The sequence below is a fragment of the Bordetella trematum genome (genome assembly GCF_900078335.1).
GTDB classification, from domain to species: Bacteria; Pseudomonadota; Gammaproteobacteria; order Burkholderiales; family Burkholderiaceae_B; genus Bordetella; species Bordetella trematum.
Window position 1 is genome coordinate 124,131 of record NZ_FKBR01000009.1, and the last position, 57,671, is coordinate 181,801.

Annotated in this window: 46 protein-coding genes (1 of these 46 only partly in view); 37 read left to right on the plus strand and 9 right to left on the minus strand. The window is 65.2% G+C overall.

Annotated elements, in window-relative coordinates; genetic code table 11:
* The first annotated feature begins 65 nt into the window (after positions 1 to 65).
* From scpB to typA, 8 genes are all read left to right on the plus strand, one after another.
* Entirely contained in the window at positions 66 to 1,073 is a 1,008-nt protein-coding gene (gene scpB, locus A7V84_RS03315; RefSeq protein ID WP_025512639.1) for an SMC-Scp complex subunit ScpB, read from the plus strand.
* A gap of 41 nt (positions 1,074 to 1,114) precedes the next feature.
* Positions 1,115 to 2,788, plus strand: a complete 1,674-nt coding sequence (gene rluB, locus A7V84_RS03320; protein ID WP_033534472.1) for a 23S rRNA pseudouridine(2605) synthase RluB — start codon at positions 1,115 to 1,117, stop codon at positions 2,786 to 2,788.
* A 461-nt stretch (positions 2,789 to 3,249) separates the two neighbouring features.
* Complete coding sequence (gene rimP, locus A7V84_RS03325; protein WP_025512637.1) at positions 3,250 to 3,729, plus strand: ribosome maturation factor RimP; 480 nt, start codon at positions 3,250 to 3,252, stop codon at positions 3,727 to 3,729.
* On the plus strand, positions 3,726 to 5,204 hold the full coding sequence (nusA, locus tag A7V84_RS03330) for a transcription termination factor NusA (RefSeq protein ID WP_025512636.1): 1,479 nt from the start codon (positions 3,726 to 3,728) through the stop codon (positions 5,202 to 5,204). The genes rimP and nusA overlap by 4 nt, the downstream gene beginning before the upstream one ends.
* Positions 5,205 to 5,278: 74 nt before the next feature.
* Entirely contained in the window at positions 5,279 to 8,374 is a 3,096-nt protein-coding gene (gene infB, locus A7V84_RS03335) for a translation initiation factor IF-2 (protein WP_033534471.1), read from the plus strand.
* Positions 8,375 to 8,400: 26 nt separating this feature from the next.
* The gene (gene rbfA, locus A7V84_RS03340; RefSeq protein ID WP_025512634.1) at positions 8,401 to 8,799 is read left to right on the plus strand and encodes a 30S ribosome-binding factor RbfA; all 399 of its coding nucleotides are present in this window, start codon (positions 8,401 to 8,403) and stop codon (positions 8,797 to 8,799) included.
* A gap of 42 nt (positions 8,800 to 8,841) precedes the next feature.
* On the plus strand, positions 8,842 to 9,597 hold the full coding sequence (truB, locus tag A7V84_RS03345; protein WP_025512633.1) for a tRNA pseudouridine(55) synthase TruB: 756 nt from the start codon (positions 8,842 to 8,844) through the stop codon (positions 9,595 to 9,597).
* On the plus strand, positions 9,594 to 11,414 hold the full coding sequence (gene typA / locus A7V84_RS03350) for a translational GTPase TypA (RefSeq protein WP_025512632.1): 1,821 nt from the start codon (positions 9,594 to 9,596) through the stop codon (positions 11,412 to 11,414). Before truB ends, typA begins: the two co-directional genes overlap by 4 nt.
* A gap of 82 nt (positions 11,415 to 11,496) precedes the next feature.
* On the opposite strand, the gene A7V84_RS03355 is transcribed toward typA, so the two are convergent.
* Complete coding sequence (locus A7V84_RS03355) at positions 11,497 to 12,057, minus strand: hypothetical protein (RefSeq protein ID WP_147297404.1); 561 nt, start codon at positions 12,055 to 12,057, stop codon at positions 11,497 to 11,499.
* Between the two features lie 171 nt (positions 12,058 to 12,228).
* The gene (locus A7V84_RS03360) at positions 12,229 to 12,894 is read right to left on the minus strand and encodes an LOG family protein (protein WP_033534470.1); all 666 of its coding nucleotides are present in this window, start codon (positions 12,892 to 12,894) and stop codon (positions 12,229 to 12,231) included.
* Between the two features lie 16 nt (positions 12,895 to 12,910).
* Here A7V84_RS03360 and polA point away from each other — a divergent pair, with 16 nt between their 5' ends.
* From polA to A7V84_RS03375, 3 genes are all read left to right on the plus strand, one after another.
* Positions 12,911 to 15,631, plus strand: coding sequence for a DNA polymerase I (gene polA, locus A7V84_RS03365; RefSeq protein WP_063492486.1), 2,721 nt, complete (start codon positions 12,911 to 12,913; stop codon positions 15,629 to 15,631).
* 153 nt (positions 15,632 to 15,784) lie between these two features.
* Entirely contained in the window at positions 15,785 to 16,633 is an 849-nt protein-coding gene (locus tag A7V84_RS03370; RefSeq protein ID WP_025512629.1) for a ZIP family metal transporter, read from the plus strand.
* Positions 16,634 to 16,672: 39 nt separating this feature from the next.
* Positions 16,673 to 17,467: a dienelactone hydrolase family protein gene (locus A7V84_RS03375; protein WP_033534468.1), complete on the plus strand. Its 795-nt coding sequence runs from the start codon at positions 16,673 to 16,675 to the stop codon at positions 17,465 to 17,467.
* A gap of 16 nt (positions 17,468 to 17,483) precedes the next feature.
* Here the strand turns inward: A7V84_RS03375 and A7V84_RS03380 are convergent, their stop codons facing one another.
* Entirely contained in the window at positions 17,484 to 19,148 is a 1,665-nt protein-coding gene (locus tag A7V84_RS03380; RefSeq protein ID WP_025512627.1) for a Na/Pi cotransporter family protein, read from the minus strand.
* A gap of 186 nt (positions 19,149 to 19,334) precedes the next feature.
* On the opposite strand from A7V84_RS03380, the gene A7V84_RS03385 reads away from it, so the two are divergent.
* A complete protein-coding gene (locus A7V84_RS03385) occupies positions 19,335 to 20,726 on the plus strand; it encodes an L-serine ammonia-lyase (RefSeq protein ID WP_025512626.1) in 1,392 nt (463 codons plus the stop codon).
* Between the two features lie 6 nt (positions 20,727 to 20,732).
* On the opposite strand, the gene A7V84_RS03390 is transcribed toward A7V84_RS03385, so the two are convergent.
* Together A7V84_RS03390 and glnE are read right to left on the minus strand one after the other, a co-directional pair.
* Positions 20,733 to 21,407 carry an epoxyqueuosine reductase QueH gene (locus A7V84_RS03390; protein WP_025512625.1) on the minus strand — a complete coding sequence of 225 codons (675 nt, stop codon included), beginning with the start codon at positions 21,405 to 21,407 and terminating at the stop codon, positions 20,733 to 20,735.
* 38 nt (positions 21,408 to 21,445) lie between these two features.
* Positions 21,446 to 24,220, minus strand: coding sequence for a bifunctional [glutamate--ammonia ligase]-adenylyl-L-tyrosine phosphorylase/[glutamate--ammonia-ligase] adenylyltransferase (gene glnE, locus A7V84_RS03395; RefSeq protein ID WP_025512624.1), 2,775 nt, complete (start codon positions 24,218 to 24,220; stop codon positions 21,446 to 21,448).
* Between the two features lie 75 nt (positions 24,221 to 24,295).
* Between glnE and A7V84_RS03400 the strand changes: the two genes are divergently transcribed.
* Positions 24,296 to 27,958 (plus strand): YhdP family protein, encoded by a 3,663-nt coding sequence (locus A7V84_RS03400; RefSeq protein WP_063492485.1) that lies wholly within the window; start codon positions 24,296 to 24,298, stop codon positions 27,956 to 27,958.
* 43 nt (positions 27,959 to 28,001) lie between these two features.
* Here the strand turns inward: A7V84_RS03400 and A7V84_RS03405 are convergent, their stop codons facing one another.
* A complete protein-coding gene (locus A7V84_RS03405; protein WP_025512622.1) occupies positions 28,002 to 28,877 on the minus strand; it encodes a LysR substrate-binding domain-containing protein in 876 nt (291 codons plus the stop codon).
* 167 nt (positions 28,878 to 29,044) lie between these two features.
* Between A7V84_RS03405 and A7V84_RS03410 the strand changes: the two genes are divergently transcribed.
* Positions 29,045 to 30,595, plus strand: a complete 1,551-nt coding sequence (locus A7V84_RS03410; protein ID WP_063492484.1) for an MFS transporter — start codon at positions 29,045 to 29,047, stop codon at positions 30,593 to 30,595.
* A gap of 126 nt (positions 30,596 to 30,721) precedes the next feature.
* On the opposite strand, the gene rho is transcribed toward A7V84_RS03410, so the two are convergent.
* Positions 30,722 to 31,978, minus strand: a complete 1,257-nt coding sequence (gene rho, locus A7V84_RS03415; protein WP_025512620.1) for a transcription termination factor Rho — start codon at positions 31,976 to 31,978, stop codon at positions 30,722 to 30,724.
* A gap of 115 nt (positions 31,979 to 32,093) precedes the next feature.
* Positions 32,094 to 32,420, minus strand: a complete 327-nt coding sequence (gene trxA, locus A7V84_RS03420; protein WP_025512619.1) for a thioredoxin TrxA — start codon at positions 32,418 to 32,420, stop codon at positions 32,094 to 32,096.
* Between the two features lie 219 nt (positions 32,421 to 32,639).
* On the opposite strand from trxA, the gene parE reads away from it, so the two are divergent.
* The 10 genes from parE to A7V84_RS03470 all read left to right on the plus strand — a co-directional run bounded on the left by parE (position 32,640) and on the right by A7V84_RS03470 (position 43,846).
* Positions 32,640 to 34,652: a DNA topoisomerase IV subunit B gene (gene parE, locus A7V84_RS03425; RefSeq protein WP_101604975.1), complete on the plus strand. Its 2,013-nt coding sequence runs from the start codon at positions 32,640 to 32,642 to the stop codon at positions 34,650 to 34,652.
* Complete coding sequence (locus A7V84_RS03430; RefSeq protein ID WP_025512617.1) at positions 34,652 to 35,245, plus strand: YcxB family protein; 594 nt, start codon at positions 34,652 to 34,654, stop codon at positions 35,243 to 35,245. Before parE ends, A7V84_RS03430 begins: the two co-directional genes overlap by 1 nt.
* Positions 35,246 to 35,259: 14 nt before the next feature.
* Positions 35,260 to 37,578 carry a DNA topoisomerase IV subunit A gene (gene parC, locus A7V84_RS03435; protein WP_063492483.1) on the plus strand — a complete coding sequence of 773 codons (2,319 nt, stop codon included), beginning with the start codon at positions 35,260 to 35,262 and terminating at the stop codon, positions 37,576 to 37,578.
* Positions 37,579 to 37,646: 68 nt separating this feature from the next.
* Entirely contained in the window at positions 37,647 to 38,852 is a 1,206-nt protein-coding gene (locus A7V84_RS03440) for a DUF418 domain-containing protein (protein WP_033534466.1), read from the plus strand.
* 139 nt (positions 38,853 to 38,991) lie between these two features.
* Entirely contained in the window at positions 38,992 to 39,534 is a 543-nt protein-coding gene (locus A7V84_RS03445; protein WP_025512614.1) for a MarR family winged helix-turn-helix transcriptional regulator, read from the plus strand.
* Positions 39,531 to 40,103, plus strand: coding sequence for a diaminobutyrate acetyltransferase (gene ectA / locus A7V84_RS03450; protein WP_038854361.1), 573 nt, complete (start codon positions 39,531 to 39,533; stop codon positions 40,101 to 40,103). Before A7V84_RS03445 ends, ectA begins: the two co-directional genes overlap by 4 nt.
* Positions 40,104 to 40,219: 116 nt before the next feature.
* Positions 40,220 to 41,524, plus strand: coding sequence for a diaminobutyrate--2-oxoglutarate transaminase (gene ectB, locus A7V84_RS03455; protein ID WP_025512612.1), 1,305 nt, complete (start codon positions 40,220 to 40,222; stop codon positions 41,522 to 41,524).
* Entirely contained in the window at positions 41,524 to 41,922 is a 399-nt protein-coding gene (locus tag A7V84_RS03460; protein ID WP_025512611.1) for an ectoine synthase, read from the plus strand. Before ectB ends, A7V84_RS03460 begins: the two co-directional genes overlap by 1 nt.
* A 17-nt stretch (positions 41,923 to 41,939) precedes the next feature.
* Positions 41,940 to 42,860, plus strand: coding sequence for an ectoine hydroxylase (gene thpD, locus A7V84_RS03465; protein WP_025512610.1), 921 nt, complete (start codon positions 41,940 to 41,942; stop codon positions 42,858 to 42,860).
* 110 nt (positions 42,861 to 42,970) lie between these two features.
* Positions 42,971 to 43,846 carry an MOSC domain-containing protein gene (locus A7V84_RS03470; protein ID WP_033534464.1) on the plus strand — a complete coding sequence of 292 codons (876 nt, stop codon included), beginning with the start codon at positions 42,971 to 42,973 and terminating at the stop codon, positions 43,844 to 43,846.
* Positions 43,847 to 43,852: 6 nt separating this feature from the next.
* Here the strand turns inward: A7V84_RS03470 and sugE are convergent, their stop codons facing one another.
* Positions 43,853 to 44,170 carry a quaternary ammonium compound efflux SMR transporter SugE gene (sugE, locus tag A7V84_RS03475; RefSeq protein ID WP_025512608.1) on the minus strand — a complete coding sequence of 106 codons (318 nt, stop codon included), beginning with the start codon at positions 44,168 to 44,170 and terminating at the stop codon, positions 43,853 to 43,855.
* A 242-nt stretch (positions 44,171 to 44,412) separates the two neighbouring features.
* On the opposite strand from sugE, the gene panD reads away from it, so the two are divergent.
* From panD to alaS, 13 genes are all read left to right on the plus strand, one after another.
* Positions 44,413 to 44,781, plus strand: coding sequence for an aspartate 1-decarboxylase (gene panD, locus A7V84_RS03480; RefSeq protein WP_025512607.1), 369 nt, complete (start codon positions 44,413 to 44,415; stop codon positions 44,779 to 44,781).
* 67 nt (positions 44,782 to 44,848) lie between these two features.
* Entirely contained in the window at positions 44,849 to 45,898 is a 1,050-nt protein-coding gene (locus tag A7V84_RS03485; protein ID WP_025512606.1) for a CDP-6-deoxy-delta-3,4-glucoseen reductase, read from the plus strand.
* Positions 45,899 to 46,160: 262 nt separating this feature from the next.
* The gene (locus tag A7V84_RS03490) at positions 46,161 to 47,417 is read left to right on the plus strand and encodes a D-amino acid dehydrogenase (protein WP_025512605.1); all 1,257 of its coding nucleotides are present in this window, start codon (positions 46,161 to 46,163) and stop codon (positions 47,415 to 47,417) included.
* 4 nt (positions 47,418 to 47,421) lie between these two features.
* Entirely contained in the window at positions 47,422 to 48,753 is a 1,332-nt protein-coding gene (locus A7V84_RS03495) for an extracellular solute-binding protein (RefSeq protein ID WP_033534463.1), read from the plus strand.
* A 182-nt stretch (positions 48,754 to 48,935) separates the two neighbouring features.
* A complete protein-coding gene (locus A7V84_RS03500) occupies positions 48,936 to 49,748 on the plus strand; it encodes a TrbG/VirB9 family P-type conjugative transfer protein (RefSeq protein ID WP_082833050.1) in 813 nt (270 codons plus the stop codon).
* Positions 49,745 to 51,337: a hypothetical protein gene (locus A7V84_RS03505; RefSeq protein ID WP_063939971.1), complete on the plus strand. Its 1,593-nt coding sequence runs from the start codon at positions 49,745 to 49,747 to the stop codon at positions 51,335 to 51,337. The genes A7V84_RS03500 and A7V84_RS03505 overlap by 4 nt, the downstream gene beginning before the upstream one ends.
* A complete protein-coding gene (locus tag A7V84_RS03510; protein WP_063939972.1) occupies positions 51,330 to 52,502 on the plus strand; it encodes a hypothetical protein in 1,173 nt (390 codons plus the stop codon). The genes A7V84_RS03505 and A7V84_RS03510 overlap by 8 nt, the downstream gene beginning before the upstream one ends.
* Entirely contained in the window at positions 52,477 to 53,034 is a 558-nt protein-coding gene (locus A7V84_RS03515) for a hypothetical protein (RefSeq protein WP_127070865.1), read from the plus strand. The genes A7V84_RS03510 and A7V84_RS03515 overlap by 26 nt, the downstream gene beginning before the upstream one ends.
* Positions 53,027 to 54,580, plus strand: coding sequence for a GspE/PulE family protein (locus A7V84_RS03520; protein ID WP_025512599.1), 1,554 nt, complete (start codon positions 53,027 to 53,029; stop codon positions 54,578 to 54,580). The genes A7V84_RS03515 and A7V84_RS03520 overlap by 8 nt, the downstream gene beginning before the upstream one ends.
* Positions 54,573 to 55,673 carry a hypothetical protein gene (locus A7V84_RS03525; protein ID WP_063492481.1) on the plus strand — a complete coding sequence of 367 codons (1,101 nt, stop codon included), beginning with the start codon at positions 54,573 to 54,575 and terminating at the stop codon, positions 55,671 to 55,673. Before A7V84_RS03520 ends, A7V84_RS03525 begins: the two co-directional genes overlap by 8 nt.
* A gap of 25 nt (positions 55,674 to 55,698) precedes the next feature.
* The gene (locus A7V84_RS03530) at positions 55,699 to 56,292 is read left to right on the plus strand and encodes a prepilin-type N-terminal cleavage/methylation domain-containing protein (RefSeq protein ID WP_052125671.1); all 594 of its coding nucleotides are present in this window, start codon (positions 55,699 to 55,701) and stop codon (positions 56,290 to 56,292) included.
* Positions 56,289 to 57,308 carry a prepilin-type N-terminal cleavage/methylation domain-containing protein gene (locus A7V84_RS03535; RefSeq protein WP_063492480.1) on the plus strand — a complete coding sequence of 340 codons (1,020 nt, stop codon included), beginning with the start codon at positions 56,289 to 56,291 and terminating at the stop codon, positions 57,306 to 57,308. The genes A7V84_RS03530 and A7V84_RS03535 overlap by 4 nt, the downstream gene beginning before the upstream one ends.
* 87 nt (positions 57,309 to 57,395) lie before the next feature.
* On the plus strand, positions 57,396 to 57,671 hold the 5' end (the start) of the coding sequence (gene alaS / locus A7V84_RS03540) for an alanine--tRNA ligase (protein WP_025512595.1). Its footprint extends 2,346 nt past the window's final position; 276 of the gene's 2,622 nt are visible here — the first part of the coding sequence; it begins with the start codon at positions 57,396 to 57,398; its stop codon lies off the right edge, out of view.

The window sequence follows — 57,671 nt, forward strand, 5'->3', positions numbered from 1 at the left end:
AGAATTGAACTATAGCGTGAATTTTAATCCGATGCAAGTTGATCGACCTTTTTTATTGAGTACCGATGAACGATAGTGAGGCAATCATCGTGCTGGAGACGGCGCTGCTCTGCGCCAGCCAGCCCATGCAGCTGGCGGAGATGCGCAAGCTCTTCGGGGATGAGGATGGCACGCTGGAGGCCGGCGTATTGCGCGGCTGGCTACAGACCCTGCAAGAGCAGTGGGCCGGGCGGGGCATGGAGTTGGTGCAGTTGGCAGGGGGGTGGCGTTTTCAAAGCCGGCCCGCCATGCAGCGCTATCTCGAGCGGCTCAATCCCGAGCGTCCGCCCAAATATTCGCGTGCAGTGCTGGAGACCTTGGCCATTGTGGCCTGGCGTCAGCCTGTGACGCGAGGGGATATCGAGGATATCCGGGGTGTGTCGGTGTCGTCCCAGATCGTCAAGACGCTGGAGGATCGTGGCTGGATCGAGGTGATTGGTCATCGCGATGCGCCGGGTCGTCCCGCCCTGTTCGGGACCACCCGCCATTTTCTTGATGACCTCGGCTTGCGGGCGCTGGATGAGTTGCCGCCGCTGGAGTCGTCGCAGGCGGCCGCGGCGTTGGCTGGTCTGGACCTGGGCGGCACCGAAATTCAGCTTGAGGAAATCGCCGCTGCGACAGGGGAAACGATGCCGCCAGCGACCGATTCCGCGTCATTGTCGGTGTCCGGCGCTGACGCGGGGGCGGCGGATGGCGTAGAATCCCAACTCTGCCTGGAAGAGACGGCGCACGCCGATGCTCCCGCAGAAGCGTTGCCAGAGGCCGCGGATACCGCCGGCGGCCCCGAAGGTGGGACCGAGTCCCCGGTCGAGGCGCCCCACGAGGTGCCAGATCTGGAGCCGGATCGGATTCATCCGCCCGCCGAAACTGATGAGGCGAACGCGCCTTCGGCTCCCGAATGGGAGCCCCTTCAGTCCGAACCCGAAATAGTGCCGCCGACGCGGCTGGCTGCCGTCGAGCAGTTGGATGCGCCGCAGCGTTCCCAAGACGACGAAAACGATGGGCTTGCGCAAGGCGAGCCCGACAAAGTTTGAAATCCGGAGCTGTCCCAGTGACAACCAATACAACGATAACGATGCAGGACGAGAATTCCACCGTTGAACCGGCTGGCCAGCCTGCCGCCCAAGCTGCGGCAGAAGGCGAGGGCGCCGGCCGCAGCCGCGGGCGCAAGCTGCGCACGCCGTTCCGACGTCGCCGCAATGAGGCTGCTGCCGCAGACGAGCCTGCCCAGGCTGCGACGCAAACCGAAGCGCCGGACGCCGGCCGGGGTGCCGAACGCGAAGCGGATGAGGCGTTGTCCTATCTGGAGCATGCCGAGCGCAGCGAACAGCGCCTGGGCAAGTACTTGAACAGCGATGCCATCATGCCCAAGCTGCACAAGGTGCTGGCCGATGCCGGCATCGGGTCGCGCCGCGAGATGGAAGAGCTGATCGTCGCCGGCCGGGTGTCGGTCAATGGCGAGCCCGCCCATATTGGTCAGCGTGTGGCCGCCAACGATCAGGTGCGTGTCAATGGTCGTCTGATCACCCGCAGCAATGCCAAGAAGCCGCCGCGCGTGATTCTGTATCACAAGCCGGCGGGCGAGATTGTCAGCCACGATGATCCGGGCGGGCGCGCCAGTGTGTTTGCACGGCTGCCCAAGCTGCGCACGGGAAAGTGGCTGTCGGTCGGTCGCCTGGATCTGAATACCGAAGGTTTGCTGATCTTCACGACGTCGGGCGACATGGCCAATCGCATCATGCATCCCCGCTATGGCACCGAGCGCGAATACGCTGTGCGTGTGCTGGGCGAGATGGATGAGGCGCAACGCAAGTCGCTGGTCGAAGGAATCGACCTGGACGATGGCAAGGCCTCCTTCGGTTCGTTCGAGTACCTGGGTGGTGATGGCAGCAATCGTTGGTATCGCGTCACCCTGCAGGAGGGGCGCAACCGCGAAGTGCGTCGCATGTTCGAGGCGGTCGGTGTGACGGTCAGCCGGTTGATCCGCACTCGTTTCGGTGATCTGGTGCTGCCCCGTTCGCTGCGCCGTGGCCGCTGGGAGGAGTTGGATCCTTCCCTGGTTTCTGCGCTGATGGTCCAGCTGGGCCTGTTGCGCGATGACGGCGAGGCGGGTGGCGGGCGCGGCAAGTCGCGTCAGCCGCAGTCGCACGACAGCGCGCTGCCTCCGGGATTTGGCACGATGGAGCGCAATGGCATGAACGGTGCGCGCATCGGTCGTCGCGGCAAATTGCAGGGCGGTCGGCCCGGCGGGCCGGCCCAGGCCTGCCCGTCCGATCCTTTCGGAACCGGCCTGATGTTCACGGGGGGGTATGCCAATGGGCACCCGCTGGGCAACGATGCGCCGGGCAAGTCCCGAGGCAAGCCTGAGGGCGCACGCCGGCGCAAACCCACCGGTGATGCGCCGGCAGCGGGCGGCAAGGCGGGCGGCGCCAAGCGCGCGGCCGGCGGTCGCGGCAAGCCGGCGGCCGCGGGTCAGGCGGCGGCCGCCGCCAAACCGGGTGGTCGTGCCGGCAAGCCGGCCGGGGCGCCGAAGTCGGCCGGTAAGCCGGCCGGACGTCCCGCATCCAAGGCCGGGGGCAAGCCGGCGGCCAAATCGGCGGCCAAACCGGCCAATGCCGCCAAGCCTCGTGCGCGTCGCGCTGCCGGTGGCAACACGGCGCGTGGGGACGACTGGCAACCGAAGGGCGCCTCGGCGCACGAGTCGCGCCTGGGCTTTATGGGGGGCCGCGGGGGTCGCGGCGACCGTTAAGGCGGGCGGGCGCCAGCCTGTCTGAGCGAGGCGATTGCCGTCGCCTCGCGTAAACCTCGGATGGGGCAGGAAAAAATCCGGGTTATCTGTTAAAATCTCTCGTTTTCATAGCGCGCCTTTGTGTGGCTGCTCTGTGGTCTTCATCGGTTTTCCAGGGTTTTTGCGGCAGGCACGTCGTCAGGCGTTGCGTGCGGCAGAGGAGGCGATGTGGGCCGCGTAAGCAGTGGGCAAGGGGATTTTGGCGCCGGCATCGATCTGCATCGAATGCGGCAAATCTGAATCAAGCGCTGCGCGGTTGCCCACTCGGCTATGGAGCGCGCCCGGCGAATGCCTGGCCGCGGGTAACGGCGAAAAGGTCGCAGAGCGTTCGTTCCACGCTTCCCGAGCAGTTTGCATGCGGCATCGGGAGGGGGTTCGGGCAACACAGTGGGCTGGGCATGCAGCCCATTTTTTTTGAGCGTATGGCTGATTTATTCGCACTGACTGAAGAGGCTTTGGCCGGCATGGACATCGAATTGGTCGATGTGGAGCGTGCCGGGATGGGCTTGTTGCGCGTGACGATAGACCGTGAGGGCGGTGTTCGCATTGAAGATTGCGAACAGGTGTCCCGGTTGCTGTCGCGCGTCTATGAAGTCGAGAACGTCGACTACAAGCGCCTTGAGGTGGGCTCGCCGGGCACTGATCGCCCCTTGCGCCACGAAGCGGAGTTCCGTCGCTTCGCGGGCGAGCGGGTCGAGGTCAAGCTGCGTGAGGCCGTCGACGGGCGCAAGGTGTTTACCGGGGTCCTGCAGCTGGCCGAGTCGCCGGCTGAAGGCAAGGCCGTATTCGGTCTCGAATTTGAGGCAAAGAAGGACGATATTCAGGTGCTGAGCTTCACGCTCGATGACGTCGAGCGCGCCAAGCTGGATCCCGTTCTGGATTTCAAGGGCAAAAAGCGATGAGTCGCGAAATTCTTCTGTTGGTTGACGCTCTGGCGCGTGAAAAGAACGTAACGCGTGAAGTCGTGTTCGGCGCGCTTGAAGGCGCGCTGGCGTCGGCAATGAAAAAGCGTTTCAAGGAAGACGCCGATATCCGCGTCTCGATCGATCGCGAAACCGGGGGCCATGAGGGTTTCCGTCGCTGGCTCGTCGTGCCTGACGAGGCCGGTCTGCAAGAACCGGACAAGCAGGAAATGCTGTCCGATGCGCTCGAAATCGATCCCGACCTGGAGGTTGGCGATTACATCGAAGAGGCGCTCGAGCCGGTTGAGTTCGGTCGTATCGGGGCGCAGGCGGCCAAACAGGCCATTCTGCAGAAAATCCGTGACGCCGAGCGCGAACAGGTGCTCAACGATTTCCTTGAACGTGGCGAGAACATCATCTCGGGCACCATCAAGCGCATGGACAAGGGTGATTGCATCATCGAAACCGGCAAGATCGAAGCCCGTCTGCCGCGTACCGAGATGATCCCCAAGGAAAACCTGCGCATCGGCGACCGCGTGCGCGCCTTCGTGCTGCGTGTTGACCACGCTGCGCGTGGCCAGCAGGTCATCCTGTCGCGTACGTCGCCCGAATTCATCCGCCAGCTGTTCGAGAACGAAGTTCCCGAGATCGAGCAGGGCCTGCTGGAAATCAAGGCCGCTGCCCGTGATCCGGGCGTGCGCGCCAAGATCGCCGTGGTGGCCTACGACAAGCGTATCGATCCCATTGGCACCTGCGTGGGCATGCGCGGCTCGCGTGTGACCGCCGTGCGCAATGAGCTGGGCGGCGAACAGGTCGACATCGTGCTCTGGTCGGAAGACCCGGCGCAGTTTGTCATCGGCGCGCTGGCGCCGGCCAACGTCGAGTCCATCGTGGTCGACGAAGACAAGCACGCCATGGATGTGGTGGTCGACGAGGAAAACCTGCCCAAGGCGATTGGCGCCAAGGGCCAGAACGTGCGCCTGGCTTCCGAGCTGACCGGCTGGCAGATCAACATCATGACGCCGGAAGAAAGCCTGAATCGCCAGGAAAACGAACGTGCCGGGCTGCGTGCCACCTTCATGGCCAAGCTGGACGTCGACGAAGAAGTCGCCGACATCCTGATCGATGAAGGTTTCACCGGGCTGGAAGAAGTGGCCTATGTTCCCCTGCAGGAGCTGCTGGAGATCGAGGCCTTCGATGAAGACACCATCAACGAGCTGCGTGCCCGCGCCCGCAATGCCCTGCTGACCGAAGCCATTGCCCAGGAAGAACGCCTGGAAACGGCGCAGGATCTGCTGGAGCTGGAAGGCGTGACGCCCGAGCTGGCTGCCAAGCTGGCCGAGCGCGAGGTGCATACCCGCGATGACCTGGCCGAACTGGCCACCGATGAACTGGCGGAAATCGCCGGCATGAGCGCAGAAGAAGCCAGCGAGCTGATCATGCGTGCCCGCGCCCACTGGTTTGACGAGGAATGAACGCGCCATCTCCTGGCGTAGCAGGTCCGCCGCAAGTTGAAGTTTGTAAATAGCTGCATAGGGAAGAGAGCCTAATGTCGAGTAATACTGTCGCCCAGTTCGCTACCGAGCTGAAAATGCCTGCCAACGTGCTGCTGGAGCAGTTGCGTGCGGCCGGCGTTGACCTCAAATCGGTTGACGATGCTGTCACCGACAGCGACAAGGCGAAATTGCTCGACTCGCTGCGTCGCGCCCATGGCGCGACCGATGGCAAGAAGATCACGCTGACGCGTCGGCAAACTTCCGAGATCCGCCAGGCGGACGCCACCGGGCGTTCGCGTACCATTCAGGTCGAAGTGCGCAAAAAGCGCGTCTTCGTCAAGCGCGACCCGGCCGAGCTGGCCGCGGAAGCCGCAGCCGAAGCCCGTGCTGCTGCTGAAGAGGCGGTGCCGCCCGTGGCCCAGGCCCCGGTTTCGACGACCGAGGCCGACAAGCCTGCTGCCGTCGAAACCCCCAAGGTCGATGCCGCAACGGTGGCGCAGGCTGAGACGCCGGCTGAGCCGGCGGTGAAAGAAACGGCTGCCAAGCCGGTGGAAACGCCGCAAGCCGCCGAGGCTGCAACGCCCGCAGAAGCTTCCCCCGCGCCTCAGGCGCCGGTGGCCTCCGATGCGGCCGCGCCTGAAACCTCCACCCCGGCACCGGCAGCGACGCCGGAGCCTGCTCCTGCGGTCGAGCCCGAAGTCCAGCCGCAGCCCGTCCAACCCGCCGCTTCCAGCAAGCCTTCCGATGCCGCGTCGGCCGAGCCTGAAGCCAAGAAAGAATCCGTTGTCGCGTCCCAGACTCAAAAAGCCGGGGCCGAATCTGTTGTGCAAGCTCAAACTGAACTGACCCCCAAGGCGCAGACTGCGCCGGCGAAATCCGAATCCACTCAACCCGCTGCGGCCCCCAAGGCTGAATCCGGCAAGTCGCGCGTTACGCCGACGGCGCAGCGTCCGGCCGCAGCAGCCGCTGCGCCCGACCGTGCCCGCGAAGAGGCGCGTCGCGCCGCCGAGGCCGAAGCCGCCGCGCTGCGCGAGATGCTCAGCCGTCCGCGCAAGGTGCTGCGTGCGCCTGAACCCGAGCCGGCTGCCGCCAACCCGGCGCTTTCCGGTACGCTGCACAAGCCGGCAGGCAAGAAAGACGCCGCCGCACCGGCTGCTGCCGCCAAGAAGGACGGCAACAAGCCGGCTGCCCCGGGCGGCAAGAAGACCATCAAGACCGCCGAGGTCTCCTCGACCTGGTCTGATGACGCTTCGCGCAAGAAACCGGCCGACAAGGGCGGCCCGGCCAACAGCCGCGACGGCTGGCGTGCCGGCGGCAAGGGCGGCGGCCGTGGCGGTCGCAACAACCGTGGCGGCCAGGACCGTCGTCACGAACCGGCCGCGCAGGAATTCATCGCCCGTGAAATCCACGTGCCTGAAACCATCAGCGTCGCCGATCTGGCCCACAAGATGTCCGTCAAGGCTGCCGAGGTCATCAAGCAATTGATGAAGCTGGGCCAGATGGTCACCATCAACCAGGTTCTGGACCAGGAAACCGCGATGATCGTCGTCGAGGAACTGGGCCATACCGCCATCGCCGCCAAGCTGGACGATCCGGAAGCCTTCCTCCTGGACGACGGCCCGGCCGGCAGCGAAGCCGAAAGCGTTTCGCGCGCACCGGTCGTCACCGTGATGGGCCACGTCGATCACGGCAAGACCTCGCTGCTGGACTACATCCGCCGCGCCAAGGTTGCCGTGGGCGAAGCTGGCGGCATTACGCAGCACATTGGCGCCTACCACGTGAACACCGACCGTGGCAGCGTCACCTTCCTTGACACCCCGGGTCACGAGGCCTTCACGGCCATGCGTGCACGCGGCGCCAAGGCGACCGATATCGTGATTCTGGTGGTGGCTGCCGACGACGGCGTGATGCCCCAGACCCGCGAAGCGATTCACCATGCCAAGGCGGCCGGTGTGCCGCTCGTGGTGGCCGTCAACAAGGTCGACAAACCGGAAGCCAACCCCGAGCGCGTCAAGCAGGAACTCGTGGCCGAACAGGTCGTGCCGGAAGAGTACGGCGGCGACGTGCCGTTCGTGCCCGTGTCGGCCAAGACCGGCGCCGGGATCGACGATCTGCTCGAAAACGTGCTGCTGCAGGCTGAAATTCTCGAGCTCAAGGCGCAGGTCGATGCGCCGGCCAAGGGGCTGGTCATTGAAGCCCGCCTCGACAAGGGGCGCGGTCCGGTGGCGACCATTCTGGTGCAGAGCGGCACCCTCAAGCGCGGCGATGTCGTGCTGGCGGGTGCGAGCTTCGGCCGTGTGCGCGCCATGCTGGACGAGAACGGCAAGCAGGTGCAGGAAGCCGGTCCCTCGATTCCGGTCGAGATCCAGGGCCTGACCGACGTGCCGGCCGCCGGCGACGAATTGATCTCCCTGAACGACGAGCGCAAGGCGCGTGAAATCGCGCTGTTCCGTCAGGGCAAGTTCCGCGACGTCAAGCTGGCGCGCCAGCAGGCTGCCAAGCTGGAGTCCATGTTCGACAACCTGGGCGAAGGCACGCAGACCCTGCCGCTTATCGTCAAGACCGACGTGCAGGGTTCGCAGGAGGCGCTGGTCTCTTCGCTCACCAAGCTCTCGACCGACGAAGTGCGCGTTCAGGTGGTGCATGCCGCCGTGGGTGGCATCTCCGAAAGCGACGTCAACCTGGCCATTGCCTCGAACGCGGTGGTGATCGGCTTTAACGTGCGCGCCGACCAGAGCGCCAAGAAGCTGGCCGAGAACAACGGCATCGATCTGCGCTACTACAACATCATCTACGACGCCGTGGATGACGTGAAGGCCGCCATGTCGGGCATGTTGGCGCCCGAGAAGCGCGAAGAAGTCATCGGCCAGGTCGAAGTGCGCGAGGTCTACACGATCTCCCGTATCGGCACGGTGGCCGGTTGTATGGTGCTTGACGGCATCGTCCGACGCGATTCGCAAGTCCGCATGCTGCGCAACAACGTGGTCATCTGGACCGGTCAGCTCGATTCGCTGCGCCGCTTCAAGGACGACGTCAAGGAAGTCAAGTCGGGCTTCGATTGCGGTCTTACCCTGCGCGGCAACAACGACCTTCAGGTTGGCGACCAGCTTGAAGTCTTTGAAATCAAGGAAATCGCGCGTACGCTGTAATCCAGCCACGTGTAAACTGTTTTCACATGAGCCGTCACAAGTCCAAAGCCATCCCCGGCCGCAATCTGCGGCTGGCCGAGCAGATCCAGAAGGATCTGGCCGGGATCATCCAGCGCGAGATCGACACGACCCGCGCTGGCCTGATCACGCTCTCGGGAGTGGAGCTTTCGGCCGACTACGCGCATGCTAAGGTGTACTTCACGGTGTTGGGCGCCGAGCCCGACGCCGCGGCCACCTTGCTGAACGAGAAGGCCGGATGGCTGCATTCGCAGCTGTACAAACTCCTGCATATCCACACTGTGCCGACGCTGCGCTTCTTCCACGACGCGCAACTTGAGCGTGGCATTGAAATGTCGATGCTGATCGACCGGGCCAATCGCGGCCCGCAGTCGGGCGTTCCCGACGAGCCTGAAGACCAGTCCTGATCGGGCTGTCGTCGCTTTTTTCTCTATTTCCGGATTCCGACGATGGCAAAACGACGCGGGCAACCGCTCGATGGGGTATTGCTGCTCGACAAACCCGTGGGTTTGTCGAGCAATCACGCCCTGCAGCGCGCCAAACGCACGCTGGACGCGGCCAAGGCCGGTCATACCGGCACGCTTGATCCGTTTGCCACCGGCCTGCTGCTGTGCTGCATGGGGCGTGCCACCAAGATTTCCGGCGCCATGCTTGACGCCGACAAAACCTACCGGGCGACGATACGCTTTGGCGAGGAAACCGATAGCGGTGACCTTACCGGCAATATCGTCGCCCAGGCGCCGGCTGATTTTGCCGGCGTCCAAGAGGCTGCGCTGCGCGATGCACTGTCACAATTCATGGGCAGCATCGAGCAGATTCCGCCGATGTACTCTGCCCTCAAGCGCGACGGCAAGCCGCTGTACGAGTATGCCCGCGCCGGCATCGAACTGGAACGCCCTCCCAGGCAGGTGACCATACACCGTCTGGAACTGCTTTCCTGGGATTCGGGCCAGGCCGAGATCGAAGTCGCATGCAGCAAGGGGACCTATATCCGCACCCTGGCCCAGGACATCGGGCGAGTGCTGGGTTGCTATGGCCACCTGTCCGCGTTGCGGCGCACCGAAGTCGGTCCGTTTTCCCTGGACCGGGCGGTGACGCTGGACGCGTTGCAGGCCATGCCGGACCCCAAGACCGCTCTGCTTGCGCTCCATGAATTGCCGGCGGGCTTGCTGCCCGCTACCTTGAACCAAAAGGACCTCCTATGACTCGCGCCCTGCGCAATGTCGCCATCATCGCCCACGTCGACCACGGCAAGACCACCCTGGTCGATCAACTGCTGCGCCAATCCGGCACGTTCCGCGAAAACCAGAACGTAGCGGAACGGGTCATGGACTCGGGCGATCTGGAAAAGGAGCGCGGCATCACGATTCTGGCCAAGAACTGTGCTGTCGAATACGAAGGCACCCACATCAATATCGTGGACACCCCGGGACACGCCGACTTCGGTGGCGAAGTCGAGCGCGTGCTGTCCATGGTCGACGGTGTGCTGCTGCTGGTCGATGCGGTCGAGGGCCCGATGCCCCAGACCATCTTCGTGACCCGCAAGGCGCTCAGCCTGGGCCTCAAGCCCATCGTCGTGGTCAACAAGATCGATCGTCCGGGTGCTCGCCCCGATTACGCCATCAACGCCACCTTCGAGCTGTTCGACAAGCTGGGCGCCAGCGAAGAGCAGCTGGACTTTCCGGTGATCTACGCTTCTGGCCTGTCGGGCTATGCCGGCCTGACCGAGGATGTGCGCAGCGGTGACATGCGTCCGCTGTTCGAAACCATCCTGGCGCACGTGCCGCAGCGCGATGACGACCCCAACGGTCCGCTGCAGATGCAGATCATTTCGCTGGACTACAACAGCTACGTCGGCAAGATCGGCGTGGGCCGCATCAACCGTGGCCGCATGCGCACCGGCATGGATGTGGCTTTCCGCTTCGGCCCGGATGGCGCCGTGCAACGCGGGCGCATCAATCAGGTGCTGAAGTTCGATGGTCTGGAGCGCGTGGTGGTTGATGAAGCCGAGGCTGGCGACATCGTGTTGATCAACGGTATCGAAGACCTGAACATCGGCTCCACGGTGACCGATCCGGCCCATCCGGAAGGTCTGCCGGTGCTGCGCATCGACGAACCCACGCTGACCATGAACTTCATGGTCAACACCTCGCCGCTGGCTGGCCGTGAAGGCAAGTTCGTCACCAGCCGCCAGCTGCGTGACCGCCTGGATCGCGAACTGAAGTCAAACGTCGCGCTGCGTGTGCGCGACACTGGCGACGACACCGTGTTTGAGGTCTCGGGTCGTGGCGAACTGCATCTGACGATTCTGCTCGAACAGATGCGCCGCGAAGGCTATGAACTGGCCGTTTCGCGTCCGCGCGTGGTCTTCAAGGAAATCGACGGCGAGAAGTGTGAGCCGTTCGAGGCCCTGACCATCGACGTCGAAGACCCCCATCAGGGTGGCGTGATGGAAGAACTGGGCCGCCGTCGTGGCGAGCTGCAGGACATGCAACCGGACGGCCGTGGCCGCACCCGCCTGGAGTACATCATCCCGGCGCGTGGCCTGATCGGCTTCCAGAACGAGTTCCTGACGCTCACGCGCGGCACCGGCCTGATGAGCCACACCTTCCATGAGTATGCCCCCGTGCGCGAAGGCAGCATCGGCGAGCGCCGCAATGGCGTGCTGATCAGCCAGGACAACGGCGACGCCGTCGCCTACGCCCTCTGGAAGCTGCAGGATCGTGGGCGCATGTTCGTCAGCCCCGGCGAGCCGCTGTATGAAGGCATGATCATCGGCATCCACAGCCGCGACAATGATCTCGTGGTCAACCCGATCAAGGGCAAGCAGCTGACCAACGTGCGCGCCTCGGGTACCGACGAAGCGGTGCGCCTGGTGCCGCCGATCCAGCTGACGCTGGAGTATGCGGTGGAATTCATCGACGATGATGAACTGGTCGAGATCACGCCCAAGTCCATCCGCCTGCGCAAGCGCTACCTGCAGGAGCATGAGCGCCGTCGTGCTGCGCGTGAACACGCCTGAGGCGTTTCGTAGCCGGTAATCAGAACGCCCCTTTCGCTGAAAGGGGCGTTTTTTTTGCAGTCGACGGATCGCCTGGGGGCAGTCAGGGCTCCAGGCGGGTGATGCGGAAGGTGTCCAGGCGCCCCAGGGAGGCATAACGAACGCGGTGGTCCAGGTAGACGCGCAGGTGCTGTTTGTCGAGCAGGTACTGCGCCAGGTTGCGGGCCATGCGGTCATTGGCGCGCACGCAACCGGCAATGATCAGGGTGTCTGCGCGCACAAAGCGTGCGCAGACCTGGTCGTTGCGGCGGTGCAGGACATCCACCTGGACATTGGAGTACCAGCCTTCGCCCTGGGCGTTGAGCTTGCGTTGCGGCTCGGCCGGCGCCAGGGGGGAATCGAAGGCTGAGGGAAAGCCGACCGTAGGAAAGGCGGGGTCGGGTATCGCCGGCATGACAGGCTCGGGGAAATTGGGGTCGGGCGGGATGGGCCAGGCCGGTGCGTCACCGGGCTGGCCCAGACCGAGGCGCACGGTGGTGGTCTGGGAACTGCCGCTGCTGCTGCTGTGGTGGTACTCCTGTTGCAGGAGTTGCCCGAGCAGGCCCTCCAGCGCGCCGTCCCAGGAAGGGGCGGCCACGGCCTTGCCGGCCATGCAGAAGGACAAGAGCAGCGTCGCCGGGAGCGCGGCGGCAAGGCGGGGGGCAGGGGTGCGGCACGGACGCCGCCGGCGCAAGGGCATGGAACTTCCTGGCTGGGGAAAACATCACCTTAGCGAGGCTGTCCGTGCCCTGTGTTCAGATCTGCAGATATCGGTCTGAATAACTTGTGGGCGTCCTCAGGCGGGCAGGGACGGGGCGTATTGGGCTTGCTCGGATTGCTGCTTGCGGTGGAACTCGACGATGTGGCGCACGACTTTTTCGGGGTCGTCTTCAATGATGAAGAGATCCAGGTCCTGGGCGCCGATCATGCCGTTGGCGCGCAGTTGATCGGCCATCCAGTCGACCAGACCGTGCCAGAATTCGCTGCCGACCAGCACGATGGGCGCTGGCGGCACCTTGCCGGTCTGGATCAGCGTGAGGGCCTCGAAAAGCTCATCCATGGTGCCGAAACCACCCGGCAGCGATACATAGGCCATGCTGTGCATGAAGAAGGCCGTCTTGCGCGACGAGAAATACTCGAACGAAAGACAGATGGTCTGGAAGCCGTTGTGATGCGCTTCGTGGGGCAGGCTGATATTCAGCCCCACGCTGGTGCCGCCGGCCTCGAAGGCGCCCTTATTGGCGGCTTCCATGATGCCGGGGCCGCCGCCGGCGATCACGGCAAAGCCCTCGCGCGCGAAGGCCGCAGCAATGGCGCTGGCGGTGGCGTAGTATGGTGAGTCACGACTCACGCGGGCGCTGCCGAAGACGCTGACGGCCGGGCCGATGTCCGCCAGCTTTTCGGCGGCGACCCGTATCTCTGACATAATCACCGGAATTTGTTTGTCGGCGGGTGTGTCCATCTCTGCCTTTATAACCATGAAAAAAACCTTGTTGCTGGTAGACGGTTCGAGTTACTTGTACCGCGCTTTCCATGCGATGCCGGATCTGCGCAACGCCCAGGGCGAACCGACCGGGGCGCTGTACGGCGTCATCAATATGCTGCGCAAACTGGTGCAAGACCACCAGGCAGAGTATGCCGCATGTATTTTCGATGCGCGCGGCAAGACCTTTCGCGACGACCTCTACCCCGAATATAAATCGCACCGTCCGCCCATGCCGCCTGACCTGGCGGCGCAGATCGAACCCATCCATGCAGCCGTGCGGGCGCTGGGCTGGCCGGTCTTTGCCGTGGAGGGCGTGGAGGCCGACGATATCATCGCCACGCTGGCGTTGCGCGCCACCGAGCAGGGTTGGCACACGATCGTCTCCACGGGCGACAAGGATCTGGCCCAGTTGGTCAATCCGCAGGTGACGCTGGTCAACACCATGACCAGCGAGACGCTGGACGAAGCCGGCGTGATCAACAAATTCGGGGTGCCGGCAGAGCGCATCGTCGACTACCTGATGCTGGTGGGCGATACCGTGGACAACGTGCCGGGCGTGACCAAGGTCGGGCCCAAGACGGCGGTCAAATGGCTGACCGAATACGGCACCATCGACAATCTGGTGGCGCATGCCGATTCCATCAAGGGCGTGGCGGGCAACAATCTGCGCGAGGCCATCCCCAACTTTCCGCTGACGCGGCAGTTGCTCACCGTCAAGGATGACTGTGACCTGAGCGCTGTGCTGTCCTCGCCGCAAGAGCTGGCCATGGGTACGGTCGATACCGCGACCCTGAGCGAACTGTACGACCGCTATGGCTTTCGCACCTGGCTGCGCGAGCTCTCGGGCGATGCCGAACGCGTGCCGGCAGGCGATGCCCGCGTAGTGGCCGCCGCCCATGCCGCGCCGGTGGCGGCCGACTACGAGATCATCACGGAGTGGCCGCAATTCGAAGCCTGGCTGGAGCGCCTGAATCAGGCCGAGCTGGTGGCATTGGATACCGAGACCACCTCTCTGGATGGGATGCAGGCGCGGCTGGTGGGCATGTCCATGGCCGTCACGCCCGGGCAGGCCTGCTATCTGCCCCTGGCGCACCGAGGTCCGGAGGCTGGCGTGCAGCTGCCCAAGCAGGAGGTGCTGGAGCGCCTGCGCGACTGGCTGCAGGATCCGGCGCGTCCCAAATTGCTGCACCATGCCAAGTACGATACGCATGTCTTCGCCAACGAAGGGGTGACGCTGCGCGGCGTCACGGAAGACACCATGCTGCAGGCCTACGTGCTGGAGTCGCACCGTGGTGTGGGCCTGAACGACCTGGCGCAACGCTATCTGGGCCGCACCGGCGTCAACTATGAGGACCTGTGCGGCAAGGGGGCCAAGCAGATCGGCTTCGATGAGGTGGCAACCGAGACGGCCGGGTTCTATGCCGCGGAAGATGCCGATTTCACCTTGCAGCTGCATCATGCTCTGCGTCCGCTGGTGGCCGCCGACACTGGGCTGGAGCGCATCTATCGCCTGGAGCTGGAGGTCTCGCGCGTACTGGTGGTGGTCGAGCGCAACGGCGTGAAGGTCGACGCCGAAGAGCTGGGTCGCCAGAGCCATGCCCTGGGGCGCGAGATGCTTGCGCTGGAGCAGCGCGCCTATGAGCTGGCCGGGCAACCGTTCAACCTGAATTCCCCCAAGCAGTTGGGGGAAATCCTGTTCGGCCGCATGGGAATGCCGGTGGTGCGCAAGACCGCCGGTGGCGCGCCGTCGACCGACGAGGAGGTGTTGTCCAAACTGGCTCAGGACTACCCTTTGCCGCAGGTGCTGCTCGAGTACCGTGGCCTGTCCAAGCTCAAGTCCACCTACACCGACAAGCTGCCGCGCATGATCAACGCGGACACCGGGCGGGTGCATACCCATTATTCGCAGACCGCGGTCATCACCGGGAGACTGGCGTCCTCGGATCCCAACCTGCAGAACATTCCGGTCCGCACCGAAGCCGGCCGCCGCGTGCGGGAGGCCTTCGTCGCGGGCGAGGGGCGGCAGCTGCTATCGGCCGACTACTCGCAGATCGAGTTGCGCATCATGGCGCATGTTTCCGATGATGCGAACCTGCAGCGTGCCTTTGCCGCCGGCGAGGACATCCACCGCGCCACGGCGTCGGAGGTGTTCGGCGTGCCGCTGGCCGAGGTCAGCAGCGAGCAGCGCCGTGCAGCCAAGGCGATCAACTTCGGCCTGATCTATGGCATGAGCGTGTTCGGCCTGGCCTCCAACCTGGGTATTACGCGCGATGCCGCGCAGGCCTACATCGACCGCTATTTCACCCGGTATCCGGGCGTGGCGCGCTACATGGACGAAACCCGCCTGCTGGCGCGCGAGCAGGGTTATGTCGAGACGGTGTTCGGCCGCCGCTTGCAGCTGCCGGACATCAAGGCGGCATCCGGCCCGCGCCGTCAGGGCGCCGAACGCGCCGCCATCAATGCGCCGATGCAGGGTACGGCCGCTGATCTGATCAAGATGGCGATGGTGGCGGTGCAGGACTGGCTCGTCGACGAGAAGCTGCAGACCCGTCTCATCATGCAGGTTCACGATGAACTGGTGCTTGAGGCCCCTGATGCCGAAGTCGGGCGGGTGCGCGAGATGGTGCCTCGCCTGATGAGCGAGGTGGCCGAGCTGCGGGTGCCGCTGGTGGCCGAAATCGGCGCGGGCCATAACTGGGAACAGGCCCATTGATGCCTGAACCGGTCCGGCAGGGCGCCGGGCCGGCGGGCTCCTTGCGGGAAGGCAGGCGCATTTGTCCCGCGCCTCGGATTGCAATAATATAATATTGCGTTATCTCCCTGCTCCTCCTCATCCACGGCCCAACGCCCTGCGCGACCCATTCCCATGCTGCTGCTCTGGATCATTCTGGCCACCGTCGCCGGCGGCCTGATCGCCGTGTCTATCGCCCACTGGCTGGCGTATCGTGTCTTCGCCCGCTATCTGCACCATATGGTCAGCCTGTCAGTGGGGGTGCTGCTTTCCGTGGCGCTGCTGCATCTGTTGCCCGAGGCCTTCGAGGCGGCGCAGGCCAGCGCCCATACGCTGTTCGGCCTGATGCTGGCCAGCCTGATCGGCTTTTTCGTGCTCGAGAAGATAGCCCTGCTGCGCCACAGCCATCACCATGAGCACGATGGTCATCACCATCATCATGGGCATGATCGTCACGAGGCCGGCCGGGGCGGGGTGCTGATCCTGGTGGGCAGTTCGCTGCACAACCTGTGCGACGGTGTGCTGGTGGCGGCGGCCTTCCTGACCGACCCCATGCTGGGGGTGCTGACAGCGGCGTCCATCATCATTCACGAAGTGCCCCACAAGCTGGGCGATTTCGTGGTCCTGATCAATGCCGGATTGACGCGCCAGCGCGCCTTCGGGCTCATCCTTTTCACCAGCCTATGCACTGCCATCGGTGGCGGTGTAGGATACTTCGTGCTGCAGGAAGCGCAGACACTGGTGCCTTACGTGCTGGTGGTCGCAGCCAGCAGCTTCCTTTATATCTCGGTCGCCGATCTCATCCCGCAGATGCACGAGCGCGTGACCCTGGCGGACGCCGTGCCGCAGCTGTTGCTGGTCGGACTGGGAGTGCTCGTGATCTATGGCGTGACCTCTCTGCTGCACCATGGCCATGTCCATGAGCACGATCACGACCATGCGCAGGAAACGCCGGCGCTTCACCCGGGGCATTCGCGGCACTGAAACCGGGAAGCGGCGGCCGGTCTTTCGGAGACTGTCCCCATGTCCTTTGCTGCCGCTGCCGGCACCCCGGCTTCCACGACCCTGCATACCGACACTGAAGGCCTGGTGCACGGGGAGTTTGCCCTGCCGGTCCATGACGGTACCCAGGATGCCTACTATGCCGCGCCGCAAGGGGTGCAGGGTGCGCCCGTCGTCCTGGTGGTGCAGGAGATTTTCGGGCTGCACGAGCATATCCGCGATCTTTGCCGGCGTCTGGCCAAGGCAGGCTACTTCGCCGTGTCGAGCAACCTGTATCAGCGCCAGGGCGATGCCTCCAAATATCACGATATTCCGACGCTGGTGGCCGAGATCGTGTCCAAGGTGTCCGACGAGCAGGTCTATGCCGACCTGGACGCAGCGGTGGCCTGGGCCCGTGCGCAGGGGGCCGATGTCTCGCGTCTGGGCGTGACGGGCTTCTGCTGGGGCGGGCGGGCCACCTGGATGTACGCGGCTCACAATCCGCAGGTCAAGGCGGCGGTCGCCTGGTACGGCAAGCTCTCCAGCGGCCACGGCCCGCTGATCAAGGCGGTGCCGCTGGATATTGCCGGCCAGGTGCATGCGCCAGTCCTTGGGCTGTATGGCGGCCAGGACAGCAGCATCCCGCTGGCCGATGTCGAAGCCATGCAGGCCCGCCTGGCCGAAGGCAACGCTGCGGCGCGGGCGTCGCGCTTCGTGGTGTATCCCGACGCCGGCCATGCTTTCCTGGCCGATTACCGCCCCAGCTATGTGGCGGCCGATGCCCGCGATGGCTGGGCGCGCATGCTGGAGTGGTTCGAGCGCTACCTGAAGGCCTGAGCGCCGGCGCGCGGCCTCACACCGAGGTGGCGTCGCGCAGCCGGCTGGGCAGCAGTTCCCCGTGGCGGGCCAGCAGCGGATAGGCCGAAGCCTCGACCAGATAGGTATTGATCCCCTTCATGTCGCGCAGGATGTCCAGATAGAGGGCGCCGGCTTCGGCGGCGTCGACCTCGCCGCTTTTTATCTTTTGCAGATGGGATTCGGCCGCCTCGGATTCCAGCATGCGAAAGCGCGTCTTCTCACCGGCCAGTGCGCGGGCCTGGCGCAGGTCGTCGTTGACGAACAGCGCGGCGGCCTGACGCTGATTGGCGATCAGTTCCCCAAGCGTCTCGTCCACGTGGGTGCGTTGTTCGGGCGCAAGCTGCAGACTCAGCTTGCGCAGCCGCGCCACGTGGCCCAGCAAACCGTGATAGGCGACATCGGCGGCGTGGCCGATATTGCTGACATAGGCGAGGACGGCATCGAGCTGCTGGCGGTCGGCCTGGGTCATGTTTTCCTGGTCCAGCGTGGCCACGTAGGTGGTGATGGCCGTCTCCAGCTTGTCGATGGCCTGATCCAGCTGGCGGGCCTGGATCAGGCGATGCCGGTTATCCCGCTTGAAACCTGCGCGTGAATAGAGCAGCAGGGTTTGCAGCATGTCGGTCATGCGCAAGGCCTCGCGACGGGCGTTGCCCAGCGCCACGGCCGGCACGTCGTGAGCCGATTCATCGAGGTATTGCGGGCGGGCCGGGTCGTTGGGGTCCACGCGCTTGGGCAGCCAGCGGGTCAGCAGCGCGCCATAGGGGGTGAGCAGCGGCAGGAACACCGCCGCCACGGCGATATTGAAAATGGTATGGAAATTGGCCACCGCGTGGCCCGGATCGCTGGCCATCCCGCTCAGGAAGGGCGTGACCCAGGGCAGCAGCACCAGGCCGGCGAGCACGCCGGCCACGCGGGTGAGCAGGTTGCCCATGGGAAGGCGCCGCGAGGCGGGATCATCGCCGCTGACGCCTTCGAGCATGGGGTTGACGGCTGTGCCGAGGTTGGCGCCCAGCACCAGGGCAAAAGCCAGCTCCATGTCGACCACGCCATGGCTGACGAGTGACATCACCAAGACAACGACCGCGACGCTGGAGTGGGCCGCCCAGGTGATCGCCGCCGAGATCAGTACCGCCAGCACGGGTTGTGAGCTCAGGGACTGCAGAATGGTCGACAGCAGCGGGTCCTGTTCTATCGGCTCGAACAAGGCCACCAGCGAGTGCAGCGACAGCAGCAGCAGGCCCAGGCCGATAAACACCCGCCCGAGATCGCGTGCCCGTCCGGGCGGGTAACGGCGGAACATCCACACGCCTGCCAGGATCAGGATGGGGGCCAGGGAGGTCAGATCGAATGACAGCAGTTGAACGATCAGGGTCGTGCCGACATTGGCCCCCAGCATGGCGGCCAGCGCGGGCACCAGCGCAACGGCTCCGGCCGCGGCGAAGCCGGTGATCATCAGCCCGGTGGCGGTGCTGCTTTGCAAGGCCGCCGTGATGCCCAGCCCCGCCATGAACGCTCGCGCCCGGGTGCCCAGCGTGCGGCCGAGAAAGGCGTTCAGGGCGGACCCGAAGGCGCGCTGCACACCGGTCTGCACCATGTGGACGCCCCAAAGCAGCAGGGCCACGTAGCCTGCAAAATCGAGCATGGACAAAACACCTGACATAGCACTCCTCTGCCCGCTGCATCCGATGCATTCGCGGGAATGGTCAGAGATTGAAACAACCCGTCCATCATCGCATGGCCGCGCGCCGGAAGGGAAATCTCGCGCTGGCAGGCGCCTTGCGCCCGCGTATCATGCATTCCATCGCCGCTGACACTGGCGTTGGCGGCTTCTTCCCGGGAGCCCAGCATGGCCGTTTCAGTCTTTGATTTGTTCAAAATTGGCATCGGCCCGTCCAGTTCGCATACGGTTGGGCCGATGCGGGCGGCGCTGCTGTATGTGCAAGGTCTGGAACGCGATGGGCTGTTGCCCGATGTGGCCACTTTGCGCTGCGAGCTGTATGGCTCGCTGGGGGCGACAGGGAAAGGGCACGGCACCGACAAGGGGGTCATGCTGGGCCTGATGGGCGAGGCGCCCGATACGGTCGATCCCGCCGCCATCGCCGGCATGCTGCAAGCCGTGCGCGCCAGCCGTTCGCTGCCGGTGCTGGGGCGTCATCCGGTGCCGTTCATCGAGAAGGATCACCTGCTTTTCTACCGCCGCGAGGCCTTGCCCGAGCATCCCAATGGCATGAAGTTTCACGCCTTCGACGCGCAAGGGGCCTGTTTGCGCGAAGCGCGCTATCTGTCGGTGGGCGGCGGCTTCGTGGTGACCTCGGGGGCGCCCAACAGCCAGGTCATGGCCGCCCACGACCAGATGCCGTTTCCATTTCGCAGCGGCCGCGAACTCCTGGCCATGTGCCAGGAGAGCGGGCTGTCCGTGGCTGGGCTGATGATGCGCAATGAGCTCACCTGGCGCAGCCGCGAGGCGGTCGAGGCGGGGCTGGACCGGATCTGGGCCGTGATGCAGGCATGCGTGAACCGGGGTTGCGGCATCGGCCACCCGCAGGCCGATGGCGAGTTGCCCGGGCCGCTGAAGGTGCGGCGCCGTGCGCCGGAACTCTATCGCAGCCTGACCCTGCGCGCCGAGCGGGCGCTGTCCGATCCCTTGTCGGTCATGGATTGGGTGAATCTGTATGCCATGGCGGTCAACGAAGAGAACGCCGCGGGCGGCCGGGTCGTGACGGCGCCCACCAATGGCGCAGCCGGCATCATTCCGGCCGTGCTGCATTATTACGATCGTTTCGCCCCCTCGGCCAATCGCGATGGCATCCATGAGTTCCTGCTCACGGCAGCGGCCATCGGGCTGCTCTACAAATACAACGCGTCGATCTCGGGGGCTGAAGTGGGCTGTCAGGGAGAGGTGGGCGTGGCCTGCTCGATGGCTGCCGCGGGGCTGGCTGCCGTGCAGGGCGGCTCGGTGGCGCAGGTCGAGAATGCCGCGGAGATCGGCATGGAACACAACCTGGGCCTGACCTGCGATCCGGTCGGCGGCTTGGTGCAGATTCCGTGCATCGAGCGCAATGCGATGGCTTCGGTCAAGGCCGTCAACGCTGCGCGCATGGCTCTGCGCGGCGATGGCCATCATTACGTTTCGCTGGATTCGGTCATCAAGACCATGCGTGAAACCGGCGCCGACATGAAAACCAAATACAAAGAGACCGCCCGGGGCGGTCTCGCGGTCAACATTGTGGAGTGCTGAACCCGGTTACAGCGACTCTTCGTTGATGAGGTCTTCCTTGCCGTAGAACTTCACGCCGATATGGATGCGCTCGCGCCCCTGCGAGCGGCGGTGGCGGTTGGTGTCGCGCAGCGAGTATACGCAGCCGCAGTACTCCTGCTGATAGAAGTTCTCGCGCTTGCTGATCTCGATCATGCGCTGCGAACCGCCGCCCTTGCGCCAGTTGTAGGTCCAGTAGACCAGATCGTCATAGCGGGCCGCTGCGCGTTCGCCGCAACCGTTGATCTGGTTCATGTCTTTCCAGCGCGAGATCCCCAGCGAGCTGGTGATCGTGTCGTAGCCATGCTCGTGGGCATAGAGGGCGGTGCGCTCGAAACGCATGTCGAAGCACACGGTGCAGCGTTCGCCGCGCTCGGGTGCATCTTCCAGGCCTTTGACACGGTCGAACCAGTTGTCCATGTCGTAGTCGGCGTCGATGAACTCGATGCCGTGGGCTTCGGCAAAGCGGATGTTTTCCTGCTTGCGGATCTCGTATTCCTTAACCGGATGGATGTTCGGGTTGTAGAAATAGATCGCGTAGTCGATGCCCGAAGCCGTCATGGCTTCCATGACTTCCCCAGAACAGGGCGCGCAGCAGGAGTGCAGCAGCACCTTGCGGCGGCCGGTGGGCAGTTGCAGTTGGGGACGTACGAGTTCGGACATGGCTCCAGGGAGGTAGAAATGGGCGGAAAAGCCCTATTTTACGCTGCAATGCCGGCAGGCGGGACATCATCGCCGAAGACCGCCTGCCACAGGGCCAGCACGGTGGCACGTTCGTCCTGCAGGTCTTCGGGCGGTACGCGCGCGCGGTCCATGCCCTTCAGGCGCATCTGGTGTTGAATGCGTCGCAGGGTGCGATAGGCGTCGCCGGCGGCCAGCGCGTGCCCGGCCGGGATCAGGCCGGCCTCGCCAGCCAGCCGCAGCAAAGCGATGTTGCCCAGGTTGTGGACCAGCACGCGATGCTGGCCGGCATGGCACAGCACCAGGTACTGGGTGACGAACTCCACATCCACCATGCCGCCACGGTCATGCTTGAGGTCGAACAGCTCGCTGCGATTGGGGTGGCCGGCGCTGATCTTCTCGCGCATGGCCAGCACTTCTTTGCGCAGGGCTGCCGGGTCGCGCGGCATCACCAGGATGTCGGCGCGGATGCGCTCGAAGGCCGCGCCCACGTCCGTGTCGCCTGCGGCGTAGCGCGCCCGCGTCAGGGCCTGGTGTTCCCAGGGCCAGGCATGATGGCGCTGATACTGTTCGAAGGCCTCCAGCGAAACGGCCAGCAGACCCGCGTCGCCGTCGGGGCGCAGGCGCAGATCCACTTCATAGAGCCGGCCTGAGGAAGTCATGGTGGACAGCCAGGATGTCATGCGCCGCGTGAGCTTGGCATAGACCTCGGCGGCATCCTCGCGTTCGTCGTCGAACATCAGCACCAGGTCAAGGTCGGAGGCATAGCCGAGTTCTTTGCCGCCCAGCTTGCCGTAGGCGATGATGGCCAGCTTCGGTTCGGCCTGCGGCAGGCGGTTGACCAGTGGCCAGACCTGTCGGATGGTTTCTGCCAGCAGCAGATCGGCCAGCGCCGACAGCTGATCGGCCAGGGCTTCGACGGTCAGGCGGCCTTCGAGGTCCTGGGCCAGCAATTGAAAGCTTGCCTGACGCTGGACGTCGCGCATCAGGTTCATGCGTCGTTCGATGTCGGGCGTGCCGTCGGGCAGGCGGCATGCCTGCAGGTCCGCGCTCAACTGACGCGCGACCTGGGCGAAATCGAGCGGTTCGAATAGCGTGCGCCAATCGATCAGGCTGTCGAGCAGCAGCGGATGCTGGGTCAGGCACTGGGCCGCCCAGGGGCTGGCTGCCACCATGCGGGCCACGCGCGCCAGGGTGTCGGGATACTCGGCCAGCAAGGCCAAGTAGGCGCTGCGCTGGGCGATGGCTTCAATCAGGTCGAACAGGCGCGTGGCCGCTTCCAGCGGTGAACCCGTCTGGGCGGCTGCGTCGATGGCTGCAGGCAGCAAGGCGTCCACCCGCCGGCGGCTGCTGTCGGGCAGGCTGCGTATGCGATGGCTGGTCAACAGCGAATCGGCCCGTTGGCGCAAGGCCTCGGCCTGGTCGCCGAAACCCTGTGCGATGCGGCGTTCGAGCTGTTCGTCGGCATCGGCCAGCGGGCCTGCGCGCGGCGGTTCTTCCTCGCCCATGCCGGCCAGCCGGAAGGCGTTGCGGAAGGTCTGTGACACGAACTCGCGGTGGCCGGCCAGTTCGTCTTCGAAGGCCTGGGGGGCATAACCCAGTGCCTGTGCCAGGGCCTCGCGCTGAGGGCCGGGCTCGGGCAGCAGATGGGTCTGTTCGTCCTCGCGGTATTGCAGGGCGTGCTCCGTGCGGCGCAGGAAGCGGTAGGCGGCTTCGAGCCGCTGGGCATCTTCCTCGGGCACCAGACCGGCCAGGCGCTCGGCCCGAAGCGCGGGCAGCAGGCCCCGTTGCTGGAGGGCCGGCATGCGCCCGCCGCGTACCAGTTGCGACAACTGCACCACGAATTCGATTTCGCGGATGCCGCCTTCGCCCAGCTTGATGTTGTTGGCGCAGTCCATGCCCTGGCGCGCCAGCGCGCGGCGCTGCCAGTCCAGGCGGATGCGTTCGCGCAGTGCGCGCAGGGCGGCCAGGGTGTCGAAGTCGAAATACTTGCGGTATACGAAAGGCGTACGCAGGCTTTCCAGCTGTTGCGCCTGATTGCGGCGATGACTGCCGGGGAAGGCCTGACCCGGCAGCAGGCGTGCCTTGAGCCAGGCATAGCGCTCCCACTCGCGGCCCTGGCCGATCAGGTAGTGCTCAAACGCGTCGAGACTCCAGGCGAGCGGTCCGGCGTCGCCATCGGGGCGCAGGCGCAGGTCGGTGCGAAAGACCCGGCCATCGGCGTCCTGCTCGGACAGCACCGGCATCATGCGGCGGGTCAGGCGGCCATAGAACTCGTGGTTGCTGATGCGGCGCGGCCCATCGGTTTCACCCTCGTCGCCGTAGAGCATGACCAGGTCGATGTCGGAGGACACGTTGAGTTCCTGCCCGCCCAGTTTGCCCATGCCCACGATCAGCATTTCCTGTGGCTGCCCGTCGGCATCGCGAGGCAGCCCGTGCGCCTGCATCATGTCGGCCGCCACGCTTTCATAGGTGACGGCCACGGCCAGATCGGCCAGCTCGCTCATGGCGTGGACCACCTCTTCGAGCGGCGCCTGTCCGCCCAGGTCGCGCACGATCAGCAGCAGGAACACCCGCTCGCGCAATTGGCGCAAGGCGCGTCGCGCCACCTCCACGCTCAGCGGACGGGGCGAGGCGGCCAATTGATCGAACCAGCCCTGGATCTGGGTGGCATCGATGGCCCTTGCGGCATGTTGCTGCAACCAGTCTGCCAGCTCGGGCCGGGCCTGCAGGCGGCGACGCAGATGGCCGGACCAGGCCAGCGCCGATTCAAGGGGAAGGGGAGAGATCGACATGGGGCAGCAGACGGCGGAGCGGGATTTCGAGTATAAGGGGACGATACTCGAGATGTCCCGATCACCGATAGCCCTGTGTCATTGCCCACCAAACTTCTTCGTTGGCTGTTCTGGGGCCTGCTGGCCCTGTATGGGGCAACAGCGATCGGCTTTCTCGCCTTGCGCTACTGGGTGCTGCCGCAAGCCGACCAGTGGCGCCCGCGCGTCGAGGCCTATGCCAGTCAGGCGCTGGGCAAGCCGGTCACCATCGCACGCCTGCAGGCCGACTGGAGCGGTCTGCATCCCCGGTTGCGTTTATGGGGGCTACGGGTGGACGATGCGGCATCGGCCACGCCCATTCTGGAGATTCCTTCCGTCAGCGCCGTGATCGCATGGCGCAGCCTGTTCACTCTCTCGCCACGCCTGCTCTCCTTGCGAGCCGATGGCGCCGACATTCGTGTGCGTCGGGACGCACAGGGGGCAATCTGGGTCGCGGGCCAGCGTGTCGACAGCAATGCTGCGGCGGACGACAGCCGGGACGGCGCGCTACTGGCCTGGCTGGGCCGCCAGCGGGAACTGGCTTTCAGCAACATAACGGTGCGCTGGCAGGATGAATTGCGCCAGGCGCCCGAGTTGGCTTTCACGCAATTGCAATTGCGTCTGCGCAATGGCTTGCGCTCGCACCGCCTGGCGTTGCAGGCTAAGCCGCCGACGGCCCTGGCCGCAGGCATGACGCTGCGCGCAGACCTGCGGCGCGGCCTGTTCTCCACCGATGCCGACGAGCGTGCCAACTGGAGCGGCGAGCTGTTCGTGCAGGTGGACAATGCCGAGCCCTCGGCCTGGCAACCCTGGCTGGACGTCCCGCCTGTGGCAGGCCGTCTGGCGCTGCGGGGATGGCTGCAGGTACAGCAGGGCGAGTTGGGCGAGGTTGATTTGCAGGCGCAGACGCGCGATCTGGCGTGGCAGGCTCCGGGCGAGGAGGGCTGGTCGGCTTTGGTCCGACAGGCAAGCTGGCAGCTTGCCGGCCTGCCGGGGGATTTCCTGCCGCAGGTGCGGGGGCTGGCGAGCCGGCACGAGGGTGAGGCCGGGCTCAGGGTGGCGGCACAGTTGAAACAGGCCGAACTCCGTCTGCCCGGGATTTTCGAGACCCCTGAGATGCGCGCCGATGAGCTTGAATTCGAGGCGCGTCTGCTGCAGCCCGAGGCAGGTCAGCCGCTGCAGGTGGCGCTGACCCAATTGCAGTTGAGCAATGATGATTTGCAGGCCCGTCTTCACGGTCGGTGGCGTGCCGTAGGACAGTCGTCGGCCGGTACGGCCGATTTGAGCGGCGAGCTGGTGCGCGCGCGCGCCAATGCCATCCATCGCTATCTGCCGCTGGAGGTCAATGCCGACGCCCGCCAGTGGTTGGCGAGCGGTCTGCCCAAGGGCGATATCGCCCATGCCGCGGTGACCCTTCAGGGCGATCTCTACGACTTCCCGTTCAGTGGGCCGCAAGCCAGCGGCGCGTTTCGTATTGCCGGCGCCTTCAGCGACCTGACCGTGGACTATGCGCCCCCGGAGAAGGGCCGCAAAGGCTGGCCCAAGCTGCAGGACATGCGTGGGCAGTTCGCGGTCGACAAGGTCAGCCTGACGATCGACGGCGCGCCGGGCGGCACGATAGAGACGGCCCCCGGCCAGCATGTGGCGCTTGGCGAGGTCAAAGCGCAGATTCCCGACATGGAGGAGGGGGCGGAGCTTTTCGTCGACGCCCAGACCTCGGGGCCGGCCCCTGCCTATCTGGCGCTGGTGACGAATTCGCCTCTGGGCGAGCTGCTCGACGACGTGCTGAACGAGGCCAGCGGCACGGGCAACTGGAGTTTGCCGCTCAAGTTGCAGGTGCCGCTGCTCAACGTCGATGACACACGCGTACAAGGCAAGGTGGTGTTCGACGGCAATCGTTTCCGCTTGATGCCGGAGATCCCGGTCATGGAGCAGCTGCGCGGAGAACTGATGTTTTCCGAGCTGGGGGTGCGCACGAGCGATCTGACGATGCAGTTTCTGGGCGGGCCGGCGCGAGTGAATGGGCGGCTGGAAAAGGGCAGTCCGCCCCTGAACGTGGAGGGCACGCTGGCCGGCGAGGCGCTGACTCAGATTGCCAACGTGCGCGCCATGACGCGCTTTTCCGGCAGGACGGCCTATCGCGGACAGCTCAGCTACGCGCCGGGCGGCACGCTTGAAATACATGGCCAGAGCAATCTGAAGGGGCTGGCCATCGACATGCCGGCGCCGGTGGGCAAGCGTGCCGATGAACTGTTGCCCCTGACGGTGCACTGGGGGCCGGCCACCGACCGAGGCAGCAAGGCCCGGCGCTGGCTGAGTGCCGGCCTGGGAGAGAACACCAATGTGCTGCTGGAGCGCGATCCGGATGATGCGTCGCCGAGCTATTTCGCACGCGGCGCGCTGGGCGTTAACCGGGCTGCGGCTTTGCCGCAGCAGGGCCTGAGCCTGGCGATGACCCTGCCCGAACTGGATGGCGAGGGCTGGGATACCGTGATTGAAGAGTTCGATGTTCCCGCCTCGCCGGGCGTATCGTCGCGCGGAGGACAGCCCACCTTGCCACCCCTGGAACGGGTGGCGCTCAAGACGGCACGCCTACGTCTGCCGGCGCTGGATCTCACGGATCTGGCGCTGTCGGCGCAACGGCCGGCGCCGGCTCAATGGCGTGTCGAACTCGACGCCCGCCAGGCGGCCGGCACCCTGGAGTGGGCCGAAGCCTCAGGGGCGATCGCCGGGCATGTCGTGGCGCGCCTGAAGCACCTTGCGCTCGGCGGCGAGCGTGATGCGGGCGCAGCGGGGCAGGCCGGCCAGGGCAATGAGCTGTCCGACATTCCGGGCATCGATCTGCGTGTGCAGCAGTTTTCGCTAGGCGGCAAGGCCCTGGGAGCCTTGCATCTGGTAGGCATCAATCAGGAGAGGGGCCGTTCATGGCGGCTGGAGACGCTCACCCTTGAGAATGAGGATGCCTCGCTGCAGGCGGTCGGCCAATGGCGCTTGCACGGCGCCGAGCGCGGTCTCTCGGTGCAGGCCAAGGCGCAGTTCCAGAATCTGGGCAAGTTTCTCGACCGCGTCGGGGCGGGCCAGGTGGTGGCCGGCGGCTCGGGCAAGATCGACGCCGACCTGACCTGGCGCGATCTGCCCTGGAGCCGGAATCTGCTCGACATTACTGGCAAGGCCGACGTCAGCCTGGACAAGGGGCGCTTTCTGAACGTGAACTCACGCACTGCGCGGGTGCTGGAGGTCCTGTCCTTCCAGTCCTTGCAGCGCCTGGCGCGTCTGGACCTGAATCCTGCCAATCTGCTCAAAGAGGGCTTCCCCTTCGAGCAGGTGCGCGGTGAGATGGCCCTCGACCGGGGCGAGATCAAGACGCCGGGCTACAAGATCAGTGGGCCGGTGGCTGACATCACGCTCAGCGGAAGCACCAACATCATCAGCGAACGCTGGGACCTGAAGGCCGTGGTGGTGCCCAATCTGGACGCCAGCGGGGCCGCCGTGGCGACCGCTGCCCTGGTCAATCCCCTGATCGGCCTGGGCGCTTTCGTGACCCAATGGCTGCTCAAGCACCCGCTTGAACGCGCCATGACCCTGGAGTACCAGGTGCAGGGTTCCTGGGATGACCCCAAGGTGCAGGCCATGGGCGAGAGCGAGGTCCAGGCCCGCCGTGACAGCGGGCCCCGGACAGTTCAGCAGAAGAATCCTTTCGAGTTCGAGGGCGGGCGCTGAGGCGGCCGGGCGGTCGCGCCCATGGCGCTGGCCTGCAGGCGTATCAGGCCGTCGCGCCGCGCCGGGAAGCGCGGTGTTCCCGATAGGCCGCCGCCAGCGTCCGCAGCGCATCGCGGGAGCGTGGATCCGTGAGCGTGGAATGCAGCATGATTCGTGACGCAGGCAGCCCGGGCAGACCCAGGCGCTCGCCCACCTCGATGGTGTCGGCGGGGGCCAGCCGGCACGAGAATGCGGCCACCGCCAGCCCTGCGGAAACGGCAGCCATGACTGCGGCATGGCCACCGCCCACAAACACTTCGTTCCATTCGATGCCGGCGCCTGCCAGCGCACGCGTGGCCACATCCCGCACCCCGCAACAGGGGGCCAGGGCAGCCAGGCGCAGCGGCTTGCCGGGCTGCTGATGAAAGCCGGGGGCGGCGAACCAGCCGAAATGCTCCGGTCCCAGGTCTTCGCCGTCCCGGCGGTCGTCCTCCTGACGCACGATCACAGCATCCAGGTCACCCGCGTCGAAGGCATCGAGCAGGCTGCGGGAGTTCTCCAGGCGGACTTCGATGGTCAGGGCGGGGTCGCGTTCGTTCAGGCGCGCCAGCAAGGTCGGCACTTCGGGCCCGGCGACGTGTTCGGCCACGCCGAGCCGGAAGCGCCGGCACTCGCAGGACAGTGCCGCCACGGCACGATCGTGCGCCGCGATGAATTCGCGCGCGGGATTGAGAAACGTCGCCCCCTGCGCTGACAGGCGGACCAGGCGGGGCGTGCGCTCGATCAGCTTGCAGCCCAGGCGTGCTTCCAGGCGCTTGAGCTTTACGCTGATGGCCCCCTGCGTGGTGCCCAGCGCTTCTGCCGCCTTGGTGAAACTCTGGAACTCGGCAATGGCGACGAATGATTGAACGGATTCGAGATCCAGCACCGGTCGGCCCATGATTTATCCATATTTGTTGTCTTTGATATATTCAATCATACCGTTTACGGATGATGGGCGGATCCCTAAGATGCCTCAGGTTGCCGCGCGCGGTCTGTGATGGCGCACGGCGCGACTTCGGCACGGCTGTGGTCCGGCCGTGCATTCCCGTCTTTTGGAAGAGTTTCATGATTCCCTCTCGTTCGCGCCAGGGCTGGTTTGCCCTGTCCGCCGTTTGCCTGTCCGCCCTGATGCTGGGCCTTGAGATTTCCAGCGTGCCGCCCATTCTGCCGACAATCGAACAGGTCATGGGAGCCAGCTTCCGCCAGCTTCAGTGGGTCATGGTGGCCTACACCATTGCCATGACGACCATTCTGATGGGCGTTGGCACCTTGGCCGATCGTTATGGCCGCAAGCGGGTCTTCACCGTCGGTATCGTGGCCTTCGGCGTGACGTCGCTGGTATGCGGCCTGACGCAAAGCGCCGCCGTGCTGATCGCGGCAAGGTTTTTTCAAGGCCTGAGCGCGGCCATGATGCTGATCTGCCAGATTGCCATTCTGTCCACCCAGTTCCGGCAAGGACGCGCGCGTGGGCAGGCCTTTGCCTGGTGGGGCATCGTTTTCGGCGCCGGCCTGGGTTTTGGACCCATCGTGGGCGGGGCGATTCTGGCGCTGGCCAGCTGGGAGTGGGTATTCCTGATCCATGTGGTGCTGGCGATGGTCACACTCGTGCTCAGCCATGCCGGTGTCCTGGAGTCGCGCGATCCGCAGGCCACCCGGCTGGACGTCGCCGGCATGGTGACGCTGTCGGTGGCGGTTTTCTGCCTGGTGCTGTTCGTCACGCAAGGGCCTGTGCTGGGCTTCGGCAGCCCTGCGGCCCTGGGCATCATCGGCCTGTCGCTGCTGAGTTTTGCGGGCTTCATCGTGGCCGAGCGTGTCAGCCCCAGGCCGATGATCGAGTTTTCGGTATTCCGTGTGAGGCGTTTTTCGGGCGCGCTGCTCGGATCGATGGGGCAGAACTTCAGCTTCTGGCCGTTCATTATCTATCTGCCGATCTACTTTCATAGCGCCCTGGGGTATGACAGCGTGCAAACCGGCTTGGCGCTGCTGGCCTACACCTTGCCCACGCTGTTCGTGCCGCCGCTGGCCGAGCGCCTGGCCTTGCGGTGGCAGCCAGGCATCGTGATCCCCCTGGGCATGGCCACCATTGGCCTGGGTTTCGTACTGATGAGGATAGGCAGCGTTTCCGCACAGCCGGGCTGGCTGATCCTGCCCGGTTGTGTGCTGGCCGGCATCGGGCTCGGCCTGGCCAACACAACCACCACCAATACCATCACCGCGTCCGTTGCGGTGGAGCGTGCAGGCATGGCCTCAGGCGCAGATACCAGCGCCCGGATGATTTCGCTGGCGTTCAACATCGCCGTGATGGGCTTCGTGCTGGTTCAGGGCATCATGGCCTATCTGCGCGACACTCTGGGACTGACAGATTCAGCCGAGCTTCGGCTTCTTGCCGAAAGAATTGCGGCAGGCGACGTGACGCTCGCGCAGCACGGCGGTCTGCTGGCGAACATCGCTGCCCTTCAGGATGAGATCCATGCCGCACTCGTGACGGGATTCGGCTGGGTCATGGTGTACGGGGCCAGCAGCGCTCTCGTGCTGGCAGCCATCAGCTTTCTGGTTTTCTCCCCGGCCCGGCCGGGGCAGTGCGGCGGGGATGCCTTGCATCGCCCTTCGGCATGAGCCACGAGATCGTCGTCTGGCAGCCAAGGGCGGCTTTTCAGGCTTGGCCCGCGCCGCCTTTGTGTCGGGGCCGCATGCTAAAAGCCCGTCTCTGGGACGGGCTTTTAGCATGGCAGGACTGCCGCCTTATTTCTTCATCATGTCGAAGAATTCGGCGTTGGTCTTGGTGGCGCGCATCTTGTCGAGGATGAACTCCATCGACTGGACTTCGTCCATATCGTGGATGAACTTGCGCAGCACCCACACCTTCTGCAGCAGTTCGGGCTTGATCAGCAGCTCTTCGCGGCGGGTGCCCGACTTGTTCAGGTTGATGGCCGGGTAGACGCGCTTCTCGGCCAGGCGGCGCTCCAGGTGGACTTCGGAGTTGCCGGTGCCCTTGAACTCTTCATAGATGACTTCATCCATGCGGCTGCCGGTTTCGATCAGTGCCGTGCCCAGGATGGTCAGCGAACCGCCTTCTTCGAGGTTGCGCGCGGCGCCGAAGAATCGCTTCGGGCGTTGCAGGGCGTTGGCGTCCACGCCACCGGTCAGCACCTTGCCGGAAGCGGGCACCACGGTGTTGTAGGCGCGCGCCAGACGGGTGATCGAGTCCAGCAGGATGATCACGTCCTTCTTCATTTCGACCAGACGCTTGGCCTTCTCGATCACCATCTCGGCGACCTGCACGTGGCGGGTGGCCGGCTCGTCGAAGGTCGAGGCCACCACTTCGCCGCGCACGGTGCGCTGCATTTCGGTGACTTCCTCGGGGCGCTCGTCAACCAGCAGGACGATCATGACGGCGTCCGGATAGTTGGTCGTGATGGCATGCGCGATGTGCTGCATCATCACCGTCTTGCCCGACTTGGGCGGTGCGACGATCAGGCCGCGCTGGCCCTTGCCGATGGGCGCAAACACGTCGAGGATGCGGCCGGTCAGGTTTTCTTCGCTCTTGATGTCGCGTTCCAGACGCATGACCCGGTTCGGGTGCAGCGGCGTCAGGTTCTCGAACATGATGCGATGCTTGATGGTCTCGGGCGTCACGCCGTTGACCTTGTCTACCTTGACCAGCGCGAAGTAGCGCTCGCCATCCTTGGGCGTGCGGACTTCACCTTCGATGGAGTCGCCGGTGTGCAGGTTGAAACGTCGGATCTGCGACGGCGAGATATAGATGTCGTCGGTGCTGGCCAGATACGAGGTCTCGGGCGAGCGCAGGAAACCGAAGCCGTCGGGCAGGACCTCCAGGACGCCGTCGCCGAAGATCTGCTCGCCTTGTTTGGCGCGCCGCTTCATGATGGCGAACATCAACTCCTGCTTGCGCAGACGGTTGGCGTTCTCGATTTCCAGGCCAGCGGCCATTTCCAGCAACTGCGAGACGTGCAGCGCCTTCAGTTCATTGAGGTGCATCGCTGTGAATTAGGGGGAGAGAGATGAGATGGGGTCTGGCGGCGAGCCTCGGACGGGCTCGCGCGGTACTCGCTAAGCGCTGCCGCGGGCAGCGCTGGGGTCCGCAGCGCGTAGTTTACAACGCGCTGTCCAGAAATGCGGTGAGCTGGGACTTCGACAGCGCGCCGGTCTTGGTCGCGACGGCCTGACCATCCTTGAACAGCATGAGCGTGGGAATCCCGCGGATGCCGTATTTGGCTGCGCTGGCCTGGTTCTCGTCGATGTTGAGTTTGGCGATCGTCAGGCGGCCGGCGTACTCGGCGGCCGCTTCTTCCAGGATGGGGGCGATCATCTTGCAGGGACCGCACCAGGCCGCCCAGTAGTCGACCAGCACGGGTTGGCTGGACTTCAGCACGTCGCTGTCGAAGCTGGCGTCGCTGATGTTCTTGATTTGCTCGCTCATGATGGGGATTTCCGACGAGGTCTAGGGCCGCGCAGGCCATAGCCTTTGTTACTTGTTCGATGGAAGGATTAAAGCATACCACTGTCAATAACAACAGGGTTTGCCGGTTTTGTGTGGCATGATGCGGCGCAACCGGCCTCGGTAGCATACCGATCTGATGATCCTACCGAATTCCGGCCTGCTCAGGGTGTGCGCAACCCACTAAAACCCGCGCCACATATGGGCTTATCCGTAAAATGTAGGTTTTTTTCCACAGATGTTGGGGATAACTTGGCCACACCACGTTACACCGAAGCGTCGATCCGCGTTCTGAAGGGATTGGAGCCCGTGCGGCAGCGCCCGGGCATGTATACCCGTACCGAAAATCCGTTGCACATCGTGCAGGAAGTGATCGACAACGCCGCCGATGAAGCCCTGGCCGGGCATGGCCGGCAGATCCAGGTCACGCTGCATGCCGATGGCAGCATTGCCGTCGAGGACGACGGCCGGGGCATTCCGGTCGGCTTGCATCCCGAAGAGCATGCGCCGGTCGTTGAGCTGGTATTCACCCGGCTGCATGCCGGCGGCAAGTTCGACAAGCAGGGCGGCGGCGCCTACGCCTTTTCGGGCGGGCTGCACGGCGTTGGCGTGTCGGTCACCAATGCCTTGTCCAAGCGCATGGAAGTGGTGGTCTGGCGCGACGGCGGCGTGCATCGTCTGGTGTTTGCCGGCGGCGAGGTCGAGGAAGCGCTCGCACCTTTTGCGGCCGGCGGGCGCAAGAAATCCGGCACCCGCGTGCGGGTCTGGCCGGATCCCAAGTATTTCGACAGCGCCAATATTCCGCAGGGCGAGCTCAATCACTTGCTGCGCAGCAAGGCCGTGCTGCTGCCGGGCGTGAAAGTCACGCTGATCAACGAAAAATCCGGCGAAACCAAGACCTGGCAGTACCAGGACGGCCTGCGCGGTTATCTGGCCGAGGCGCTGGCGGGCGCCGAACTGATGGTGCCGTTCTTCGAGGGCCAGCAGTATGCCGGCGCCGATCACGAGCACTTCGCCGAGGGCGAGGGCGCGCAATGGGTCGTGGCCTGGACCGAGGATGGCGCCGTGGTGCGCGAGTCCTTCGTCAACCTGATCCCCACGTCGGCCGGCGGTACCCACGAGTCCGGGTTGCGCGAAGGCCTGTTCGGTGCGGTGAAAAGTTTCGCCGAGCTGCACAGCCTGTTGCCCAAGGGCGTCAAGCTGCTGCCCGAGGATGTGTTCGCGCGCGCCAGCTTCGTGCTCTCGGCCAAGGTCCTGGATCCGCAGTTCCAGGGCCAGATCAAAGAGCGCCTGAACAGCCGTGACGCCGTGCGATTGGTAGGCGGCTTCGCCAAGAGCGCGCTGGATCTCTGGCTGCACAGCAATGTCGAGTTCGGCAAGAAACTGGCCGAACTGGCCATCCGCCAGGCCCAGGCGCGCGCGCGCTCGGCAGCCAAGGTCGAAAAGCGCAAGAGTTCGGGCGTCGCCGTGCTGCCAGGCAAGCTGACCGATTGCGAGGCCAGCGACGCCAGCCGCACCGAGATCTTTCTGGTCGAGGGCGACTCGGCAGGCGGGTCTGCCAAGATGGGGCGCGACAAGGAATTCCAGGCCATCCTGCCCTTGCGCGGCAAGGTACTGAATTCCTGGGAGGTCGATCGCGACCGGCTGTTCGCCAATAACGAGATCCATGACATCGCGGTGGCGGTGGGTGTGGATCCGCACGGCCCGGCCGATACGCCTGACCTGTCGGGCCTGCGTTATGGACGCATCTGCATTCTGTCGGATGCTGACGTTGACGGTTCGCACATCCAGGTGCTGCTGCTCACGCTGTTCTTCAAGCATTTCCCCAAGCTGGTCGAAGCCGGTCATGTGTATGTGGCGCGTCCGCCCCTGTTCCGTCTGGACGTGCCGGCGCAGGGCAAACGCCCGGCGCGCAAGATCTACTGCCTGGACAGCGGCGAACTCGAAGCAGCCCAGGACAAACTGCGCAAGGAGGGCGTGCGCGAGGGCGCCTGGAGCGTCAGCCGATTCAAGGGCCTGGGCGAAATGAATCCCGAGCAGCTCTGGGAAACCACCATGAATCCGGATACGCGACGCCTGCTGCCGGTGGCCTATGGCGAACTGACGCCGGAAGACACCAAGCGCATGTTCGACATGCTGATGGGCAAGGGCGAGTCCGCCCAGCGGCGCGCCTGGATCGAAGAGAAAGGCAACCTGGCGGAACTGGACATCTGATGAGCGATACCGACAAATCGACGCCGTCCATCACGGTCGACCTGACCGTGGCGGATTACGAAGCCTTCGTCACGCAGGCGCACAAGCGTCCGGAGCTCAAGCGACGCCGGCTGCGCAGCCATCTGCGTTTCGGGACCATCATGGTGCTGGGCCTGCTGCTGCTGGTGGTGGCGCGTACCCGTGACGCGGATGGGGCCATGGACTGGGGCGCGGCATTGCCGGCCTTCTTCGAGGCCGCCGTAGTGGCGGCGGTGGTGCTGCTGCTTCTGGGCCTGACCTTCGAGCGTCTGGTGCCGGCGCTCACGCGCGCCAATGTGCGCCGCGCGCTGGGCCGCGATCCGAAGAACCCCTTCCTGGGGCGGCATCAGCTGGACTTCGCTCCGGAGGGTGTGCTGGACACCGGCGAGCAGGGCAGCGGCACGCTGCCCTGGAACCTGGTTCAGCAGGTCCAGGAAACCAGCGACTATCTCTTTCTTTTTATCGCTCCGTTGCAGGGGGTCATTGTCCCCAAGCGCGGTCAGCCCGCGGCCGATATCGACGCCGTGCGCGCCGTGCTGCGCGACCGTGTCGCCAACACTGAACTGAGCCAATAAACCGATCACTCCCCATGACTGACAGCAATCAAGCAGGGCTGTTCGACGCCCCGGGCGCGGGCGGAGACGACGCGGCCATCACGCTGGGCCGCTATGCCGAGCAAGCCTATCTCGACTACGCCGTGTCGGTGGTGCGCGGCCGCGCGCTTCCCGATGTCGGCGACGGCCAGAAACCCGTGCAGCGGCGCATTCTCTATGCCATGCAGGCCATGGGCCTGGCCAGCGGCGCCAAGCCGGTCAAGTCGGCTCGTGTGGTCGGCGACGTGCTCGGCAAGTATCACCCGCATGGCGACCAGGCCGCCTATGACGCCATGGTGCGCATGGCGCAGGATTTCTCCCTGCGTTATCCCCTGATCGACGGGCACGGCAACTTCGGCTCGCGCGATGGTGACAATGCGGCGGCCATGCGCTACACCGAGGCGCGCCTGACGCCGTTTGCGCGGCTGCTGCTCGACGAGCTGGACGAGGGTACGGTCGATTTCGTGCCCAACTACGACGGCAGCCAGCAAGAGCCGCAGATGCTGCCCGCGCGTCTGCCGGTGATGTTGCTCAACGGCGCCTCCGGCATTGCCGTGGGCATGGCCACCGAAATCCCGGCACACAACCTGCGCGAAGTGGCGCAGGCCTGCGTGGCCCTCATCCGCAATCCCAAGATCGAAGACCAGGCCTTGCTTGAGATGGTGCCGGGCCCCGACTTTGCCGGCGGCGGCCAGATCATCACGCCGGCGGCCGACATCGCCCACATCTATACCACCGGACGCGGTTCGCTCAAGGCACGCGCACGCTGGACTTTCGAGGAAATGGCGCGCGGCCAGTGGCAGCTGGTGGTCCATGAGCTGCCGCCCGGCACGTCGGGCCAGAAGGTGCTCGAAGAAATCGAGGAGCTCACCAACCCCAAGGTCCGCGCTGGCAAGAAATCGCTTTCGCCGGAGCAGCAGCAAAGCAAGGCCATGATGCTGGCGCTGCTGGACGCGGTGCGCGACGAGTCGGGCAAGGACGCGGCCGTACGGCTGGTGTTCGAGCCCAAGACGTCGCGGGTGGACCGTGACGAGTTCGTCAACACCTTGCTGGCCCAGACCAGCATGGAAAGCAATGTGCCGATCAATCTGGTGTGCATCGGCACCGACAGCCGTCCGCGCCAGAAAGGGCTGCGCGAGATCCTTGAGGAATGGGTCGCCTTTCGTACCAACACGGTGGTGCGTCGTACGCGCCATCGCCTGGACAAGGTGCTCGATCGCATCCATGTGCTCGAAGGGCGCATGGTGGTGTATCTCAATGTGGACGAGGTCATTCAGACGATCCGCGACTCGGATGAGCCACGCCAGGCCCTGATGTCCCGCTTCAAGCTTACCGAGCGCCAGGCCGAGGACATTCTTGAGATGCGCCTGCGCCAGCTGGCCCGCCTGGAAGGATTCAAGATCGAACAGGAGCTCGCCGACAAGCGCCAGGAGCAGGTACGCCTGCAAGACCTGCTGGACAACCCCAGTTCGCTCAAGCGCCTGCTCATCAAGGAAATCGAGGCCGATGCCAAGCAGTTCGGCGACGACCGCAGGACCCTGATCGAAAGCGCCGAACGGGCCGTGCTGGAGACCAAGGTGCTGGACGAGCCGGTGACGGTCATCGTTTCGCAGAACGGTTGGCTGCGGGCCCGCCAGGGGCACGGACATGATGCCGGGCAGTTCAGTTTCAAGCAGGGCGATGCGCTGTATGGGGCCTTTGAGTGCCGAACCACCGATACGCTGGTGGTCATCGGGGATAATGGCCGGGTCTATTCGGTTGCCGTCTCTGGGCTGCCGTCGGCGCGCGGTGACGGCCAGCCCGTGACCACCATGATCGATCTGGAAGCCGGCTCTCGCATCGTGCATGCCATCGCGGCGGCTGCCGACAGTCGCTGGTTGCTGGCCACGCGCTCCGGCTATGGCTTTGCCACGCGCTTCTCCGACATGTGCACGCGCCAGCGCGCGGGCAAACAATTCATCACGGTCGAGAAGGGCGATGCGATTCTGCCGCCGGTGGCTTTGTTTGCGGGGGCCGTGCAATTGGCTCTGGTCTCGGCCAAGGGGCGCATGCTGGTGTTCGGGCTGGAAGAGGTCAAGACGCTGTCGGGCGGCGGTCGCGGCACCATTCTGATGGGGCTGGACGACAGGGACACGCTGGCTCAGGTCGTGCCAGCCGGGCCTGCCGGGGTGCGCGCAAGCGGCATTTACCGCAACAAGCCGACCGAGGATATCCTGGTGGGCGAGGCGCTGGCGGTGTATGTCGGCAAGCGCGCGCGCAAGGGTCGCCAGCTTGACGTGCGGCCCAAGCAGCCGGTGCTGTCTTCGGTGCGCTGACAGGCGCGCCAGCGGACTCTTACCAAGGCGGCCGGCAGGCCGCCTTTTTTCAAACGCCCCTGAAGCTCATGATGTCTACTTCGGCCCCTGATCGGCTCACCCATCTCGATGCCTTGCGCGGCTTTGCCTTGATGGGTATCGCCCTGGTCAATTACCAGGTTTTCGCCTCGGCCTACTATGGCAGCGGTTTTCCCCAGCCAGGCTTTGACACCGTCTGGGATCGGGCGACGCTCCTGGCATTGGCGGTTTTCTTCGAGGCCAAGTTCTATCTGTTGTTTTCTTTCCTGTTCGGTTACAGCTTCTATCTGCAGATGCAGGCCGCCGAGCGGGCGGGGGCTGCCTTCGGCGCACGTATGGGGCGTCGTCTGGCGGGACTGGCGGCGCTGGGGTTGGCCCACGGGCTGCTCTTTTTCCAGGGCGATATCCTGCTGGCCTACGCCCTGTTCGGCCTGGTGCTGCTGGCATGCCGGCACTGGCCGCCGCGTCGTGCGCTGCGGGTAGCCCTGGCGCTGATCGTGCTGGGCATGCTGCCCTGGTTGCTGCTGGGTTTACTGAGTAACCCGGAAGAAGCCGATCCGCTGAGCTGGCAGGAGGCGTATGCCCATATCCAGGCGCAGATCGCCGCCTACCGCGGGCCGGTGAGCGAGGTCATCGCGCAGCACTGGCACGACCTGAGTCGCGAAGTCTGGCTGGCCGAACTGTTCGGCCAGGGGCCCGGCGCCATGGCCATGTTTCTGGTGGGCCTGGCGCTGGCCAAGCGCCAGGCCCTGCATGCGCCCTGGACGCATCGGGCCGCCCTGCGCGCGTTGGCCTGGCTGGCCCTGCCGCTGGGTCTGGCGGGCGCCGTGTTCTATGGCGTGGTGTCTGCGCCGGGGGCCACCTGGCAGATGACGCTGCTGGCACTGGCCATCGGCATGCTTACGGCGCCCTTGCTGAGCCTGGCCTATGTCTGCCTGTTCATGCTGGCCTGGGGCCGTCCGCGGGGCGCGCGCGTGCTCGGGTGGCTCGCGCCTGCCGGGCGCATGGCCTTGTCGAACTATCTGCTGCAGTCTGTGGCCGGCGCCTGGCTGTTCACCGGCTGGGGCTTGGGGCTGATCGATCGGGTAGGGCCGCCGGCGGCGTTGGGGCTGGCGCTGCTGGTGTTTGTTGCCGAGCTGGCCGTGTCGGCCTGGTGGATGCGGCGGCACGCCTATGGGCCGGTAGAGTGGGGGCTGCGCTGCCTGACTCAAGGCCGTCGCGTGCCCTGGCGCCGTCAGGGCGCGGCAGCATCCTGAGAAAAAATCGTTGCTCTAAGGGTTATCCCTAGATAAACGTTCTTTTTATTACATCGTGCACGAAAAATTGGTTTGACTTGAATTAGATCGACTCATATCATTCGTGTAGAAATTAATTTTCTGAGCATCCTTGTTCACCATGACTAACGTCTCCATGACGGACACTTCACAGCAATACGATCTGCGCATCCTGCGCGCCCTGCGTCGCATTACGCGTTCGATTGCACTGCACTCGCGCCAGTTGGCGGCTGTCAGCCATATCACTGCGCCGCAGTTGATGTGTCTGCGCACGGTCATTGCCAATGGGCCCATGACCGCCACGGCGATCAGTCGCGAGATGCATGTCAGCCCCAGCACGGTGGTTGGCATCCTGGACCGTCTGGAAGACAAAGGTCTGATCCGCCGCGAACGCGGCACCGAGGACCGCCGCATCGTATTCGTCACCGCCACCGAGGCGGGGCGCGAAGTGGCTACGCAGGCGCCGTCGCCGTTGCAAAAGCATCTGGCGGATGCGCTCAACGCCCTGCCCGAACTGGAGCAGGCCACCATCACGCTTGCCCTTGAGCGCATCGTGGACCTCATGGAAGAGGAACCCGATGCCGAGGCGGCCGGCGATGTGGCTTCGCCCATCCTGGAGGTTCCGACGGGTGGGGCGCCACCTGAATCGGGATTGGTTGTATGAGAGACAGCGATATTCAATATTCCACGACGACTTCCCCCTCTCCGGCTGCCCTCGGGGCAGCCCCTCAAGAACCGCGCCATCATTTGAGGCCTCCCCGCCTCGCCGATGGCGCCGCCATACACCAGTTGGTGGCAGAGTGCCCGCCGCTGGATCTGAACTCGATGTACGCCTATCTGCTCCTGTGCGAGCACCACGGCGCCACTTGCGTGGTGGCCGAGAGCCCGGGCGGCAGCATCGATGGGTTTATCTCCGCTTATCAACCCCCGACCCGGCCCGATGTGTTGTTCGTCTGGCAGGTCGCGGTCCATGAAAGAGCGCGCGGCCAGCGTCTGGCCCGCGCCATGCTCACCGAATTGCTGCGGCGGGATTCGCTCAGCCAGGTTCGCCATCTCGAAACCACGGTTGGTCCTGACAATCAGGCCTCGCGCCGCACCTTCGCAGGCCTGGCGGCCGCAATGGGGGCGCATATCGCCGAACAGCCCTATTTCGATCGGGGCGTATTCGGCGGCGCCGACCATGATGACGAGATGTTGTTGAAAATCGGTCCGTTTGCGCCGTCGTCGCATTAGCGACTTCAGTCTGGCGGCCACTCAGGCCGATAACACCACAGGATGCACCTTCAGCCGAGCCCGTTGCGGGCACGGTCGGGGGCGTGTTGTCTGTCAATTTAGAAAGGGAGGATCACATGGATTTAAAAATATTTGACCGGATGGAGTCCGAGGTGCGTGGCTACATCCGGTCCTTCCCGGTGATATTCAGCCAGGCTCGCGGATCTCTGCTCATCGATGAGAGCGGTCGCGAGTACATCGACTTCTTCAGTGGCGCTGGCACCCTGAACTACGGCCACAACAACCCTGTCTTCAAAGAGAAACTGCTCGAATACCTGGCCAGCGACGGTGTCGTCCATGGCCTGGACATGGCCACCAGCGCCAAGAAGCGCTTTCTCGAAACCTTCGAGCGGGTGCTGCTCAAGCCGCGCAACTGGCGCTATACCTTGCAGTTCACCGGCCCCACGGGTACGAACGCGGTCGAGGCCGCGCTGAAAATCGCCCGTCAGGTCAAGGGCCGCCCCAACATCATTTCTTTCACGCATGGCTTTCATGGCGTGAGCGGCGGTTCGCTGGCGGCCACGGCCAACATGAAGTTCCGTGGTGCGGCGGGCTATGCCCTGGGCAATACCACCTTCATGCCCTATGACGGCTATTTCGGCCCCGACGTCGACACCATTGCCTATCTGGAACGCATGCTGGAAGACCCCAGCAGTGGTCTGGACAAGCCGGCTGGCGTCATCGTGGAAACCGTGCAGGGCGAGGGCGGGGTCAACGTGGCGACGTTGCGCTGGCTCAAGGAGCTGGAGAAGCTCTGCCACCGTCACGACATGCTGCTTATCGTGGATGACATCCAGGTCGGTTGCGGGCGCACCGGCAGTTTCTTCAGCTTCGAGTCGGCCGGCCTGCGGCCCGACATCATCACCTTGTCCAAGTCGTTGTCGGGTTTCGGCCTGCCGATGTCGCTGGTCATGATGAAGCCCGAGCTGGATGTCTGGAAACCGGGCGCGCACAGCGGCACATTCCGAGGCAACAACCTGGCTTTCGTCACCGCCGCACAGGCCTTGGACAGCTACTGGGCCAGCGACGCGTTCTCCACCGAGGTGCAGCGCAAGGAGCGCATCGTGCGCGACTGGCTGGAGAACCTGGCACACAGCTATCCCAACGCCGGCCTGGCCGCGCGTGGCCGGGGCCTGATCCAGGGCCTGGTCAGCACCGCGACGCCGGAACTGTCCAATCAGATCGCCAGCAAGGCTTTCGAGCGTGGGGTGGTCATCGAGACCTCCGGCGCGCATGACGAAGTGCTCAAGCTGCTGCCGGCCCTGACGATCGAAGACGAACTGCTGATGCAGGGGCTGGAAGTCATCGAGGCCAGTGTGGCCGACGCCTTGGGCCAAACCCAGCCTTCGGCACGGGTTCTCAAATTTGGAGGAAAACGCTAATGATCGTGCGCAATGTAAAAGATGTGATCGGCACCGCCGACGAGGTCCGTACGGACACGTGGATGAGCCGTCGCGTGCTGCTCAAGAAGGACAACATGGGGTTCTCTTTCCATGAGACCACCATCTTCCCGGGCACCCGCACCCACATCCATTACAAGAACCACCTGGAAGCCGTGTGGTGCATCGAAGGAGATGGCTCCATCGAAACCGTGGCCGACGGCAAGTGCTACGACCTGGGTCCGGGTGTGGTCTATGCCCTCGATCAGCATGACGAGCATTGGCTGTGTGGCGGCAAGGAGCCGCTGCGCGTCATTTGCGTATTCAATCCGCCGTTGACGGGGCAGGAAGTGCATGACGCCGATGGCGTCTATGCCTTGCCGGAAACCGAGACGGCTTGAAAGAAAGGAGGCAGACGATGATTTCCACTGCACAAGATCCGTATGCTTCACGCACCGATCGGGCCGCGGCCATCATCGCGCGCCAGGACCCGGTCGTCTACGGCGACGGCAGCTATGCCGATGTCCTGAGCGCCGAACAGTTGCAGGCCTATGAGCGCGACGGTTTTCTCCTGCTGGAGAACCTGTTCTCGGCCGACGAGGTCGCTCAACTGCTGGCCGAGGTCGAGCGCATGACGCGCGATCCGGCCATCGTGCGTCGCGAAGAAGCCATCACCGAACCGGGCAGCAGCGCCGTGCGTTCCATCTTCATGGTGCACGTGCTCAGCCCCTTGCTGGCCCGGCTCACGCGTGAGCCACGGCTGGCGCATGTGGCGCGCCAGATCCTCGGTTCGGAGGTCTATATCCATCAGTCGCGCGCCAACATGAAGCCGGGCCTCAAGGGCAAGGAGTTCTACTGGCACTCCGACTTCGAGACCTGGCACGTCGAGGACGGCATGCCGGCCATGCGGGCGCTGAGTTGCTCGGTGCTGCTGACGGACAACAACGAGACCAACGGGCCCCTGATGCTGGTGCCGGGATCGCACCGTCAGTTCATCTCCTGCGTGGGCGAGACGCCGGATGATCACTACAAGCAGTCGCTCAAGAAGCAGGAGTATGGCGTGCCGGATCCGGTCAGCCTGCAGCTGCTGGCCGAGCAGGGCGGCATACGCACCATGACGGCGCCGGCCGGTTCGGTCGTGTTCTTCGATTGCAACACCATGCATGGCTCGAACAGCAACATTTCGCCCTGGCCGCGCGCCAACGTGTTCATGGTCTACAACAGCGTGGAAAACGTGCTGGCGCAGCCCAAGTGCGGCCTGACCCCGCGCCCCGAGCACATTGCCACGCGCAAGGGTTTCGAGCCGGTGGAGCCGCTGGCCGAGACGGCGTTCGCCTGATCGGCGGCTGTCATCGCGGTATCGCTTGCCAGGCGCCTTCGGGCGCCTGGTTTTTTTCTGCCTGCCGGCTCTGCTATGCTTTCCTGCTCCCTCTTTCGTGCATCGACGTCATGCCGCTTACTGTCCGCAGCCTGCACATCTATCCCATCAAATCCTGCCATGGCATCGACCTGCCGGCAGCCCGCCTGGGGCGCGCCGGTCTGGCGCATGACCGGCGCTGGATGATCCTAGGCCAGAGCGGGCAGTTCATGACGCAGCGCCAATGGCCGCGCATGGCGCTTATCCGGCCCAGCCTGACGGCCGATGTCCTGCGCCTGAGCGCTCCGGACATGCCGGACCTGGACATCGCGCTGGATGGCAGCCAGCTGGCCACCCGGGCCGAGCCCGTGGTGGTCTGGCGGGATACTGTGCAGGCGCGCGCCGAGAGCGACGAGGCCGCGCAGTGGCTCAGCAGGTTTCTGGGCCAGCCCTGTCGCCTGGTCAAGGTCGACGCCCAGGCGCGTCGCGCCGCCAAGCCGCAACGAGTGCAGGATTGGTGCGAACGTCATCCTGATGCGGCCGGGGCGTTCGCGGGAGATCATCATTTCGGTTTTGCCGATGGCTTTCCCTTGCTGGTGATCAATCAGGCGTCGCTCGACGACCTCAACGCCCGTCTGGCTGCCAAAGGCGTGGCGCCGGTGCCGGTCAATCGTTTCCGGCCCAACATTGTGCTGGAAGGTGATGATTGGCAGGCGTTTGAAGAGGACGTTACCGCCTTGGTCGATTTCGGTGCCTGGCGCATTGCGCTGGTCAAACCGTGCACGCGCTGCAGCATCCCCGATATCGATCAGGAAACCGCCCAGCAATACCAGGAGCCCGGGCTGACGCTCGCGGCGTACCGGACACTGGAGGAGGGGGTGGTGTTCGGCCAGAACGGCATCATCGACGCACAGGATGAAGTCATGCTGCGAGTCGGTGACAGCGCTCAGGCCGAGCTGGACTTCTGAGCCGCTTCAGCCGCTGGCCAGCTTCAGGCCAGCCAGGCCGGCGGCGATCAGCAGCACGCTGATCACGCGCAGTGCGCTCAGCGTTTCCCCAAACAGGATGATGCCGGCCACGAATGCGCCGATGGTGCCAATGCCGACCCAGACCGCATAGGCCGTGCCCAGCGGCAGGGATTTCATGGCGATCGCCAGCAGCCAGAAGCTGATGATCATGCCGCCCACGGTGATCAGCGAGGGCGTCAGCCGGGTAAAACCGTGCGTGTACTTGAGGCCGACAGCCCAGACGATTTCGAAGAGACCGGCGAGAATGAGGATGATCCAGGTCATGGAGAGCTCCTTGGCGTGAGCCTGGCTGCGGCCAGGCGCAAGGGGCCGTCCCCGGATTTTCGGCAAGCGGCGCGCAGGGCGCCGCAGATCAAATGCCGGCCCCGGGTCGTCCCAGGGCCCAAAGATTATAAAATAAGCGCCGACCCCAGGCAAAAACCGGTGCCGGGGCCTTGCGACCGGCTGAGATGGCCGGCGCGACGAATATTTTTGCGGTCCGGACCGCCTACCCAGGAATTCTCTTTATGCAACGCATTATGCTGCGGGCAAAGCTGCACCGCGTCACGGTCACCGAAGCCGATCTGCACTACGAAGGCTCGTGTGGCATTGACGAAGATCTGCTGGACGCCGCTGGTATGCGCGAGTTCGAGCGTATCGAACTCTACAACGTCACCAATGGTGAGCGTTTCGATACCTATATCATCAAGGCTGCCCGCGGCAGCGGCGCGATTTCGCTCAATGGCGCGGCTGCGCGCCGGGCGCAGGTCGGCGACCTGATGATCATCTGCACCTACGGCCCGATGTCCGAGGAAGATTCGGCGACTCACAAGCCGACCGTGGTGCTGGTCACCGACGACAATCGCGTCAAGGAAATCCGCCAATTCACCGCCTGACGGCGCCGCCCAGGGACGCCGCCGTTTGGGTGGCGTCCGTGTTCCCTCTTTCTTGATTCGCATCACTATGAGCTTTCAGGTCACCATCCAACCCAGTCTGCATCAATTCCAGGTCGAGCCCGGCCAGACGGTGCTCGATGCGGCCATGGCCGCAGGCATCATCCTGCCCTATAGCTGCCGCACCGGCGCCTGCTCGACCTGCAAGGGCAAGGTGGTGGCCGGCGAGGTCGATGCCGGGGTCTATCCGGCGCAAATCCTGTCGCCCGAAGATCTGGCCGAAGGCTATACGCTGTTCTGTCAGGCGCGCGCGCAAAGCGATCTGGTGATCGAATCGACCGAAGTGCGCCTGGCCACCGACATCCAGATCCGCAAGCTGCCTTCGCGCGTGCAGACGCTCACGCCGCTGGCGCCGGACGTCGTTGAGATCAAGCTTCAACTGCCCGCCTCCGAGAAATTTCTCTACTACGCCGGGCAGTACATCGAGGTCATCCTGAAGGATGGCAAGCGCCGCAGCTATTCGATGGCCGGTGCGCCGCACAAGGGCAGCCCCCTTGAGCTGCACATCCGCCACATGCCTGGCGGGCTTTTCACCGATCACGTGTTCGGCAAGGGCGCCACCCAGATGAAAGAGCGCGAAATCCTTCGCCTGGAAGGTCCGTTCGGTTCTTTCTTCCTGCGCGAGGATTCCGACAAGCCCATCGTGCTGCTGGCCAGCGGCACTGGTTTTGCGCCGGTCAAGGCCATCGTCGAACACATCATCCACCAGGATATCCGTCGGCCTGTCTCCTTGTACTGGGGCGGGCGCCGCCCGCAAGACCTCTACATGAACGCGCTGGCGCAATCCTGGGCTCAGGCGCTGCCCTCGCTGACCTACATCCCGGTGGTGTCCAACGCCTTGCCAGAGGACGCCTGGAGCGGCCGCAGCGGCTTTGTTCATGAGGCCGTGATGCAGGACATCCCGGATCTGGCCGGCTATCAGGTCTATGCCTGTGGTGCCCCTGCCATGGTCGACGCCGCCAGGCGTGATTTCACCCTGCAATGCGGTTTGCCGGAAGACGAGTTCTACGCCGATGCCTTCACGTCGGAGGCGGATCTCGCACGCATCGAGACCGCCTGAGGCATGGCGGCTTTGTAACAAGCAGGGGGAGGCCTCTCGGCATTGGATGCCGGCGAAGCTTCCCTTTTTTTTGCCCGCCCCCGCAGGCTCCGGCCACGTGGGTGGCCGCGCTTCGGATAGCCACGGTGAATGAAGGGTTTTTTTACCGTCGTCCCATAGGCGCTCGCACGGGGAGGGGAGTAAACTGCCCCACCAATAAATAGGTGGTGTCTGACAGGCAAGTTGCCGGGATCTACCGGAGACACACAGGAGCGATTGGCGCATGAAAGTAGCGGTATTGGGCAGCGGCATCATTGGGATATCAAGCGCCTGGTGGCTTGCACAGGCCGGCCATGACGTCGTGGTGGTCGACCGCTCTACCGGGCCGGCCCAGGAAACCAGTCTGGCCAATGGTGCGCAGATTTCGGTTTCTTATGCCGAGCCTTGGGCCAACCCTCAGGCGCCGCTCAAGCTCCTGAAGTGGATGTTCCAGGATGACGCGCCGTTGCTGTTCCGCCCGCAGCTGGACTGGCGCCAATGGGTCTGGGGGCTGGCTTTCCTGCGCGAATGCCTGCCATCGCGGCTGGCGCCCAATATCCGCGCCATGGTTCGCATGGCCGAGTACAGCCGCTCCACGCTGCGCGCCATGCGTGCCGAGCTGGGGATCGAATATGACCAGCTGGAGCGCGGCATCCTCAATTTCTACCGCGATCCGCATGAGTTCGAAACGTCGCAGCGCGCCGCGGGCCTGATGCGCGACTTCGGCGTCGAGCGCCGCGTCATCAATGCCGACGAAGTCATCGCCATCGAGCCCGCGCTGGCGCCGCAGCGTGCGCGCATCGTCGGGGGCGATTACACCCCCGAAGACGAAAGCGGCGACGTACACCTGTTCACGGTGGGCCTGGCGCAGCGCTGCGAGGCGGCCGGCGTGGACTTCCGCTTCAATACCCGCATCACCCGCCTGATCAGCGAAGGCGGGCAGGTGCTGGGGGTGGAGGTCATCGAGCCGGACGGCCGTTATGGCCGCATTGATGCCGATGCCTATGTGGTTGCCCTGGGCAGCTACAGCCCCATGCTGGTCCGTCCGCTGGGAGTCCCCTGCAACGTCTATCCGGCCAAGGGTTACTCGGCGACTTATCCTATACTCAAACCCGAGGCTGCCCCTTCTGTCAGTCTGACCGATAGCAGCCACAAAGTGGTGTTTTCGCGCCTGGGTAATCGTTTGCGCATGGCGGGGACGGCAGAGCTGTCGGGGTACTCCCGGGAGCTCAACGCAGGCCGTTGCGATGCGCTGACCACGCTGGCGCGGGAGCTCTTTCCCGATGCGCTCGATTTCGAACGCGTCAGTTACTGGTCGGGTTTGCGCCCGTCCACCCCCTCGAACGTGCCCCTTATCGGCCGCACACGCATCGCCAACCTGTATCTCAATACAGGCCACGGCACGCTGGGCTGGACCATGGGGGTGGGTTCGGGCCGTGCTCTGGCCGATCTGCTCAGTGGACGGCGGCCGGAACCGGAATTTCCCTTTCTTGGTCTGTGAACCTATGAAGAAATTGCAATTGACGGGCATCGCCCGTGCCACGGCCGCCAGCCGGCGCGCCTGGGTGTTCGGCTTGGCCATGGCTACCATGGGCCTGGCGCATGCCGATCCAGTCAAGATCGAGGTATGGCATACGCTTGCGGGGCCCAACAAGGTCGAGTTCGAGAAGCTGGCCAAGCAATACAACAAAGAACAGAAAGACGTGGAAGTCGCGCTGCGCGCCTTTCCCACGCAAGCGGCTCTGACGCAGGAAGCCAGCGCGGCCATCAAGGCCAAGAAGCGCCCCAACCTGATCCAGCTGGCCGACAATCGCTCCCCCGAAGTGGTGGCCCAGCACCAGGCCATCATGCCGATGTACCAGTTGCTGGCCAAGTATCCGGTCAAGGACCTGAAGTGGTTCCTGCCTGACACGTCCGGCTTCACGCGCGACAACCGCGGCCGCCTGCTGGCCTTCCCCTGGATGGCCGAAGTGCCGGTGATGTACTACAACACGGCGCTTTATAAGAAGGCCGGTCTCGACCCCAAGCAGCCGGCGCGTACCTGGGCCGATCTGCAGGGCGAGCTGCTCAAGCTGCGTGACGTCGCCGATGTCGAGTGCCCCTATGCCTCCAGCGATCAGGTCTCCGTGCACCTGGAGAATCTCGCGCCGGTGAACAACCAGTTCTACGCCAGCAACAGCAACGGCCTGACCGCTGCCAAGCAGGCGCCCACCATGCAGTTCGACATCCTGTACATGCGCCATATCTCGCTCATGGTGAGCTGGAAGCGTTCGCTGTTGTTTACGGAGTCGTCCAACGACAAGAAGCCGGATCAGAAATTCGCCAAGGGCCAGTGCAGTGTGCTGACCTCGTCGTCCTCGTCTTTCGGCGATTTCCTGAATACGCGCGGGCTGTCTTTCGGCGTGGCGCCGTTGCCCTTCTATGATCAGGCCACCAAGACGGCCGGCCGTCCTTTTGTCAGCGGTTCGGCCTTGTGGGCGTTGAGTGGCAACCCGGCTGCCCAGGATAAGGCAACCGCCGATTTCCTGGGCTGGCTGTCCAAACCGGTGGTGGCTGCCGAATGGCATCAGCGCACGGGCTTCCTGCCCCTGACGGAAGCAGCCTTCCGTGCCTCGGATGTGTCTTTCTACGACAAGGTTCCTGGCCTCCAGCAAGTCGTGGCATCGATGCGCACGCCCCTGCCGGATAACGGCCGAGGCTTCCGCATCGCCAACTACGAACGCATCGAGCCGGTGCTCAACAGCAATCTCACCGAAGCCCTGAACGGCACCACGCCTCCCATGGCTGCGCTGAACAAGGCCATCGGCCAGGCACGCACGATCGCAGCCCAGCGCTGATCGAAGCCGGGCTGCCTCGCCCCCGGAAGGCCGCAGTCACTGCGGTTGTCCGGGGGCGTTGTCTTTTCCGGCATAGGCAGTGTGCGTGAAAACTCCCGCGTACAAGCCGGTCTACCGCTTGGGCCTCGGCCTGCCCATCATCCCTGACATACGCCCTGCGCGGCAGACTTCAGAGGTGGGCAATGCGCCATGTCTTTCCTTTCTCGATTTCGCTGGCCCTGGCCGGTTGCGCCACGGCACCTGCGGCCTGGCAGGCGGGCGATGGCTTGTACCACTTCGACTGGCGTCTGAGCGGCGACGCCGCCGTGGCCCCCTTGCAGGTTTTCGATAGCCCCGAAGGTATCTGGCTGCAGTTTCCCGCCGGTCAGGCAATTCCCGCCATCTTCGGTCTGGGCGCGCAGGGCGAGCAACTGTTGGCGTATCAACGTCGAGACCCCTACGTGCTGCTGCCACCTGGCTGGTCGCAGCTGGTGCTGCGCGGAGGGCGTCGGCAGGCGTACGCACAGCGCCAGCGCGGGCCCGGGGACGCCCCAGCCCGCCTGCCCGCGCCGCCGGCAGACGCCACGTCATCCGGGCAGGCGCCGGCGCTGGCCGAGGCCCCCGTTGCATCTTCTGTTGCGGCTGACTCCGCCCAGGCCGTGCCGTCCGTGTCTGCGCCGCCTGCGCCTGTGGCGTCCTCCCCGCATCGTCCCGCCTCAGCGGCGTCGCCGCGTTTTTTCGCCGGTCCGCCGGACACCACCTTGCGCGCCGTGCTCAGCCGCTGGGCACGCCAGGCCGGCTGGGTCTTCGGGGCCGAGCATTGGCTGCCCACGGTCGATATTCCTCTGCAGGGCCAGGCCGGTTTCGACGGTGATTTCAAGGTGGCCGTGCGGCAACTGCTGCGCGCCACCGAGCTGGGCGACCGCCCGCTGCAGCCATGTTTCTATGCCAATCGGGTCTTGCGCGTGCTGCCCCTGGCACAGAGCTGCGACCGCAGCGTGGCGGGGCCGGCATGAGGCGCCATATCGGGCTGCGCAGCCTATGCGGATTGGGTTTGTGCCTGATGCTCTCCGGTTGCGGTTTGCGGGCCCACTGGCAAAGCCTGCGCGACGCCGTCGGCCAGGCGCGCGAGCGCCTCGAAACCCTGCATCAGGCCGAAGCGCGCCAACAGGATGCCAAGCTGCTGCGCGCTGCCCGCGAGGCCGCCCAGGAGGTCGAAAAACCCTGGCTGGCGGGCCCGGCCCAGCCCCTGGCCCGCGAAGTGGCCTTGCCGCGGCCCTTGCAGGCCAAGGTCGACACCACGCTCATCTTCGCCGGCCGCGCTACCCTGCCGCAGCTGGCCGAGCGTCTGCAGCGCGCCACCGGCATCGCGGTGAGGGTGCAGCCCGAGGCGTTGCTGCCGCCCGAGCGCTTCCTGCCCAGGGTCGCCGCAGAGGAAACCATTGTCGTGCCGGCACAGGCCGCCATTGAACTGCAGGAGGGGCCGCGTCCGCTGGCCGATATCCTCGACTCCCTGGCAGCCCGCCTGCTGGTCTGGTGGCGCTATCGCGATGGTGCCATCGAGTTCTATCGCAGTGACACGCGTGTGTTCGATCTGCGCATGTTGCCATTGCAGTCGCAGGCCGAAGCCAGGCTGGGCCGAAGCGCCGACGGTGGCGCAGGCTTTGACCATGCCATCCGGGCCAGCGCATCGTTGCAGCTCCCGGCGCCGGCCGTGCTGCTGGGGCGTCAGGTCGAAGCGTTTCTGACGCGTTTCGGGCAGGTGTCGCTGACCGACTCCGGCGCCAGCCTGATCGTGACCGATACGCCCGCTGCGCTGGCGCGTGCGGCAGCCTTCATTGCCCAGGAAAATGCGCGCGCCGGCCGGCGCGTGAGGCTGCTCTTCGAAGAGCTGACCTTGCGTCTGCGTGACAGCACCGAGGGTGCGATCGACTGGCGGCTGCTTTATGCCGGCGCGCGTGCCGGCATCGAGGCGCTGTTGCCACCCGGGGCGTCATCGGCCGGTGCCGCCCTGGGCGTCAATGTTACCCGGGGGGCCGCCTCGGGTTCGCGCGCCATCCTGAAGGCGCTCGCGCAATATGGCGCCGTGCGCCATCACCGCTCCATTCCCCTGCTGACGCTCAACCGGCGTCCGGTCAGCTACGCGGTGCACAGCACCTTCTCTTATGTGGATCAGATCGAGCGCAGCCCGGCGGGCGAGAACCCGCGCACGCCGGCAGCCGTTTCGGTCAATCAGCGCCGCGTGACCGTCGGCACCTTTCTCACGCTGCTGCCCGATGCCCAGGACGACGGCAGCATCCTGCTGTCGATCGGCTATGACAACACTGTCGCCCAACCCTTGCGCGCCCTGGCATTCGGCGACGGCGAGCGGCCCCTGCAGGTCCAGCAGCTCACCCTGGATGGCAGCGGCAGCGTACAGCAGGTGCGGCTGCGCCCCGGACAGGCGGTGGTGCTCTCGGGCTTTGACCGCAGCACCGACAGCGTCGAGCGCGAGCGCGTTGCGCCGGATGCGCCGTTGCTGGCCGGCGGTCGCGATCAGGCCAGCCACGAACGTTTGCTGACAGTCATCGTGATCAGCGCCCAACTGGAGGAAGCCGATGGCTGATGCCGGCCTGCATGTGGCTCGCGACGGCGTGCGCTGGGTTTACGGCCTGGCCTGGTTTGCGGTGCTTGGCAGTCACGCAGCAGGGCTGGCGCGTCGCCGTGCACGGCAGATGCGGGCCAACCGATACGTGCTGGGTGGCGTGCGTGCCGTTGCGGCAGGCTGCGCGCGCCTGCCCTGGCGTGGGCGGCTGTTCTCGGCCGCGCAGCAGGTGGCCCTGCAATGTGCGCCAGGCGCGGTCGCGGCGGTGCTGCCTGTCAGCGGACGCTATTGGCTGGTTGCCGTCCAGGATGGTGCCGTGCAGGCTGGCGGGGACCGGCTCTTCACGCAGCACGAGGAGGCCCAGGCTGCGCTTGAGCGCCTGACTTCCGCCTGGGAGGTCGCCTCCCATGATCCGGCCGCGGTCGAGCAGGCGCTGGCCGCGCCGCCTTCGCCGGGCGCGCGCCTGCGGCGTCTGTCCCCGGGGCTGGCCGGCTGCTTGCTTCTGGTCGTGCTGCCCCTGGCTGTGGGGGGCCTGGCGTGGCGCGCAAGCCAGATTCTCGTCATGCCGGCGGCCTCGTCACCGCCGGTTCAGGCCTCTCTCCCCGAGGCAGAGCCGTTGTGCCTGGGGGCGGTGCTGGACAGTCTGCGGCGTCTGCTCGTTCAGCGGGTTGGCTGGCGCTTGCAGCAGGCGAATTGTGCTCCTGCCGGGAGGTTATGGGCATGCCGGGCCGACTATGCCGCAATCGACGCGCAAGCCATGACTGCGGCTTTCCAGGCCGGCCTCGAAGCGGGCTGGCGTGTTTCCACGCCAGGCCTGGATCAAATCCAGCTGGCCTGGACGGCCGGCGGGCAATGTCCGTCGGCCGTCCAGGCGGATGCCCGGCGCATGCCCCCCGACGCGCTGTGGCTGCGCGCGCTGCAGCCCTGGCGTCAGGCCTTTGCCGAGTTATGGATGGGCCCCTGGGCGGCGGCCTCGGGTGATGGCAAGACGGCCCCGATGTCGCGAGCGCTTCGTTTCAAGGGGCCGCTGCGCTCTTTCTTCCTGCCCGAGTGGCCCGTTCTGGGCGTGCGTTGGCAGCGCCTGATGCTGCAGCTCGATCCGGAGCAGGCAATCACCCTCCGTCACAGTCCTCTCACCGTTCTGCTCGAAGGAGCATTGCATGCCCCGTCCGTGGATATCCCTTGAGCCGGCGTCCAAACTTCGGCGCACCGGCCTGTTGATCGCGCTGTGGGTCGCTGGCTTCGATGTGCAGGCCGCGCCGCCCGCCGTCGAGTCCGCGGGTACGCCGGACAGCGACGCTGCATTGCTGCAGCAGAGCGCTCCCCCGCAGGTGCCGGCCGACGTTTTGCGTGAGGACATCGACCAATGGCTGCGGCGCGAACTGGACGCACCAAAGGCACCGGTTGACCCCGGTCCGGGCGTTGCGCCCGGGCCGGCTGCGGAGGCGCCGGCCTCGCCCGAGGCCGCCTCCGGGGGCGCCATGATCCGTCTGCACTCCCTCTATGGCGTCGGGCAGCGCCTGATTGCCGAATTCACCGTTGCGGGCCTGCGCATGCGCGCTCAACAGGGGCTGGAGCGGGTACGCAGCCAGTACGCCGACCTGGGGCAGCCCGCTTACGTTCTGCATGCCGTGCAATGGCCATGCGTGCAATTGCAGCGGCCCGACGGCACGCTGGTCGAGGCCTGCCTGCTGTCCCCCGGAGACGACCATGACTGACGTGCCGGACTACAGCGAGGTCGTCGCTGTCCAGGCTCTGCAGGAGCTCGATCCTCCGTTTGCGCGCGTGCTGCGTGACGAGTTCGATCTCGCGGGCCTGACTGGCCACCTGTGTCCGGTACTGCTGGCCGATGGCAGTGCTGCCTTGTTGGCGCAGGCGCGTTATGTCCGGGGTGCCTGGGCCGACGAAATGCTGCGGCAGTTGCGGGCGCGGGGCTACATTCTGGCCCATCCAGCGCGCATCCAGGTCGAGGCGGCGCTGCTGCTCAGCCTGTTGAGCGATGCCGCCAGCCAACCCCGGGCGCGTCTGCTCGATCGGCCCACGCTGGCACTGCTTTTTGAGGATATCGTGCGGGCCGGATTGAACGCCGGCGCCAGCGATATCCATCTGAACGCGCTTGAGCCGGGGCCTGCCCAGGTGCGCTACAGCATCGATGGCCGTTATGTCGCCCTGCCCGGGCTGTCCACGCTGGCACGCGCGACGCTGCTCGACATGCTGGCGGTGGTGTGGATGGACGTGGCCGGTGGCAATGGGGCGGTTTTCGATCCTCGCATCGAGCAGCAAGGGAGGATCGCCTGCCGTATCGATGACTGCGATCTCGTGTTGCGTTGGGCGTCGCTGGCGACCGACCATGGGCCCTCGGTCTGCCTGCGTTTGCTCCAGGCAGAGGAGGGCGGGCGCAGTCTCACCCGGCTGGGTTTCGAGGCGCAACAGGCACGCCTGCTGCGTCAGGCGGCCGACCTGGAGGGGGGAGCCATCGTGGTGGCCGGCCGGGTGGGTTCGGGCAAGTCCACCACGCTGGCGACCTTGCTGCGTGGTCTGGCCGTCACGCGCAAGATCATCACGCTCGAAGACCCCGTCGAATTCCGCATTGCGCACGCCTTGCAGAATACCGTCGGTCGAGGCCTGGAAAGCGGCCATGAAGGCGCTTTCGACGCCAAGCTCAAAACCCTAAAGCGCAGCGCCATGAACGATGTCTACCTGGGCGAGGTGCGCGATCGCGAAACCGGTCGTGCCTTCATGGACCTGGCCGGTTGCGGAGTCAGCGTCTACACCACCGTACACGCCGGCTCGGCCGCGGCCATTGCGGTGCGCCTGGCCTCGGATTTCATCGGTGTGCCGGCAGACTTTCTGGCCTGCGAGGGCGTGCTCAAGTTGCGTGTCTACCAGGAACTCTTGCCTTGTCCCTGCCCGGGCTGCGCCTGGCCGGTTCAGGCCTTGCTGCACGGCGCTCAGGCCTCGGCCTGGAACCGCTGGTTGCAGGCGCTCCCGCAGGTGCTACGGCAGGGCCTGCGCTTGCGCAATGCCCGGGGCTGCGCGCGTTGCCGTCAAGGCCCGCCAGCGCTGCACGGCTATGCCGGGCGCCGGGTCGCGGCGGAACTCCTGCCCGGTTCGGCTGGCGCGCCGCCGGATGGCTGGCAGTGCAGTCTGGCACGCAAGGCCTGCCGGGGCGAACTGGATGCCCGGCAATGGGTGGCGCGCGCTGGCGGGCGACAGGCACTGCTGGGTCGGCTGGCCCGTATCGAGGAGGCCCTGCATGGCTGATCCCTGGTGGCGGCTGCAGGCTGACGCCTGGCGCTTTCGCCGGGTACGCGCGGATTACTACGCTTATCTGGCGGCTTTGTTGCGTGCCGGGCAGGGGCATTTTTCCTTGCGCGACATCTTTGCCAATGATGCGCGACGTTATGGGGCTGGTCATTATCGTGGCCGCCTCGCTGCGCGCTGGGTGCAGGCCTGCGGCACCCATGGCGGGGAGCTGGCTGCCCTGTGGGGCGGGGTCGCGCCGGCGCAGGAGTGTCTGCTGCTGGCCACGGCGCAGGCGGCCGGCACGCAGGCGCTGGTGCAGGGGCTGGAGGACCTGGCGCGCGCCTGCCGGCTTTCGGAGCAGGCTTTTCGGCAGTTGTGGGGCACGCTGGCGAGCGCTATCGCTGCCTTGACGGTGCTGCTGGGTACCTTGTGGGCGATACCGTTATTCACCGTACCCCATCTGCAGCAGGTGTTCGGGCATCTGCCGCCGGCGTACTTTGGCCCGCTCACCCTGCGGCTCTATGCCCTGGCCGCCAATCTCGTGTGGCTGGGGCCGCTGGTGGCGCTTGCCGCTGCCTTGGCGCTCGGATTGTGGGTCTGGTCTTTTGGTCACTGGCGCGGCCCGTGGCGGGTGCGCTTTGACGGCATCGGGCCCTGGAGGCTCTATCGCGATACGCAGGCGATCCGTTTCCTGGGGTTGCTGGAGGTGCTGCTTCGGGACCGTGGCGCGATCGACACGCGTCTGCGCGCCGCTCTGCAGGCGCAGCGCCACTACGCCTTGCCCTGGCTGGGCTGGCATATCGACATGATGCTGGCGCGTATCGATCAGGGAGTGGTCGGCGCGGCGACGTTCCAGACCGGTCTTCTGGCTCGTGAGCTGTGGTGGTTCATGAGCGACATGATGGCCGCTCACGGCATCGAGATGGGTCTGGCGCAGGCGCGTCAGCGTGTCGAGCAGCGTTGGTTGCCGCGCCTGCTGCGCCAGGCTGCGGGCTGGCGCTGGTTGCTGCTGATCCTGACCGTGCTGGCCATGCTGGGGTTGACGTTCTGGCACTACGGCGTCATCGACGAGCTGCGACGCGGCCTGACGAGTTTCTATGCTGCGGCCTGATGCCGCGATTTTCGGAGGAAGCGCTATGGATTACGTGGCAAGGGCGGCGGCGATCGAGCGCCGCCAGCAGGGCTTTTCGCTGATCGAGGTGTCCGTGGTGGCCGCCATTTTGCTGATGGCGGCGGTCATCGGCGTGCCGGCCATTCATGGCTATGTGATCGAAAGCCGCGTGCCCAAACTGGCCGAGGAACTGCAACGCTTTGTCGTGCGCATGCGTATCCAGGCGGTGTCGGCGGGCGCGGCGCCGTACGCAGGCATGGACAATGCCATTCTGGCGCAGGCCTTGCAGGACTCAAGCGTGGTGTCGATCTCGGGGGAGGGGGCTTCCCGGGAGGTGAGGCATGGCCTGGGCGACGGTCGCATCACCCTGGCCAGCGCCACCCGGCCAGGCCAGCCTGTTGGCTCTGCCTTTACCTTGACCCTCGATAACGTTCATCCGGCGGCCTGCCCATCGCTGGCTTCGGCCTTGCAGCGTTTGGCCTTTCGCGTGAGCGTACAGGGCCGGGCGGCCGCCGTGCAGGTCAAGGACGACCTGGCTACCCCTGCGCGGCCCTATCAGCCCTTGTTGGCGGCCGCGCAATGCGGTTCCAGCAATCGTTTTGCCTTCACCTTTCCATGAAGCCGGCAGCGCAGCGCGGCTTTGCCCTGGTCGAACTGACGGCAGCCCTGGCGCTCAGCCTGCTGCTGGCCGTGTGGGCCGCCAGTCAGTGGGCCCGTCAGGCCGATGAACTGGCCGCCCGGGCCAGCGGCCAATGGATGGCGCAGGTGCGCCACGCCCTGGAGCAGGCGGTGCTGCTCGATCTGGGCGGCTGGCGTGGCGAGACGCCGGATAAACCGGTTTTTGCGCGCCCCGCCACGCCTGCGCTAGCCGAGTTACGGCAGGCCGGTCTGCTGCCGGCCGGGTTTCCCGACCATGCGCCACTGGGTTTTGGGGTTCGTCTGATGGTGCTTGCCGCAGCGGCTTGCCCGGGGGCAGGATGCCGGGTCGATGCCCTGGTGGTGGCGGGGCTGGCCTGGCGTTTGCCGGATGGCAGACCAGATGTGGTGCGCCTGGCGCCGCTGCTGCAAGAGCTTGGCGCGCGAGGAGGGCTTGCCGACGATCGCTTGCGTGGCGCCCAGTTCGCGTTTCCCAATCCGCCTCAGCCAGGCTTGCCGCTGATCCCGGCAGGCACTCCGTTGGCCTGGGCCGGCTCCAGCGGCGGCCTGGATCCTCGCTACGTTCATCGTGGGGATGCCCGTGATCCGCAATTGCGCGGTTCCTTGAGCGTGGCCGGATCCGTGATGGCGGGCGAGCGTCTGGCCGCAGGCGGGACACTCTGGGCCGGCGCACGGCGCACCCTGGGCCAGGCCTGCCTGGAAACCGGGGCGCTGGCTCAGGGCGATGCCGGAGAGTTGCTGCAATGCCACCGGGGCCGCTGGCGTCCGGGGGAGGGGGCGTTCGGCGGGGCTTTTGCACGCAACAACCGTTATGGTTGCGCCCTGTACAGCGGCGAGTCAGCGCGCAACCCCCTGGCAGGGCGTTGCGCCTGCCCGGCCGGTTTCGCTGCCGTGCCGGTCTCTTCAGGAGGAAAATGGACGGAAACCGAGGGCTGGACCACCGGATTCGTATGCGTAAGGGCGCTGCCGGGCTCCTGAAACCCGGCCCCAGGCCGGCCTCGGCTGGCAGGCACGCGCCTAGCCTCTATAATCAACGATTCGCCTAAATCCCCCGATTCATCCACGATGAAATCCTCTGAGATTCGCCAGAAGTTCCTTCAATTCTTCCAGTCCAAGGGACACACCATCGTGTCGTCTTCTTCACTGGTCCCGGGCAACGACCCCACGCTGTTGTTTACCAACTCCGGCATGGTGCAGTTCAAGGACGTGTTCACGGGCAAGGAGCAGCGGCCCTATGTGCGCGCGACCTCGTCGCAGCGCAGCGTGCGCGCCGGCGGCAAGCACAATGACCTGGAAAACGTCGGCTACACCGCGCGTCACCACACCTTCTTTGAAATGCTG

Bases quoted from the DNA above. Each gene is read 5' to 3' on its own strand.
- A7V84_RS03440 (WP_033534466.1), top strand. From the start codon at position 37,647: ATGATGTCTACTTCGGCCCCTGATCGGCTCACCCATCTCGATGCCTTG.
- A7V84_RS03410 (WP_063492484.1), top strand. From the start codon at position 29,045: ATGATTCCCTCTCGTTCGCGCCAGGGCTGGTTTGCCCTGTCCGCCGTT.
- A7V84_RS03360 (WP_033534470.1), bottom strand. From the start codon at position 12,894: ATGGACACACCCGCCGACAAACAAATTCCGGTGATTATGTCAGAGATA.
- infB (WP_033534471.1), top strand. From the start codon at position 5,279: ATGTCGAGTAATACTGTCGCCCAGTTCGCTACCGAGCTGAAAATGCCT.
- rho (WP_025512620.1), bottom strand. From the start codon at position 31,978: ATGCACCTCAATGAACTGAAGGCGCTGCACGTCTCGCAGTTGCTGGAA.
- nusA (WP_025512636.1), top strand. From the start codon at position 3,726: ATGAGTCGCGAAATTCTTCTGTTGGTTGACGCTCTGGCGCGTGAAAAG.
- trxA (WP_025512619.1), bottom strand. From the start codon at position 32,420: ATGAGCGAGCAAATCAAGAACATCAGCGACGCCAGCTTCGACAGCGAC.
- A7V84_RS03495 (WP_033534463.1), top strand. From the start codon at position 47,422: ATGAAGAAATTGCAATTGACGGGCATCGCCCGTGCCACGGCCGCCAGC.
- A7V84_RS03375 (WP_033534468.1), top strand. From the start codon at position 16,673: ATGTCCTTTGCTGCCGCTGCCGGCACCCCGGCTTCCACGACCCTGCAT.
- A7V84_RS03490 (WP_025512605.1), top strand. From the start codon at position 46,161: ATGAAAGTAGCGGTATTGGGCAGCGGCATCATTGGGATATCAAGCGCC.
- truB (WP_025512633.1), top strand. From the start codon at position 8,842: ATGGCAAAACGACGCGGGCAACCGCTCGATGGGGTATTGCTGCTCGAC.
- rluB (WP_033534472.1), top strand. From the start codon at position 1,115: ATGCAGGACGAGAATTCCACCGTTGAACCGGCTGGCCAGCCTGCCGCC.
- A7V84_RS03385 (WP_025512626.1), top strand. From the start codon at position 19,335: ATGGCCGTTTCAGTCTTTGATTTGTTCAAAATTGGCATCGGCCCGTCC.
- A7V84_RS03460 (WP_025512611.1), top strand. From the start codon at position 41,524: ATGATCGTGCGCAATGTAAAAGATGTGATCGGCACCGCCGACGAGGTC.
- A7V84_RS03470 (WP_033534464.1), top strand. From the start codon at position 42,971: ATGCCGCTTACTGTCCGCAGCCTGCACATCTATCCCATCAAATCCTGC.
- ectB (WP_025512612.1), top strand. From the start codon at position 40,220: ATGGATTTAAAAATATTTGACCGGATGGAGTCCGAGGTGCGTGGCTAC.
- A7V84_RS03485 (WP_025512606.1), top strand. From the start codon at position 44,849: ATGAGCTTTCAGGTCACCATCCAACCCAGTCTGCATCAATTCCAGGTC.
- ectA (WP_038854361.1), top strand. From the start codon at position 39,531: ATGAGAGACAGCGATATTCAATATTCCACGACGACTTCCCCCTCTCCG.
- A7V84_RS03430 (WP_025512617.1), top strand. From the start codon at position 34,652: ATGAGCGATACCGACAAATCGACGCCGTCCATCACGGTCGACCTGACC.
- sugE (WP_025512608.1), bottom strand. From the start codon at position 44,170: ATGACCTGGATCATCCTCATTCTCGCCGGTCTCTTCGAAATCGTCTGG.
- A7V84_RS03535 (WP_063492480.1), top strand. From the start codon at position 56,289: ATGAAGCCGGCAGCGCAGCGCGGCTTTGCCCTGGTCGAACTGACGGCA.
- A7V84_RS03530 (WP_052125671.1), top strand. From the start codon at position 55,699: ATGGATTACGTGGCAAGGGCGGCGGCGATCGAGCGCCGCCAGCAGGGC.
- polA (WP_063492486.1), top strand. From the start codon at position 12,911: ATGAAAAAAACCTTGTTGCTGGTAGACGGTTCGAGTTACTTGTACCGC.
- A7V84_RS03390 (WP_025512625.1), bottom strand. From the start codon at position 21,407: ATGTCCGAACTCGTACGTCCCCAACTGCAACTGCCCACCGGCCGCCGC.
- glnE (WP_025512624.1), bottom strand. From the start codon at position 24,220: ATGTCGATCTCTCCCCTTCCCCTTGAATCGGCGCTGGCCTGGTCCGGC.
- parE (WP_101604975.1), top strand. From the start codon at position 32,640: ATGGGCTTATCCGTAAAATGTAGGTTTTTTTCCACAGATGTTGGGGAT.
- A7V84_RS03520 (WP_025512599.1), top strand. From the start codon at position 53,027: ATGACTGACGTGCCGGACTACAGCGAGGTCGTCGCTGTCCAGGCTCTG.
- scpB (WP_025512639.1), top strand. From the start codon at position 66: ATGAACGATAGTGAGGCAATCATCGTGCTGGAGACGGCGCTGCTCTGC.
- A7V84_RS03525 (WP_063492481.1), top strand. From the start codon at position 54,573: ATGGCTGATCCCTGGTGGCGGCTGCAGGCTGACGCCTGGCGCTTTCGC.
- A7V84_RS03405 (WP_025512622.1), bottom strand. From the start codon at position 28,877: ATGGGCCGACCGGTGCTGGATCTCGAATCCGTTCAATCATTCGTCGCC.
- parC (WP_063492483.1), top strand. From the start codon at position 35,260: ATGACTGACAGCAATCAAGCAGGGCTGTTCGACGCCCCGGGCGCGGGC.
- A7V84_RS03370 (WP_025512629.1), top strand. From the start codon at position 15,785: ATGCTGCTGCTCTGGATCATTCTGGCCACCGTCGCCGGCGGCCTGATC.
- panD (WP_025512607.1), top strand. From the start codon at position 44,413: ATGCAACGCATTATGCTGCGGGCAAAGCTGCACCGCGTCACGGTCACC.
- A7V84_RS03510 (WP_063939972.1), top strand. From the start codon at position 51,330: ATGGCTGATGCCGGCCTGCATGTGGCTCGCGACGGCGTGCGCTGGGTT.
- rimP (WP_025512637.1), top strand. From the start codon at position 3,250: ATGGCTGATTTATTCGCACTGACTGAAGAGGCTTTGGCCGGCATGGAC.
- A7V84_RS03500 (WP_082833050.1), top strand. From the start codon at position 48,936: ATGCGCCATGTCTTTCCTTTCTCGATTTCGCTGGCCCTGGCCGGTTGC.
- typA (WP_025512632.1), top strand. From the start codon at position 9,594: ATGACTCGCGCCCTGCGCAATGTCGCCATCATCGCCCACGTCGACCAC.
- A7V84_RS03515 (WP_127070865.1), top strand. From the start codon at position 52,477: ATGCCCCGTCCGTGGATATCCCTTGAGCCGGCGTCCAAACTTCGGCGC.
- A7V84_RS03445 (WP_025512614.1), top strand. From the start codon at position 38,992: ATGACTAACGTCTCCATGACGGACACTTCACAGCAATACGATCTGCGC.
- A7V84_RS03380 (WP_025512627.1), bottom strand. From the start codon at position 19,148: ATGTCAGGTGTTTTGTCCATGCTCGATTTTGCAGGCTACGTGGCCCTG.
- rbfA (WP_025512634.1), top strand. From the start codon at position 8,401: ATGAGCCGTCACAAGTCCAAAGCCATCCCCGGCCGCAATCTGCGGCTG.
- thpD (WP_025512610.1), top strand. From the start codon at position 41,940: ATGATTTCCACTGCACAAGATCCGTATGCTTCACGCACCGATCGGGCC.
- A7V84_RS03505 (WP_063939971.1), top strand. From the start codon at position 49,745: ATGAGGCGCCATATCGGGCTGCGCAGCCTATGCGGATTGGGTTTGTGC.